The 53,621-nt window shown below is 71.7% G+C and carries 51 protein-coding genes, 1 pseudogene and 1 riboswitch; of the genes and pseudogenes, 21 read left to right on the top strand and 31 right to left on the bottom strand.

All coding sequences use genetic code 11. The features are described from left to right. The 3 genes and pseudogenes from E2C06_RS22780 to E2C06_RS22770 all read right to left on the bottom strand — a co-directional run. Positions 1 to 214: pseudogene (locus E2C06_RS22780) on the bottom strand (IS701 family transposase); the annotation flags it as partial. 60 nt (positions 215 to 274) lie between these two features. After that, complete coding sequence (locus E2C06_RS22775) at positions 275 to 1,729, bottom strand: GntP family permease (RefSeq protein ID WP_133290907.1); 1,455 nt, start codon at positions 1,727 to 1,729, stop codon at positions 275 to 277. 4 nt (positions 1,730 to 1,733) lie between these two features. Next, the gene (locus tag E2C06_RS22770) at positions 1,734 to 2,783 is read right to left on the bottom strand and encodes a patatin-like phospholipase family protein (RefSeq protein WP_133290906.1); all 1,050 of its coding nucleotides are present in this window, start codon (positions 2,781 to 2,783) and stop codon (positions 1,734 to 1,736) included. Between the two features lie 448 nt (positions 2,784 to 3,231). Beyond that, positions 3,232 to 3,336, top strand: a riboswitch (glycine riboswitch). A 31-nt stretch (positions 3,337 to 3,367) separates the two neighbouring features. Between E2C06_RS22770 and E2C06_RS37810 the strand changes: the two genes are divergently transcribed. Then, positions 3,368 to 4,054 carry an FAD-dependent oxidoreductase gene (locus E2C06_RS37810; RefSeq protein ID WP_206664643.1) on the top strand — a complete coding sequence of 229 codons (687 nt, stop codon included), beginning with the start codon at positions 3,368 to 3,370 and terminating at the stop codon, positions 4,052 to 4,054. 19 nt (positions 4,055 to 4,073) lie between these two features. Then, positions 4,074 to 4,634, top strand: coding sequence for an FAD-dependent oxidoreductase (locus tag E2C06_RS37805; protein WP_206664642.1), 561 nt, complete (start codon positions 4,074 to 4,076; stop codon positions 4,632 to 4,634). A gap of 39 nt (positions 4,635 to 4,673) precedes the next feature. On the opposite strand, the gene lon is transcribed toward E2C06_RS37805, so the two are convergent. The 4 genes from lon to E2C06_RS22745 all read right to left on the bottom strand — a co-directional run bounded on the left by lon (position 4,674) and on the right by E2C06_RS22745 (position 9,689). Next, complete coding sequence (gene lon / locus E2C06_RS22760; RefSeq protein WP_133290905.1) at positions 4,674 to 7,076, bottom strand: endopeptidase La; 2,403 nt, start codon at positions 7,074 to 7,076, stop codon at positions 4,674 to 4,676. A gap of 14 nt (positions 7,077 to 7,090) precedes the next feature. Further along, positions 7,091 to 7,504 (bottom strand): Hsp20/alpha crystallin family protein, encoded by a 414-nt coding sequence (locus tag E2C06_RS22755; RefSeq protein ID WP_206664641.1) that lies wholly within the window; start codon positions 7,502 to 7,504, stop codon positions 7,091 to 7,093. Between the two features lie 480 nt (positions 7,505 to 7,984). Beyond that, positions 7,985 to 9,205: an MFS transporter gene (locus tag E2C06_RS22750; protein WP_133290904.1), complete on the bottom strand. Its 1,221-nt coding sequence runs from the start codon at positions 9,203 to 9,205 to the stop codon at positions 7,985 to 7,987. Positions 9,206 to 9,212: 7 nt separating this feature from the next. After that, positions 9,213 to 9,689 carry a PRC-barrel domain-containing protein gene (locus tag E2C06_RS22745; RefSeq protein WP_133290903.1) on the bottom strand — a complete coding sequence of 159 codons (477 nt, stop codon included), beginning with the start codon at positions 9,687 to 9,689 and terminating at the stop codon, positions 9,213 to 9,215. 489 nt (positions 9,690 to 10,178) lie between these two features. Between E2C06_RS22745 and E2C06_RS22740 the strand changes: the two genes are divergently transcribed. Next, on the top strand, positions 10,179 to 13,526 hold the full coding sequence (locus E2C06_RS22740; protein ID WP_133290902.1) for a DEAD/DEAH box helicase: 3,348 nt from the start codon (positions 10,179 to 10,181) through the stop codon (positions 13,524 to 13,526). 102 nt (positions 13,527 to 13,628) lie between these two features. Here the strand turns inward: E2C06_RS22740 and E2C06_RS22735 are convergent, their stop codons facing one another. The 7 genes from E2C06_RS22735 to E2C06_RS22705 form a co-directional block, all read right to left on the bottom strand. After that, the gene (locus E2C06_RS22735) at positions 13,629 to 15,404 is read right to left on the bottom strand and encodes an SLC13 family permease (protein ID WP_133290901.1); all 1,776 of its coding nucleotides are present in this window, start codon (positions 15,402 to 15,404) and stop codon (positions 13,629 to 13,631) included. A gap of 79 nt (positions 15,405 to 15,483) precedes the next feature. Then, a complete protein-coding gene (locus tag E2C06_RS40365) occupies positions 15,484 to 16,635 on the bottom strand; it encodes a patatin-like phospholipase family protein (protein ID WP_165982582.1) in 1,152 nt (383 codons plus the stop codon). Positions 16,636 to 16,655: 20 nt separating this feature from the next. Further along, positions 16,656 to 17,744 (bottom strand): SDR family oxidoreductase, encoded by a 1,089-nt coding sequence (locus E2C06_RS22725; protein ID WP_206664640.1) that lies wholly within the window; start codon positions 17,742 to 17,744, stop codon positions 16,656 to 16,658. Between the two features lie 61 nt (positions 17,745 to 17,805). Then, complete coding sequence (locus tag E2C06_RS22720) at positions 17,806 to 18,069, bottom strand: hypothetical protein (RefSeq protein ID WP_133290898.1); 264 nt, start codon at positions 18,067 to 18,069, stop codon at positions 17,806 to 17,808. Next, complete coding sequence (locus tag E2C06_RS22715) at positions 18,066 to 18,320, bottom strand: hypothetical protein (RefSeq protein ID WP_133290897.1); 255 nt, start codon at positions 18,318 to 18,320, stop codon at positions 18,066 to 18,068. The genes E2C06_RS22720 and E2C06_RS22715 overlap by 4 nt, the downstream gene beginning before the upstream one ends. 79 nt (positions 18,321 to 18,399) lie before the next feature. After that, positions 18,400 to 18,885: a hypothetical protein gene (locus E2C06_RS22710; protein ID WP_133290896.1), complete on the bottom strand. Its 486-nt coding sequence runs from the start codon at positions 18,883 to 18,885 to the stop codon at positions 18,400 to 18,402. Continuing rightward, the gene (locus tag E2C06_RS22705) at positions 18,866 to 19,291 is read right to left on the bottom strand and encodes an HflX GTPase family protein (protein WP_133290895.1); all 426 of its coding nucleotides are present in this window, start codon (positions 19,289 to 19,291) and stop codon (positions 18,866 to 18,868) included. Before E2C06_RS22705 ends, E2C06_RS22710 begins: the two co-directional genes overlap by 20 nt. Positions 19,292 to 19,446: 155 nt before the next feature. On the opposite strand from E2C06_RS22705, the gene E2C06_RS22700 reads away from it, so the two are divergent. The 3 genes from E2C06_RS22700 to E2C06_RS22690 all read left to right on the top strand — a co-directional run bounded on the left by E2C06_RS22700 (position 19,447) and on the right by E2C06_RS22690 (position 21,766). Further along, on the top strand, positions 19,447 to 19,629 hold the full coding sequence (locus E2C06_RS22700) for an FAD-dependent oxidoreductase (protein ID WP_133290894.1): 183 nt from the start codon (positions 19,447 to 19,449) through the stop codon (positions 19,627 to 19,629). Positions 19,630 to 19,862: 233 nt separating this feature from the next. Then, positions 19,863 to 21,044, top strand: a complete 1,182-nt coding sequence (locus E2C06_RS22695) for an acyl-CoA dehydrogenase family protein (RefSeq protein ID WP_133290893.1) — start codon at positions 19,863 to 19,865, stop codon at positions 21,042 to 21,044. 92 nt (positions 21,045 to 21,136) lie between these two features. Then, a complete protein-coding gene (locus E2C06_RS22690) occupies positions 21,137 to 21,766 on the top strand; it encodes a 3-keto-disaccharide hydrolase (protein ID WP_206664639.1) in 630 nt (209 codons plus the stop codon). Positions 21,767 to 21,805: 39 nt separating this feature from the next. Here the strand turns inward: E2C06_RS22690 and E2C06_RS22685 are convergent, their stop codons facing one another. Then, complete coding sequence (locus E2C06_RS22685; RefSeq protein ID WP_165982581.1) at positions 21,806 to 22,987, bottom strand: phytanoyl-CoA dioxygenase family protein; 1,182 nt, start codon at positions 22,985 to 22,987, stop codon at positions 21,806 to 21,808. Between the two features lie 203 nt (positions 22,988 to 23,190). Here E2C06_RS22685 and E2C06_RS22680 point away from each other — a divergent pair, with 203 nt between their 5' ends. Beyond that, positions 23,191 to 24,117 (top strand): NAD(P)-dependent oxidoreductase, encoded by a 927-nt coding sequence (locus tag E2C06_RS22680; RefSeq protein WP_133290891.1) that lies wholly within the window; start codon positions 23,191 to 23,193, stop codon positions 24,115 to 24,117. 121 nt (positions 24,118 to 24,238) lie between these two features. Here the strand turns inward: E2C06_RS22680 and E2C06_RS22675 are convergent, their stop codons facing one another. The 6 genes from E2C06_RS22675 to E2C06_RS22650 form a co-directional block, all read right to left on the bottom strand. Next, entirely contained in the window at positions 24,239 to 25,426 is a 1,188-nt protein-coding gene (locus E2C06_RS22675; protein ID WP_133290890.1) for an ABC transporter substrate-binding protein, read from the bottom strand. A gap of 76 nt (positions 25,427 to 25,502) precedes the next feature. Beyond that, entirely contained in the window at positions 25,503 to 28,670 is a 3,168-nt protein-coding gene (locus E2C06_RS22670; RefSeq protein ID WP_133290889.1) for an efflux RND transporter permease subunit, read from the bottom strand. Further along, entirely contained in the window at positions 28,667 to 29,812 is a 1,146-nt protein-coding gene (locus E2C06_RS22665) for an efflux RND transporter periplasmic adaptor subunit (RefSeq protein WP_206664638.1), read from the bottom strand. The genes E2C06_RS22670 and E2C06_RS22665 overlap by 4 nt, the downstream gene beginning before the upstream one ends. A 244-nt stretch (positions 29,813 to 30,056) precedes the next feature. Next, complete coding sequence (locus tag E2C06_RS22660; protein WP_133290887.1) at positions 30,057 to 31,016, bottom strand: TIGR03557 family F420-dependent LLM class oxidoreductase; 960 nt, start codon at positions 31,014 to 31,016, stop codon at positions 30,057 to 30,059. A 182-nt stretch (positions 31,017 to 31,198) separates the two neighbouring features. After that, positions 31,199 to 31,660: a nitroreductase family deazaflavin-dependent oxidoreductase gene (locus tag E2C06_RS22655; protein ID WP_133290886.1), complete on the bottom strand. Its 462-nt coding sequence runs from the start codon at positions 31,658 to 31,660 to the stop codon at positions 31,199 to 31,201. A gap of 110 nt (positions 31,661 to 31,770) precedes the next feature. After that, the gene (locus E2C06_RS22650; protein ID WP_133290885.1) at positions 31,771 to 32,787 is read right to left on the bottom strand and encodes a LysR family transcriptional regulator; all 1,017 of its coding nucleotides are present in this window, start codon (positions 32,785 to 32,787) and stop codon (positions 31,771 to 31,773) included. 15 nt (positions 32,788 to 32,802) lie between these two features. Here E2C06_RS22650 and E2C06_RS22645 point away from each other — a divergent pair, with 15 nt between their 5' ends. The 6 genes from E2C06_RS22645 to E2C06_RS22620 are packed head-to-tail and all read left to right on the top strand — an operon-like array spanning position 32,803 to position 38,986. Further along, the gene (locus tag E2C06_RS22645; protein WP_133290884.1) at positions 32,803 to 33,741 is read left to right on the top strand and encodes an HpcH/HpaI aldolase/citrate lyase family protein; all 939 of its coding nucleotides are present in this window, start codon (positions 32,803 to 32,805) and stop codon (positions 33,739 to 33,741) included. Then, complete coding sequence (locus E2C06_RS22640; protein ID WP_133290883.1) at positions 33,738 to 34,940, top strand: CaiB/BaiF CoA transferase family protein; 1,203 nt, start codon at positions 33,738 to 33,740, stop codon at positions 34,938 to 34,940. The genes E2C06_RS22645 and E2C06_RS22640 overlap by 4 nt, the downstream gene beginning before the upstream one ends. Before the next feature lie 21 nt (positions 34,941 to 34,961). Next, positions 34,962 to 36,326, top strand: a complete 1,365-nt coding sequence (locus E2C06_RS22635) for an LLM class flavin-dependent oxidoreductase (protein ID WP_133290882.1) — start codon at positions 34,962 to 34,964, stop codon at positions 36,324 to 36,326. Further along, the gene (locus E2C06_RS22630) at positions 36,326 to 37,294 is read left to right on the top strand and encodes a Bug family tripartite tricarboxylate transporter substrate binding protein (RefSeq protein ID WP_165982580.1); all 969 of its coding nucleotides are present in this window, start codon (positions 36,326 to 36,328) and stop codon (positions 37,292 to 37,294) included. The genes E2C06_RS22635 and E2C06_RS22630 overlap by 1 nt, the downstream gene beginning before the upstream one ends. 10 nt (positions 37,295 to 37,304) lie before the next feature. Next, the gene (locus tag E2C06_RS22625) at positions 37,305 to 38,675 is read left to right on the top strand and encodes an acyclic terpene utilization AtuA family protein (RefSeq protein WP_241671418.1); all 1,371 of its coding nucleotides are present in this window, start codon (positions 37,305 to 37,307) and stop codon (positions 38,673 to 38,675) included. Continuing rightward, the gene (locus E2C06_RS22620) at positions 38,675 to 38,986 is read left to right on the top strand and encodes a DUF4387 domain-containing protein (RefSeq protein ID WP_133290880.1); all 312 of its coding nucleotides are present in this window, start codon (positions 38,675 to 38,677) and stop codon (positions 38,984 to 38,986) included. The genes E2C06_RS22625 and E2C06_RS22620 overlap by 1 nt, the downstream gene beginning before the upstream one ends. A 9-nt stretch (positions 38,987 to 38,995) precedes the next feature. On the opposite strand, the gene E2C06_RS22615 is transcribed toward E2C06_RS22620, so the two are convergent. Both E2C06_RS22615 and E2C06_RS22610 read right to left on the bottom strand, forming a co-directional pair. Next, the gene (locus E2C06_RS22615; protein WP_133290879.1) at positions 38,996 to 39,799 is read right to left on the bottom strand and encodes a glucose 1-dehydrogenase; all 804 of its coding nucleotides are present in this window, start codon (positions 39,797 to 39,799) and stop codon (positions 38,996 to 38,998) included. Positions 39,800 to 39,884: 85 nt separating this feature from the next. Then, complete coding sequence (locus E2C06_RS22610) at positions 39,885 to 41,129, bottom strand: CinA family nicotinamide mononucleotide deamidase-related protein (RefSeq protein ID WP_133290878.1); 1,245 nt, start codon at positions 41,127 to 41,129, stop codon at positions 39,885 to 39,887. Between the two features lie 147 nt (positions 41,130 to 41,276). On the opposite strand from E2C06_RS22610, the gene E2C06_RS22605 reads away from it, so the two are divergent. The 3 genes from E2C06_RS22605 to E2C06_RS22595 are packed head-to-tail and all read left to right on the top strand — an operon-like array spanning position 41,277 to position 43,779. Continuing rightward, positions 41,277 to 42,038: a class II aldolase/adducin family protein gene (locus E2C06_RS22605; protein ID WP_165982579.1), complete on the top strand. Its 762-nt coding sequence runs from the start codon at positions 41,277 to 41,279 to the stop codon at positions 42,036 to 42,038. A gap of 11 nt (positions 42,039 to 42,049) precedes the next feature. Beyond that, the gene (locus E2C06_RS22600; protein WP_133290876.1) at positions 42,050 to 42,862 is read left to right on the top strand and encodes an enoyl-CoA hydratase/isomerase family protein; all 813 of its coding nucleotides are present in this window, start codon (positions 42,050 to 42,052) and stop codon (positions 42,860 to 42,862) included. After that, complete coding sequence (locus tag E2C06_RS22595; protein ID WP_133290875.1) at positions 42,859 to 43,779, top strand: SMP-30/gluconolactonase/LRE family protein; 921 nt, start codon at positions 42,859 to 42,861, stop codon at positions 43,777 to 43,779. The genes E2C06_RS22600 and E2C06_RS22595 overlap by 4 nt, the downstream gene beginning before the upstream one ends. Here the strand turns inward: E2C06_RS22595 and E2C06_RS22590 are convergent. Together E2C06_RS22590 and E2C06_RS22585 are read right to left on the bottom strand one after the other, a co-directional pair. Continuing rightward, positions 43,776 to 44,615, bottom strand: a complete 840-nt coding sequence (locus E2C06_RS22590) for an LLM class F420-dependent oxidoreductase (protein WP_133290874.1) — start codon at positions 44,613 to 44,615, stop codon at positions 43,776 to 43,778. The genes E2C06_RS22595 and E2C06_RS22590 overlap by 4 nt on opposite strands. Before the next feature lie 231 nt (positions 44,616 to 44,846). Continuing rightward, complete coding sequence (locus tag E2C06_RS22585) at positions 44,847 to 45,731, bottom strand: sulfurtransferase (RefSeq protein WP_133290873.1); 885 nt, start codon at positions 45,729 to 45,731, stop codon at positions 44,847 to 44,849. A gap of 114 nt (positions 45,732 to 45,845) precedes the next feature. Between E2C06_RS22585 and E2C06_RS22580 the strand changes: the two genes are divergently transcribed. Next, positions 45,846 to 46,598: an SDR family NAD(P)-dependent oxidoreductase gene (locus E2C06_RS22580; protein ID WP_133290872.1), complete on the top strand. Its 753-nt coding sequence runs from the start codon at positions 45,846 to 45,848 to the stop codon at positions 46,596 to 46,598. Between the two features lie 25 nt (positions 46,599 to 46,623). Here E2C06_RS22580 and E2C06_RS22575 read toward each other — a convergent pair whose 3' ends face one another. Continuing rightward, entirely contained in the window at positions 46,624 to 47,289 is a 666-nt protein-coding gene (locus E2C06_RS22575) for a glutathione S-transferase family protein (protein ID WP_165982578.1), read from the bottom strand. A gap of 58 nt (positions 47,290 to 47,347) precedes the next feature. Then, positions 47,348 to 48,352 carry a TauD/TfdA dioxygenase family protein gene (locus E2C06_RS22570; RefSeq protein WP_165982577.1) on the bottom strand — a complete coding sequence of 335 codons (1,005 nt, stop codon included), beginning with the start codon at positions 48,350 to 48,352 and terminating at the stop codon, positions 47,348 to 47,350. Between the two features lie 48 nt (positions 48,353 to 48,400). Between E2C06_RS22570 and E2C06_RS22565 the strand changes: the two genes are divergently transcribed. From E2C06_RS22565 to E2C06_RS22555, 3 genes are read left to right on the top strand one after another with little or no spacing between them, the layout of a single operon-like run. After that, positions 48,401 to 48,796: an ABC transporter permease gene (locus tag E2C06_RS22565; RefSeq protein ID WP_133290869.1), complete on the top strand. Its 396-nt coding sequence runs from the start codon at positions 48,401 to 48,403 to the stop codon at positions 48,794 to 48,796. Next, positions 48,793 to 49,314 carry an ATP-binding cassette domain-containing protein gene (locus E2C06_RS22560; RefSeq protein WP_165982576.1) on the top strand — a complete coding sequence of 174 codons (522 nt, stop codon included), beginning with the start codon at positions 48,793 to 48,795 and terminating at the stop codon, positions 49,312 to 49,314. The genes E2C06_RS22565 and E2C06_RS22560 overlap by 4 nt, the downstream gene beginning before the upstream one ends. After that, complete coding sequence (locus E2C06_RS22555; RefSeq protein WP_165982575.1) at positions 49,214 to 49,732, top strand: oligopeptide/dipeptide ABC transporter ATP-binding protein; 519 nt, start codon at positions 49,214 to 49,216, stop codon at positions 49,730 to 49,732. The genes E2C06_RS22560 and E2C06_RS22555 overlap by 101 nt, the downstream gene beginning before the upstream one ends. Here E2C06_RS22555 and E2C06_RS22550 read toward each other — a convergent pair. The 3 genes from E2C06_RS22550 to E2C06_RS22540 all read right to left on the bottom strand — a co-directional run bounded on the left by E2C06_RS22550 (position 49,729) and on the right by E2C06_RS22540 (position 52,191). Continuing rightward, positions 49,729 to 50,178 carry a Zn-ribbon domain-containing OB-fold protein gene (locus tag E2C06_RS22550; protein ID WP_133290866.1) on the bottom strand — a complete coding sequence of 150 codons (450 nt, stop codon included), beginning with the start codon at positions 50,176 to 50,178 and terminating at the stop codon, positions 49,729 to 49,731. The two genes, E2C06_RS22555 and E2C06_RS22550, sit on opposite strands and share 4 nt — an antisense overlap. Then, positions 50,175 to 51,359, bottom strand: coding sequence for a thiolase C-terminal domain-containing protein (locus E2C06_RS22545; protein WP_133290865.1), 1,185 nt, complete (start codon positions 51,357 to 51,359; stop codon positions 50,175 to 50,177). The genes E2C06_RS22550 and E2C06_RS22545 overlap by 4 nt, the downstream gene beginning before the upstream one ends. 76 nt (positions 51,360 to 51,435) lie before the next feature. Continuing rightward, positions 51,436 to 52,191, bottom strand: coding sequence for an SDR family NAD(P)-dependent oxidoreductase (locus tag E2C06_RS22540; RefSeq protein WP_133290864.1), 756 nt, complete (start codon positions 52,189 to 52,191; stop codon positions 51,436 to 51,438). A 115-nt stretch (positions 52,192 to 52,306) separates the two neighbouring features. On the opposite strand from E2C06_RS22540, the gene E2C06_RS22535 reads away from it, so the two are divergent. Further along, positions 52,307 to 53,356 carry an LLM class F420-dependent oxidoreductase gene (locus tag E2C06_RS22535; RefSeq protein WP_133290863.1) on the top strand — a complete coding sequence of 350 codons (1,050 nt, stop codon included), beginning with the start codon at positions 52,307 to 52,309 and terminating at the stop codon, positions 53,354 to 53,356. 78 nt (positions 53,357 to 53,434) lie between these two features. Here E2C06_RS22535 and E2C06_RS22530 read toward each other — a convergent pair. Further along, the coding region (locus E2C06_RS22530) for a DAK2 domain-containing protein (RefSeq protein ID WP_133290862.1) at positions 53,435 to 53,621 on the bottom strand (187 nt) is incomplete at its 5' end.

The raw sequence follows: 53,621 nt of genomic DNA, 5'->3' as shown, positions 1-53,621 counted from the left end.
GGATGGCCTGCTGGCGCCACGGCCCCGGGTCGCCCGCCGCCTCCGCCCGCATCCAGCCTGTCTTGCGCCGCTCAGGGCCGAGCAGCCCATCGAGGAACCCACCAGCCGATGTCGCCACCCGGTCCTGGGTGAACAAGGGACGGATCCGCGCCTTGATGTCGCGCAGCGACAACGCCCACAGCTCCAGCGTCGTCTCGATCGATGCACCGCTCAACAGTCCACCCCTCGGCAAGGGCGAACAACGCGTCAGCTCCAGAAGAGTGCAGCTGTATTGCTAGAATGACCCCGCGAGCCCGCCCACCGCAATCACTGCCGCCAGGGCGATCAGCGCGCCGACCACGCTCGATATGACGATATCCATATAGCTGTCCCGGTGGGTGCAGCCGCAGACCGCCAGCAGCGTCACCACCGCGCCATTGTGCGGCAGGCTGTCCAGCGTGCCGGCGCCGATCACCGCGACGCGGTGCAGCAGGCCGGGATCGATGCCCTGCTCCGCGGTCAGCCGCAGATAGGTCCCGGCCAGCGCGTCAAGCGCGATGGTCAGGCCGCCGGAGGCCGAGCCGGTCAGCGCCGCCAGGATGTTGGTGGCGGCAGCGAGGGAGACCAGCGGCCCGCCGCCAATGCCGAGCACCCAGTCGCGCACCGCCTCGAAGGCCGGCATTGCGGCGACCACGGCGCCGAAGCCTACCAGGCTGGCGACGCTCAGCACCGGCAGCACCGCGGCATTGGCGCCGGCATCGGCACTGGCCCGCAGCGAGGGCAGCCGCGCGCCCGAGGTGGCGACCAGCACGAGGATGGCCGCGGCGAGCGCGACCGCGACGGACCAGACGCCGGCGACGGCGGCGAGGCTGGTCTCGCCCCATCGCGGTTCGGCCAGGTAATAGGCATCGATCCGCGGCAGGACGAGCAGCGACAGCACCAGGTTGACGGCGACCACGACGACCAGCGGCAGGGCGGCGAGCAGGATCGGCGGCGACGCGGTGGTTTCGCGGCTGCGGTGGATCTCGGCCGGGTCGAAGCCATCCGCCACCACCGCCCGCTCGCGCACCAGCGGGTCGTCCACCGCCGCGTCGGCGGGTGCCTCCGCCCCGGGGCCGAAGCCCTCTCCCGCGCGCCGCGCCGCGGCTTCCCGCCGGCCGAGCCACCAGAGGCCGAAGCCCAGCATGATGGCGGAGGCGAGGAGGCCGAGCCCCGGCGCCGCGAAGGGCGTGGTGCCGAAAAAGGGCATCGGGATGGCGTTCTGGATCGCCGGCGTGCCCGGCATGGCCGACATGGTGAAGGTCGAGGTGCCGAGCGCCACGGCCGCCGGCATCAGCCGGCGCGGGATGCCGGCCTCGCGGAACAGCGCGGTCGCCATTGGCACGAGCACGAAGATCGCCACGAACAAAGACACGCCGCCATAGGTCACCGCCGCACCCGCCAGCACCACCGCCAGCATGGCCCGCCGTGTGCCGAGCCGGCTGGTCATCCATGCGGCGATGGTGCTGACCGCGCCGCTGTCCTCCATCAGCTTGCCGAAGAGCGCGCCCAGCAGGAACAACGGGAAGAAGGAGGCGACGAAGCGCGCCGCGGAGCCCATGAAGGTCTGCGTCCAGTGTGCCAGCAGGGGCTCCCCGGCGAAGGCGGCGGCGACCAGCGCCGCGGCCGGCGCCAGCAGCAGCACCGACCAGCCGCGGAAGGCAAGCCAGACGAGCAGCCCGAGGCCGAGCAGGATGCCGAGCAATCCCACGGCGTCAGACCCCCTCCAGCAGGCTGTCGATATCGGCGGTCGAGCGCTTCCCGATCTCGGCGCCGTGCTTCTCGAGAAACGCCTGCGCCGCCTTACGGCCTTCGTCCCGCAACATGGTCAGGAAGGCCCATTCGGCATTGAGCTTCGAGGAGGCGCCGAGTTCGACCATGATCTGGTTCTGCACGATGTGCATGCGCATCCGGCTCCACATGGCGCCTTCCGCCGTGCCGGGATTGGCGACGCGGCGCATCATCGCCAGCATCTTCAGCTCCTTCAACGCGACTGCGTTGAAGGAGATCTCGTTCACCCGGTCGAGGATGTCGCGCGCGCTGCGCGGCGTGCCGGGACGGTTGATCGGGTTGATCGGGATCAGGATGGTGTCGTCCGAGGCGAGCTCGGTGATCAGCGGCACCAAGATCGGGTTGCCGGCGAAGCCACCATCCCAATACGGGTCGCCGTCGATCTCGACCGCCTGGAACATCTGCGGCAGGCAGGCGGAGGCCAGCAGCGCCTGCGGCGTCAGGTCGCCGTTGCGAAAGATCCGGGCGCGGCCGGTGCGGACATTGGTCGCAGTGACGAAGACCTTGATCGGCCCGGCCGCCAGCGCGGCGAAGTCGACGCTCTCGGCCAGCACCCGCTCCAGCGGGTTGCCGCCGAAGCTCGGCACGTCATAGGGCGAGACCACGCGCGAGATCAGGTCGGTCATCAGGTAGAGCGGCGAATTGTCGAGCGTCCAGCGGCTGAGCAGCACGTCCATCGGACCGCGCTGGAAGGGGCTGTACTTGGCGGCGACGGAGACGCGCTTCCAGAAATCCTCGAGCGCCTGCCGCGCCCCGGCGGCGCCGCCCTTGGCATGGCCGCTGGCCAGTACCGCGGCATTCATCGCGCCGGCCGAGGTGCCGGAGATGCCCTCGATTTCCAGCCAGGGCTCTTCCAGCAGGCGGTCCACCACGCCCCAGGTGAAAGCGCCGTGCGAGCCGCCACCCTGGAAGGCGAGGTCCACCAGCACGGGGTCACGCGCGCCGCGCGGCGCTGCGGACGGGGTCTTCGCCATGGTTTTGCACTCCGTTCCTGCTGCTGCAGCCGCACGGCGTCCAGCCCCTGCCGCTGAGGATCGCCGACATACCCGACCCGCAACCCTGGTGCGTTGAAGCCCGGAGTGGCTCCCGCTTGACGTCATGGAGCATCGTCCTTGCGCGTCGCCGCCGGGGGGGGCCAGGTGCATGCAGCCTGCAAGCCGATCCGGCTGTGCACCAAGCGAATTTCTGCCATCTGGTCAAGCAGGCTCGCTGAATTCATCGAGCGGCAATCGGGACGAGCTCACCTTGAGGCGCACCAGCCGGCGGGTGCCGCAGGAATGGCCGCGATCCATACCGGCCTTACTTGCCGGCCTGTGCCGCGACACGAGGGCGGCGCGGAAGGGCCCGCCATGGCCCCCGGGCTGCGGCGGCGCCGAAGGAGCAATCGCCCCGCAAACTCTCAGGTACCAGCGACCGCAACCCATCGAGAACTCTGAAACGCAGGGCCACAGCCCTCGCCGATGGTGTAAGTCGAGGTCCGCTACCCGGGCCCGATGATGCTCTCAGGCCAATGACAGAGGGCGCTTTAATCCCGCCGCAGGCGGGAGGGAGAGTCCCCGTGCCCGCATCAGGCAACGACTCCGTCGCCGTCATCGGCGCCGGCATCACCGGCATCACCACCGCCTACAACCTGGCGAAACGCGGCTGCCGCGTCACCATCTTCGACCGCCATCCCTATGCGGCGATGGAAACCTCCTTCGCCAATGGCGGCCAGCTCTCGGCCTCGAACGCCGAGGTCTGGAACAGCTGGACGACGGTGCTGAAGGGGCTGAAGTGGATGATGTCGCCAGGGGCGCCGCTGCTGGTGAACCCGCGTCCCTCCTGGCACAAACTGTCCTGGATGGGCGAGTTCATCGCCGCCATTCCGCGCTACGGGGACAACACCGTCACCATCGCACGGCTGGCGGTCGAGGCGCGCGAGCACCTGCGCCGCATGGCGGAGGAGGGCATCGACTTCGATTGCGAGGATCGCGGCATCCTGCACTTCTGCGAGCCGAAGCGGGATTTCGAATCCGCCGGGCGTGTCTCCGCCCTGCTGGCCAGGGGCGGGCTCGAGCGCCGTGCCGTGACGCCGGAGGAGATCCGCGCGATCGAGCCGGCGCTGCGCGGCACCTATCACGGCGGCTTCTACACGCCCTCCGACGTCACCGGCGACATTCACAAATTCACCAATGGGCTGGCCCGTGCCTGCGAGACGCACGGCGTTGCGCTGCGCTTCGCTTCGCCACGGAGATCGTGTCGATGAATGCGGGCGCCGGGGGGGGGTGACCATCATCAGCCGCTCGACCGAGCCGAGCCTCGACGGGTCGATCCACCCGGAGGAGATGCACGCCTTCGACCAGGTGGTGGTCTGCAGCGGCGTCATGTCGCGCGGCATCGCCTCCGGCCTCGGCGACCGCGTCAACGTCTATCCGGTGAAGGGCTATTCGATCACGGTGAGCCTGGCCGAGCAGGCGGATCAGGACGCCGCGCCCTGGGTCAGCCTGCTGGACGACAAGGCGAAGATCGTCACCAGCCGGCTTGGCCCGACCCGCTTCCGGGTGGCGGGCACGGCGGAGTTCAACGGCTACAACCGCGACATCAGCGCGGCCCGCATTGCCTCGCTGGTCGCCTGGTGCCGGGCGCATTTCCCAGGGATGAGCACGCGCCAGTCGGTGCCCTGGGCCGGGCTGCAGCCGGTGATGCCGGACATGCTGCCGCGGGTGACGCGCGGACGGAACCCGCGGGTCCTCTACAATACCGGGCACGGGCATCTCGGCTGGACGCTGTCGGCCGCGACGGCCGATGCAGTCGCGGCGCTGGCGACCGCGCGCCGGAATGCCTGACGACGGCGGTGCCGTGCGCCGCCATCCCTCCACCGCGGGTCAGGGTGCGGGGCGCGGTGCCTGGTCGAGGGCGGCTTCGGTCGCCTCCTCCGCCCGTTCCAGCCAGACGAATTCCAGCCGGTTGCGGGCGTCCTCGGGGATCTCCTCATAGTCCCGCCGGTTGCGGGCCGGCAGCAGCACGCGGGTCAGGCCGGCCCGCGCAGCGGCCACCGTCTTCTCGCGGATGCCGCCCACCGGCAGCACCAGCCCGCGCAGGCTGATCTCGCCGGTCATCGCGGTGTCGTTCCGCACGGTGCGGCCGGTCAGCAGGGAGACCAGCGCGGTGAACATCGCCACGCCGGCGCTCGGCCCGTCCTTCGGCGTCGCGCCGGCCGGCACATGGATGTGGATGTCGGATCTTTCGAACAGCGCCGGGTCGATGCCGAGCGCCTCGGCGCGGTTCTTGACCAGGCTCAGCGCCGCCTGGGCGCTTTCCCGCATCACCTCGCCCAATTGACCGGTCAGGATCAGCCGGCCGCCGCCCGGCGTGCGCGTCGCCTCGATGAACAGGATGTCGCCGCCGACGGGGGTCCAGGCCAGGCCGGTGGCGACGCCGGGGACGGTGGTCCGCATCGCCACCTCGTTCTCGAAGCGCGGCGGGCCGAGGATGCCGTTGAGGTCGTCGGCGTCGATCCGCACCGCGTCGGCACTGCCCTCGGCGATCCGCACCGCGGCGTGGCGGAGCGCGCGGCCGATCTCGCGCTCCAGCGCCCGCACGCCGGCTTCCCGCGTATAGGCCTGGATGATGGAGCGCAGGGCGGCCTCGGTCAGCTCCAGCTGCTCGGGTCGCAGGCCGTTCGCCTCGCGCTGGCGGCGCACCAGGTAGCGAGTGGCGATCTGCAGCTTCTCCGCCTCGGTGTAGCCGGTCAGCTCGATGATTTCCATCCGGTCGCGCAGCGGCCCGGGGATTGTGTCCAGCATGTTCGCGGTGGCGATGAAGACGACGCGGCTGAGGTCGAAGGGCACGCCGAGGTAGTTGTCGCGGAAGCTGTCGTTCTGCTCGGGGTCCAGCACCTCCAGCATCGCGGCCGAGGGATCGCCCTGGATCCCCCGCCCCATCTTGTCGATCTCGTCCAGCATCATCACGCAGTCCCGGGCGCCCACCTTCCGGATGCCCTGGATGACGTTGCCCGGCAGCGCGCCGATATAGGTGCGGCGATGGCCGCGGATCTCCGCCTCGTCGTGCACGCCGCCGAGCGAGACGCGGACGAACTTCCGCCCCATGGCGCGGGCGATGGACTGGCCGAGCGAGGTCTTGCCGACGCCGGGCGGCCCGACGAAGCAGAGGATCGGCGCCTTGCCCTGCGGCGCCAGCTTGCGGACGGCGAGGTACTCGACGATGCGCCGCTTGATCCGGTCGAGGCCGAAATGGTCCTCGTCGAGGATGCGGCGGGCCTCGGCGATGTCGATCGGCTTCTCGTCCGCCAGGCGCCAGGGCAGCTCGATCAGCCAGTCGAGGTAGCCGCGGATCATGCCGTGCTCGGGCGAGGCCTCCGGCATGCGTTCCAGCCGGCGCAGCTCCTTGCGCGCGGCCGCCTCCACCTCCGCCGGCATGGCGGCCTTCTCGACGGCCTCGGTCAGGTCGCGCAGCTCGGCCGACTTGCCCTCGTCCTCGCCCAGCTGCTTCTGGATCGCGGCCATCTGCTCGCGCAGCAGCATCTCGCGCTGCCGCGCGTCCAGGCTGGCCCGGGTCCGCTCGCCGATCTCGGCGTTCAGCCGCAGCACCTCCAGCCGCTGCGCCAGCGCCGCCGAGACCCGGTCGAGCCGCCCGACGATGTCGGTCGTCTCCAGGATCTCCTGCTTCTCCGGGGCGCCGAGGTCGATGTAGGCGGCGACGAGGTCGGCCAGGGCGCTGGCGGAGCCGAGGGACTGGACGGTGTTCACCAGCCCTTCCGGCACCTGCGGCAGCAGCCGGAGCGCTTCCAGCGCCTGGCCGCGGAGGTGCATCATGCGCGCCTCGATATCGGGGGTCAGCGCCTCGGTCTCCTCCAGCCGCAGCACGCCGGCGGCGAGGAAGGGGCGGCCGGGGATCCAGTCCAGCACGCGGAACCGCTGCACGCCCTGGCAGATCAGCTGGTGCGTGCCGTCCGGTGCGGTCAGCCAGCGCAGCACGTTGGCCGCGGTGCCGGTGCGGTGCAGCGCGTCCGGGCCGGGCTCCGGCGCCTGCGGGTCGCGTTGCAGCAGCACGCCGATCTGCTGGCCGTCGCGCATCGCCTGCTGCACGGCGGCGACGGAGGACTGCCGCGCCACCGCCAGCGGCATGACGGCGCCGGGAAACAGCACCGCGTCCCGCACCGGCAGGATGGCCAGCGCATCCGGCGGCAGGCTGCCGCCGCCCCCGTTGCTGCCCGGCGCGGGGCCGAGGTCCGGGGCAAGGGCGCGGCGTTCGAAGTGGTTCTGCATGACGCGTCCCGGCCTCAGCCGGCCTTCTCCAGCCTGACCAGCAGGCAGCCGTTGACGAGGCTGTGGCGGACCGGCGCTGCGTAGCGGCCGGAGGGCAAGGGAATGCGGCGCTCGAAGCGGCCCTGCGGCAGCTCCAGCCGATGGATGGCGGCGTGGCGCAACTCGGGCGGCAACAGGCGCAGGCCGGCCACGTGCAGCGTGCCGTCCTCGATCGCCGCCTCCACCGCGGCGGGGTCGACGCCGGGCAGGGCGACGAGGATCAGGACCTCGCGCTCGGTCTCCAGCACGTCCGCCGGGGGGTGCCAGACCGGCAGCGCCGACGCCGCCTGGCGTGGGGCGAAGGAATGCCGCTGCCTGCCCTCGGCCTGCATCAGCAGGCGGCAGGCTTCGGCCCACATCCAGTCGTCACCGTCGTCTCGTCCCGCCATGCCAGCCGCTCGCGTCCAGGGAACAGGCGCCGGGGTGGCGTGCCTGAGACGGTGCTACGCATGCCGAGCCCGAGGGTTCGCCGCGGGGGGCGCGACCCGGCCCGCGCGGCCGCAGCCCCTGCGTCCCGAACGCCGAGGGCCCGCCGGCCCTCGGCGGCAACCTGTGCGGTGCCCTGGCTCGGCGAGCGGGGCCAGGGTCTGCCTCACGGCCGCCTGCGGTCCCCGTCGCCCTCCGTGGCGCGGGGGCCAGCGGGCGCCCGACACCAGTGGCCGTCGCCAGGCCGAGATAGCCGTGCCAGAACTCACGCGAGGCGAGGCGGGAACCGGCCTGCCGATGATGCGCGGGTCCTGCTCCGTTGTCCGGACGTCGTGGCCGAGGCCGCGACCGCCACGGATCCCCGGTCAGGAGTGCCGCGGCTTCCCGGCGCGCTCACGCGGATCCGGCGGCGGCGCGACGTCGTGCGGCGAGGGCTGCCGGCATCACGCGTCCACGTGCCGGTCCGGCGCATCCTGCGGAAAGGGCGTGGTTTCCGGCATGGCCAGCCAGGCCAGCGCGACGGCGGCCAGCCCCGCCCCGGCCAGCGCGGCAAAGGCGACCGACGCGCCGAATTCGGCGGCGAGCAACCCGGCGACCGTGGTGCTGAACGTGGCGCCGATCCCCGAGGCGAGCCCGAACACCCCCATGCAGGTGTTGAATCGGTTGGTGCCGCGCGTGAGGTCGGCCGCGAGCAGTGGTATCAGCACGCCGAAGACCGCGGCGCCGATGCCGTCCAGGGCCTGGACCAGCACCAGCCCGACCGGGTTTTCCACCACCGCCAGCAGCAGGCCACGCACCGGCAGGGCGCCGAGGCCGAGCAGCAGAACGAGCCGCCGCCCATGCCGCTCCGCCAAGCGACCGATTCCAGGCGAGAGCGCGGCGACGACGAGTTGCGGCGCGACGATGCAGGCGGCGATGACGAGATTGGCGATGGTGCCGCTGCGGGCCGTGGCCTGGGTGCCCGCCAGCGGCAGCATCGCGGCATTGGACAGGGCGAACAGCGCGCAGCAGCCGGCGAAAACCAGCACGCCTCGGTCGCGCAGCAGGTCGCGCAGTCCGGACAGGCCAGGGGCCTCCCCGGCCACCTGGCTTGCGGCTTCGCGCGGTGCGAGGTCAGCGGCGCGCATGTTGGCCAGCGCCGCCATGGCCGGCAGGGTCAGGGCGGCGGTCAGCCAGAAGACCGCCGCGCCGGACACCCAGGTGCCGACCGCGCCCATCAGTCCCGCCGCCAGCCCGTTGCCGAGCGCCCGGTAGCGTGCGTTGCGCCCGAGCCGCGGGCCAAGCCCATCCCGCCCGACCAGCATCAGGCTGATCGCCGCGACCGCGGGCGCCAGCACGCAGGACGCGAAGCCGTGCAGGACTTCCGCCAGCAGCACGGGCAGCGTCGCCGGCCATGCGGCCAGCAGCAGGGCGCTGAGCGCAAGGCTGACCAGCGCCGCCAGGGCGGCAAGCCGCTTGTGCGGCAGCGCATCCACCAGCGCGCCGGCCGGCACCTGGCTGACCATCGCCGCGAAGGTGCCGACGCTGAGGGCGAGGCCGATCTGCACCTCGGTCCACTCCTGCGCCGCGAGATAGACGGCGATGAAGGGCCCGAAACCGGTCTGCACATCGGCGACGAAGAAATTCAGCCAGTCGAGGCCACGCTCGCTGCCACGCCGCGCCATGCCTCCGCTAGTCCTGCGCCGGGGGCGGCGCGTCGGGCGGGGATGACTCGGCCGGGGCCGCGACGATGAGCGGGCCGTCGGGCTTGAACTCCGGCACGGCCTTCAACTGGTCCGGGCCGAAGCCGAGGGTGATCGCACCGGTCTGCTGGTCGGGCGCGAAGCGCAGCGCCCGCCAGGCGACCGCGATCCGCCGCTTGCCCACGCCGAGGAAGCCGCCATAGTCGAGCACAGCGGCCTGCGGCTGGCCGGCGGCGTTCACCAGCACGTTCATCACCTGCGCCACCACTTCGCCTTTCGGTCCGGTCACGTCGCGCCCGAGCAGGCGGAGGACCGATCCGGCAGGGATCGTTTCGTTCAGCGCCGGCGCCGTTGTCGGTGCCTGGGCAGCGGCGCCCACCGCCCAGGGCAGCGGAGCGATCACGGCGAGCCATAGTACGGCGGCGCGGCGGCGCGGCGGCACGGCATCCGGCATGGCAACCCTCATCGATCCCTCCGTTGCGCGGGGCGAAGCGCCTGCTGAACAATCCGCCGGCGGGGGCGTTCCCGCAGTCCTGGCCCCGCGGTGGCGCGAACCGCCGCGGGCCGGATGCCGTTTCCTCGGTCCCGCGGCGCCGTGCCGGAGGCTAGGCGCGGCCGCCGGGGGACGCGTGCCGGGCGTGCTTCCGCGGTGCCTCGGGGCGCCAGTACCTGCCCGCGGATGCAGACAGCCATGCCCCGATGCCCCGGTCGACGGGGCGGCCGCCGGCCATGCCGGCGCGTGCCGTCACGCCGGCGCGACGCGGCGTCCTCGTTGTTGCCCCGGCCCTGAACCGCAGGCGGTCCCGCCGGTTCGCTCCCCACCCCGACCAGGAGGGAGTCGCGATGCCGCGCAGCCATGCCAGCCCACCCCGCCCGATGCCTGTCGTCGTGACTGCACCCGGCATCCCCTGCGCGGCCCGATTGGCCGGCCCGCCGCACCCGGCTGATCGTCACGGTGGCGCTGCCCGTGGCGTCGGCTAGGCCGCCGCGCGCCCTGGCCAAGGCGGCCCGGGCGGATGCCGCACTGCCGCAGGCCGAGCCGGAGGGGCTGCTGGCGGCGAGGCTGGTCGAGGACGCCATCACCGAGGGTGACGCCGGGACCATCTTCGTCGCCCGCAGCGAGGCCCGGGCCGCCCGCCTGCATCGCGCCGCCCAGGCCCTGTCCCCGGCCGGGCTTGCGGTGCTGCTGCTGCCCGGCTGGGACTGCCTGCCCTATGACCGCGTCTCGCCGTCGCGCGCCGTGATGGGCCAGCGCATGGAGGTCGCGCGCCGCACCGGGGAGGTCGGGCCGCGGCTGCTGATCGGCTCGGCCGACAGCCTGGCACAGCGCCTGCCGCCGCCCGATGCCGCCGCCGCGCTGCGGCTGGAGACCGGCGGCGCGCTGGACCCGGATGCGCTCCGCCGCGACCTGCTCCGCCGCGGCTATGCGCTGGATGACCGGGTGGATGAGCCGGGCGAGGCCGCGCTGCATGGCAGCGTCGTCGACATCATCCCGGCCGGAGCCCCCGGCGACCCGGCCTGGCGACTGCGGCACGAGGGGGGACGCATCCTAGGCATCCATCGCTTCGACCCGGTCACCCAGCGCAGCCTGGAGGCGGAGGAGCATGCCGTGCTGCTCGGCCCCGCCTCCGAGCTCGTGCTGCCGCCGGACCACGCGCTGGCCGAGGCCAGGCCGCCCGGGCTGGAGCACGCGCTGGGCGCCCTCCGCACCGACCTCGTGACCCTGCCGGCGCTGCTGCCTCGGGCCGCGGTGATCCTCGACGACGGTGCGGCCGAAGCGCTCGGCAGGCGCTGGGCGGAGGTCGGCGAGGCCTTCCGCACCCGCATCGCCCTGCGCCCTCCGGGGCCGGAGGAGCCCCCGGTTCCCCCGCCGGACGTCCTCTACCTCGACCCCGCGGCCTGGACGGCGGCGCTCGGCGGGCGGCGGTCGCGGCAGGTGGCGCCGCCCGGCGAAGGCCCCGCGCAGCCGCCGCGCTTCGCCGCGCTGCCCGACCCGGATGCGGAGCTCCTGGCCTATGCCGAGGCCCAGGTCGCCCAGGGCCGCCGGGTGGTCATCGCCGGCCCCGTCGGGCGTGGCCTGCGCCGGCTGGTCCAGCGCCTGGCCGAGGCGCTCGGCACCGCGCCGCAGCTGGTGGCGGATTGGCCGGCGTTGCTCGACCTGCCCGGCGGCAGCCTTGCCTGGCTGGATGCCCCGCCCGACCTGCCGGGCTTCGAGGCGGCCGGGGCCGTGCTGGTGCCGCTCGCCACGATCCGCCCCGGCGCCGCCGCACGGCAGGCCGGGCAGGGCGCCGAGGCACTGCTGGCCGCCACCGCCAGCCTGCAGCCCGGCGATGCCGTCATCCACGAGGACCATGGGCTGGGCGCGCTGCGCGGGGTGGAGCCCGTGGACACGGGCGCGGCGCAGCTCGACTGCCTGCGGCTCGACTATGCCGATGCGGCGCAGATCGTCCCTTTCGACGAGCTGGACCGGCTCTGGCGCTACGGCGCGGAGGCGGCCGGGCTGAGTCTCGACCGCCTGGGCGGCGAGGCCTGGCCGAAGCGCCGCGCCGAGGCCGAGGCGGCGGTTGCGGACAGCGCCCGCGCTCTGCTGGAGACGGTCCGGGCGCGGGAGGCGGCGCGCGCCCCGGTGCTGCGCCCGCCGCCCGAGCCCTTCGCCCGCTTCGCCGCCCGCTTCCCCCATGAGCTGACGGCGGACCAGGCCGCCGCCGCGGCGGCGGTGCAGGCCGATCTCGGCGCCGGCCGGCCGATGGACCGACTGGTCTGCGGCGATGTCGGCTTCGGCAAGACCGAGGTGGCGCTGCGCGCCGCCGCCGCGGCGGCACTGGCCGGCCACCAGGTCGCGCTGCTGGCGCCGACCACCGTGCTGGTGCGTCAGCATGCCGAGAGCTTCCGCCGCCGCTTCGAGGGGCTCGGCGTGCGGGTCGAGGCGCTGTCGCGGCTGACGCCGCCGGCCGAGGCCCGCACCATCCGCGCCGCGATCGCCAAGGGCGAGGTGCAGGTCGCCATCGGCACCCAGGCGCTGGCGGCAAAATCCGTCCGCTTCCGCGACCTCGCCCTGCTCATCATCGACGAGGAGCAGCGCTTCGGCGCGCAGCAGAAGGCGCAGCTGCAGCGGCTGCGCGCCGGCGGCTCGCCCCATGTGCTGACGCTGACCGCGACGCCGATCCCGCGCACCCTGCAGGCGGCGCTGGTCGGCCTGCGCGAGCTCAGCGTCATCGCCACCCCGCCGGCCAGGCGCCAGCCGGTGCGGACGCTGCGCGCGCCGCTCGAGGATGCCCTGCTGGCCCAGGCGTTGCGGCGCGAGGCGCGGCGCGGCGGGCAGAGCTTCGTCGTCTGCCCGCGGATAGAGGACATCGCGCCGATGCGCGACCGCATCGCCGCGCTGGTGCCGGAGCTCTCGCTGATCGAGGCGCATGGCGGCCTGCCGCCGACGGAGGTGGACGAGGCGATGGTGCGCTTCGCCGATGGCGGCGCCGATGTGCTGGTCTCGACCAATATCGTCGAATCCGGGCTCGACGTGCCGCGCGCCAATACCATGCTGGTCTGGCGGGCCGACTGTTTCGGACTGTCGCAGCTGCACCAGCTGCGCGGCCGGGTCGGGCGCGGGCGGCAGCGCGGCGCGATCTACCTGCTGACCGACCCGGCGGTGCGCCTTTCGGCCGCGACGGACCGCCGGCTGCGCACGCTGGAGGCGCTGGACCGGATCGGCGCCGGTTTCGCCATCAGCGCGCGCGACCTTGACCTGCGCGGCGCCGGCGACCTGCTGGGGAATGCTCAGGCCGGCCACCTGAAGCTCGTGGGCATCGAGCTCTACCGCCACCTGCTGGACCGCGCCCTGGCCGTGGCGCGCGGCGAGACGCCGCCCGAGGCCTGGAGCCCGAGCCTGGCGCTCGGCGTCGATGCCTTCGTGCCGCCCGGACATGTACCGGAGGAGGTGCCGCGGGTCGAGGTGCATGCCCGGCTCGGCCGCATGCTGCGCGACCAGGACCTGGCGGGAATCGAGGCGTTGGAGGACGAGCTGGAGGACCGCTACGGCCCGGCGCCGGAGCCGCTGCGGAACCTCTTTGCCCTGGCGCGCATCGCAGCGCGCTGCCGCCGCCTCGGCATCGCCCGGATCGAGGTCGGCCCGAGCGCCGCCGCGGCGACCCCGCGCGCGGCCCGGGACGCGCCGCCGCCCGGCCTCGAGCTCCGCAACGGCCGCCTGCTGCTGCGGCGGGACAGCGGCAGCGCCGCGGAGCGCCTGGCGGCGGCGGAGGCCTTGCTGGCGGCGCTGGCGCCACCCCGCCGCGGGCGCGCGGCGTGACTGCAACGGCGTGCCGCACGCCGAGTCCGGCAGGCCACCAGTGGCGGATGCGGCCGCAGCAGGACCGAACCCGCGAGCGGTTCCGTCCTGTGTCGGCCCGCCCTACCGCGCCAGCGGCCAGACCAGCGCGATCATCGGCACGCCGACCGCCAGCACGATGAGCGACAATGGTAGGCCGAGCCGCCAGTAGTCACCGAACCGGTAGCCGCCGGGACCCATTACCAGCGTGTTGCACTGGTGGCCGATGGGCGTGAGGAAATCGCAGGCCGCGCCCACCGCCACCGCCATCAGGAAGGGATCGGGGCTGAGACCGAGGCGCTGCGCCAGGCTGCCGGCGATCGGACCGAGCATCAGCACGGTCGCGGCGTTGTTCAGGAAGGGCGTCACCGCCATCGCCACCAGCATGATCAGGCCGAGCGCGCCGAGCGGCGGCAGCGTCTCCATCGTGCCGGACAGCCAGCCGGCGATCAGCTCAGTCCCGCCGGTGGTGCGGATCGCCTCCGAGACCGGGATCAGCGCCCCGAGCAGCACGATCACCTGCCAGTCCACCGCCTGGTAGGCCTCCTGCGGGGTCAGGGAGCGGAGCAGAAGCATGGCGACGGCCGCGGCGAAGAAGGCCACGGTCACCGGCACCGCATGCGTCGCCACCGCCAGCATCGCCAGGCCGAGCACGATCGCCGGCAGCCAGCTGCGCCGGCTCCGGCCCAGCTCGATGCCGCGTTCGGTGAGCGGCAGGATGCGGAGCGCCGCCAGCGTATCCGGCAGCCGCGTGGCTTCGCCCTTCAGGATGGCCACGTCGCCGCGACGCAGCTTGAGCTGCTTCAGCCTGTCGCGGATGCGCTCGCCGCGCCGGCTGACCGCCAGCAGGCTGACGCCGAAGCGCGCGGCCAGGGCGGCGCTGGTCGGGGTGGCGCCGACCAGTGGCGAATCGGCGGTGATGACGCCCTCCACCACCGCCTTGGCGTCCTCCGGCACGTCCTCGGCGGTGGATTTCTCCCCGACCAGGACCAGCCCGGCGCGGGCGACCAGCGCCTCGAGGTCTTCCGGCTCGCCCTCCAGGATCAATAGGTCGTCGGCGCGGAGCGGCCAGGACGCCGGCGGCGCCTCGCGCCTCAGGCCCGCACGCAGCAGGGTGGCGACGCCGACGCGATCCTCGGAGAGGGCCTGCAACGCGCCGATGGTGTCGCCGACCAGAGGGCTGTCGGGCTGGAGCCGCGCCTCGGTCGCGTAGGCCTCGATGGCGGTGGCCGGCGCTGCCGCCTTGCCCCGCCGCGCCGCCGGCAGCAGCCGCCAGCCGAATGCGAGGAAGACCAGCCCCGCCAGCGCGATGACGATGCCGACGGGGGTGTAGTCGAACATCCCGAAAGGCTGCCCCGTCACCTGTTCCCGCACGCGGGAGACGATGATGTTGGGCGAGGTGCCGATCAGCGTGACCAGCCCGCCGAGCAGCGAGGCGAAGGCCATCGGCATCAGCAGCGCGCCGGGCGGGGTGCCGGTGCGGCGGGCCAGCTGCAGCGCCACCGGCATGAAGATCGCCAGCGCGCCGATGTTCTTGGTAAAGACCGAAGCCAGCATCACCGCCGCCGCCAGCACCGGGACCTGGGTGCGGCGCGACCGCAGGTGCGGCAGCAGCGGCCGCATCGCCGTCTCCACCGCGCCGGACCGGGCGACCGCGGCGCTGACCACCAGCGCGGCGGTGACGATGATGACGATGTCGTCGCTGAAACCGCTGAAGGCCGCGTCCATGGGCACGATGCCGGCAAGGATGCCGGCCAGCAGCGCGAGCATGGCCACGAGGTCGTAGGGCAGCCGGCCCCAGACGAACAGGCCGACGGTGCCGGCCAGGATGCCGAAGGCAAGCGCCTGGTCGAGGGTCATGCGGGCGGGTGGGGCATCGGGGAACCTCGGCGGGACAGCGCCAAGCGCGCCAGGGCCTTCTCGGTTGCGCCGGCTGATCCTAGATCCGTGCGGGTGTGGTCTCGACGTCGTGCAGCAGCAGCCCCTCGGCCAGGGGGATGGCCGCGGCGGGCGAGGCGAGGCGCTGCAGCGCCTGCCGCATCGCCGCGCCCCCCGCCGCCCAGCGGTCGGCGAGCGTGGCGGCGGAGAAGTCGAACATCTTGCCCGGTCCCGCCTCGTCCCGCGCGGCGCGATAGCCGATCCGCACGAGCGTCAGCGGCGGATCCGGGCAGGCCTCCGCCAGCAGCGGCGCGACATCGGCGCGGATCTCCGCCGGCAGCCTCGCCGCGAGCCGCCCGACCAGCGCGCGCAGCCGCTGCTCCCGCGCCCGCCCTTCCAGGATCCGCTCGGTCTGGTTGCCGAAGCCGAGATCGGCAGCCCGCGCCATCGACGCGCCGAGGCTGCGCGGCCGGCTGCCCGCGCGGGCGAAGAGTTCGATGAGGATGCAGTCCAGCGCCCGGCCGCGCGGCACGTCCAGCACCAGGTCGAGCGGCGCGTTGGAGGCCAGCCCGCCATCCGCCAGCAGCCGCCCGTCCAGCGCCACCGGCGCGAAGACCGGCAGCAGGGCGCAGGAGGCGACGACGTGGCGCGGGCCGATCCGCGTGCCGCGGGCGGTGTCGAAGACCACGCGCTCGCCGGTCTCGACATCGGTCGAGGCCAGGATCAGGCGGCCGTCGCCGCCGTTCAGCCGGTCGAAGTCGATGAAGTCCGGCAACCGCGCCAGCAGCGGCTCCAGGTCGAAGAGCGCCGGCGCCTCGCCGATCCGCGGGCCGGGGACCAGTCGGGGGCGGAACATACGCGGATGGCCGAGCAGCAGCGTCTGCAGCGCGCTCGCCTCGTTGTAGGCCATGCGCCAGGCGCCGGATGACGGCGGCGGGCCGAGCAGGAAGGTGGTCGCCGGGGTCGGGTCGGTCGCCATCAGGTCCCAGAATCGGCGCAGCGGCGCGGCCCGGGCGCCCGGCGGATTGCCCGCGATGATCGCGGCATTCACCGCACCCGCCGAGACGCCGGCCAGCAGGTCGGGCGGCGCCTCGCCGGAGGCTTCCAGCGCGGCATAGGCACCGGCCTCGAAGGCGCCGAGCGCGACGCCGCCCGAGAGCACCAGCGCGCGCCCGGGCCGCGTCCCGGCCCCGGCCCTGTCGGCTCCGTCCATGTCGGCTCCGGTCATGCCGGCTACTTCGAGACCGGGCCAGGCCTGGCGGCCGGCGCCATGGCCTCCAGCAGGCGGAAGCCAATGGCCATGCCGAGGTCGAGCAGCCGCAGCGGCAGCGCCATGAAGTCGAGCGGCAGCGCCGCCAGGTTGGCCATGGCCGCAAGCGGCGCCCCGCCGAGGCCGGCCGCCTCGCTCCAGCCGCCATCCACGGCGTGCTCGTCCGGCGCCGGCGCGAAGAGCGCGCCGGGGCTGTCGCCGCTCGGCTCGGCCGAAAGGAAGCCGGTGTGCAGCGCGCGGCCGGTGAACCAGGTGGCGACTGCCGGCACCAGCCTGTCCTGCGCCGCGGCGATCCGGCCGAAGCCTCCGACGATCACCTCGGCCTGCGGCTGGTCGAGCAGGCCGACCACCGCATCGGCGACATCCGCCGCGTCGTAGACCGGCGGCGGCGCCTGCACCCGGCGACCGCTGAAATTGGCGGCGTGCTGGAAGAAGGGCGTGTCGATGACCGAGGGCAGAACGGTGCAGACCTGGATGCCCGGCTGGTCCAGCACCTCCTGCCGGAGCGCCTCGGAGAAGCCGCGAATGGCAAATTTGCTCGTGGCATATGGCGTGCTGTCCGGCTTCGCGGTGCGGCCGACGATGGAGGCGTTCTGCACCAGCAGGCCATGGCCCTGCGCGCGGAACTGCCGCATCGCCACCCTGGCACCGTGCAGGTAGCCGTACAGGTTGACCTCGATCACCCGCTTCCAGGCCTCGGTCGGAATCGCATCCAGCCGTCCGAAGGCGCCGACGCCGGCATTGTTGAACCAGACATCGATGCGGCCGAAGTGCGCGAGCGCGGCGCGGCCGAGCGCCTCGACCGCGGCTTCCTCGGTCACGTCGGTCGGCACTGCCAGGGCGGTACCGCCGGCTGCCTCGCAGTCGCGCGCGGCGTCGGCCAGCATGCCTTCCCGCCGCGCCGCGAGCACGACGATGTCGCCGCGTTCGGCAAAGGCGAGCGCGGTGGCGCGGCCGATGCCGCTGGAGGCGCCGGTGATCACGACGACATGGGGCTGATGGGCTGAGGGCAGGGTGCGTCCTGTCGGGAAACGGGGAATGCTGCGGCGCAATATCCTGTCCCAACGGCGCGCCCCGCCGCCGGGTTGCAGGCGAGGGCAGCGCTTCCTGGATTCAGCCCGGACCGGCTGCGTCCTTCCCGCCGGCGGCCTCCGGCCCGGCATCTCCCGCGGCCGGCGGACCGTCCTTGCCCCGTGCCAGCAGGTCGGCCGCCGCCTTTGCCGGATCGGCCGCGGGCTTGCCACCGGCGGGGTCGAAGGGCTCCTCGCCGGTGCCCCAGGGACCCGGCGCGTCGCGCGGCGGCCCGTAATGCGCGTTGCCGGGGCCGGCCGCGTTCGGGCCCTGCGGCGTCGGGCGGCGCCGGTCCGCCTCGCTCATCGGCCACCCCGCTTCACCGCGCCGGTCGCGGCGCCTCCGGTCTCGGCATTGCCGGTGCCGAGGCTGCCGAGCCCGGCCGCCGGCCCGCCGCCCGGGATCGTGCCGCCCGGATTGTGGCCGGAGGCGATGCCCTGCCCGCCCTTCGGCCCGCCGCCGGTGCCGGAGGGCTGCTGCGGCGTCGCGCCCTTCAGCCGCGCCTCGTCCACCGCGGGCATCTCCGGGATTTTTCGGTCATCGTGCTGGTCGGCCATGCGACGTCTCCTGCCTGTCCTGCCGCGCCAACGTGGCCCGCGGCGCCGGGATGCGGCGCGGCGGCGGAACGTCGCGCCGTCAATCGCCGATCCCGAGTTCCCGCAGCCGTGCGATGCTCCGCTCGGCCGAGACGTGGTGGACGAAGGGGCCGCCCTTCCGTTCCCAGCCGTCGCGGGCGGCGATGCGGTCATCGACCAGAACATGGCCAGGCGCCGACCAGCGCGGCTTGTCGCGGCTCATGCAGGTGATCACCGGCACATGCGCGCCAAGCATCCGCGCGACCCAGCGCCGCTTCTGCGCCGGCGCCCAGGACCCGAGCGGCAGACCGGTGAGGATGGTGGGGCGATGCGGCGCGCAGAAGCGCCACAGCGCCTCGGCATCGTGCATCATCCCCAGCGTCTCGAAGAAGCGGGGCGCGCGGGCCAAGGCCGCCCACATGGTCTTGAGCGGCAGGTCCTCCGGCCGCTGGCCGCATACCGCCTGTACGCCGCGGTCGAAATCGGCGAGCACGCCGTCGAGGTCGAGGAAGAGGTTCACGCCGGCACTAACGCCCGGGTGCGGCATCCCTTCGCCGCTCGAAACATGCACGGTCCTTCGGCGCCAGGCGAAGGGTGACATGGATGGCGGCGTGGCCGTCGTGCCGCCCGATCACCTCGTCATGGCCATAGAGCCGGGCGAACTGCGCGCTGTCCGAGGTGAGGATATCGAAGCCGATGGTCACCAGCCCTTCCGACCTCTGCGTATCGACTGCCGATAGCAGGGCCGGCAGGCCTTCCCCGGTCAGGGCGGAGGCGGCGACCTCGCCGGGGCAGACTCCCACCCGCGCCACGCCGCCGAGCTCCGCCGCCTCCGCCAGCCGTGCCTCGGCATCGCGCGACTGGCCGTCCTGCTGCCAGGGCAGGATCACTGCCGTGCGCATCGGTGCCTCGGACGTCGCATGCAGGCCGGCGTGGGATTCGGTGCCGTTCATCGTCGCCTCCGGATGCTGCGTCGGCCGGGGTAACGCGGACGGGGCCGGCGGCGTCCCCATGGAGCTTCGGAACGGCCTGGGCGATCCCGGTGCAGCCGGCGACGGCTTGCCATCCCGGCGGTTGCCTCCGCTCTCCCGGTGACGAGGACGCAGGAATGACCCGGGACCCGACGAGCGCGAAGCCGCTTCGCGCGGTGATCCTCGGGGCTGGCTTCGGCGGGCTGGAAGCGGCGCGGGCCCTGGCCCGCGCGCCCTGCGCAGTCACGCTGGTGGACCGCCACAACCACCACCTGTTCCAGCCGCCGCTGTACCAGGCGGCGACCGCGGCGCCCGGCTGATCACCGGCCGTGACCGGCGCGGCGGCGATGCGGCGCGCGTGCCGGGGCAGCCGGTTGCGCCGCCGCCCAGCATCAACCCGGGTACCCCGCCGAGGCTCGCCTTGGAACGACGCGGCGCGGCCTGACGGCGCGACCCGCGCGCATCCAGCGGACGACGATCGCGGCGGCGCATTGACAGGCGGCGCCGCCCGGCCCGCAATGTGACTGGAAAAACGAGCCAGCGGGGTGCCGAGATGGACCACCCGATCGTCGCGCCCGGCGCGGCAGCCGACCCGCCCGGCCGCGCCGAGGCCCTGGCGGAGGCGATCGCGGCGGCAGCGGCGGAGATCGAGGCGACCCGCCGCATCCCGCCCACGCTGGTCGAGGCGCTGCACCGGTCCCGCCTGTTCCGCATGCTGCTGCCGCGTTCGGCCGGCGGCGACGAGGTGCATCCGGCGACCTATCTCCTGGCGATCGAGGCGGCGGCGCGGCAGGATGCCTCCGTCGCCTGGAATCTGTTCGTTGCCAACAGCACGGTGCTGATCGCCGCCTATCTCGACCCCGCGGTGGCGCGCACGATCTTCGCCGACCCGCGCAGCGTGCTGGCCTGGGGGCCGCCGAACGAGACGATCGCGGACGCGGTGCCGGGCGGCTACCGCGTCTCCGGCCGCTTCGACTTCGCCAGCGGCTGCCGGCTGGCGAGCTGGATGGGCGTGCACTGCCGGGTGCGGGAGGCCGATGGCGGGCTGCGGCAGAACCATCTCGGCCGGCCGGCGATCCGCACGCTGATCTTCCCCGCCGCGGAAGCCAGGCTGCTGGACAATTGGAATCCGATCGGGCTGCGCGGCACGGCGTCCGATTCCTACACGGTCGGGGATGTCTTCGTCCCCGAGGCCTTCAGCAGCACGCGGGAGGACCCCAGCCTGCGGCGGGAGCCGGGGCCGCTCTATGCCTTCACCCAGCAGGGGCTCTACGCGGTCGGCGTCGCCGGCGTGGCGCTCGGCACCGGCGGGGCGATGCTGCAGCAGTTCGTCGCCCTGGCCATGACCAAGGCGCCGCGCGGCCAGGCGCTGCTCGCGGAGGATGCCCTGGTGCAGTCGGAGGTGGCGCGGGCGACGGCGAAGCTCGGCGCGGCGCGCGCCTGGCTGCTCTCGATGCTCGGCGAGATGCATGACGCGGCGGAAGCCGGGGCGGCGCTGCCCGTGGCGGAGCGGGCCCGGCTGCGGCTGGGCTGCGCGCAGGCGATCCAGGCATCTGTCGAGGTGGCGGATTTCGCCTACAAGGCCGCCGGGGTGGATGCCATCTTCCCCGGCAGCCCCTTCGAGCGGCGCTTCCGCGACATCCACACCCTGTCGCAGCAGATCCAGTCGCGCGCCGCGCATTTCACCGCGGTGGGGCAGGTCATGCTGGGCCGCGCGCCGGTGGGCTTCCTGTAGGCCGCGGCCAGGCGGTTGGCCGCACCGCAGATCGGACCTAGCCTTTCCGCTGTCGACCGGAGTCAACCGGACGCAATGGGGAGGAACCCAGCATGAAGCGCAGGACGCTCACTCTCGGCATGTCGCTCTGGGCCGGCGCGGCCGGGCTCGGCGGCTGGCGACGGGCGCTGGCCCAGTCATCCGGCTGGACCGCGCTGTTCAACGGCCGCGACTTCACCGGCTGGGACAAGCTCGGGGGCGCCAACTGGCGCGTCGAGGACGGCGCGTTGGTCGCCGACCGCGGCAACGGCTTCCTGGTGACGCAGGCGCCCTATGCCGACTTCGCGTTGCGGGTGGAATTCTGGGCGGATACGGCGACCAACAGCGGCATCTTCATACGCGCCACCGATCCCGCCAATCCGACCTCGACCAACGGCTACGAGGTGAACATCTGGGACGAGCGGCCGGAGCCAAGATACGGCACCGGCGCCATCGTGGACGTCGCCGCGGTCGATCCCATGCCGAAGGCCGGGGGGAAGTGGAACGTCCTCGAGATCACCGCGAAGGGCGACAGCTTCACCGTGGTGCTGAACGGCCAGAAGACCGCGGATGGCGCCCGTGACGCCAAGCACCCGACCGGGCGCATCGCCCTTCAGCACGGCGCCGGCCTGAAGGACGACAAGGGCGTCGTCAACGACCGCGGGGTTGTGCGCTTCCGTAAGGTGGAGATCAGGCCGCTGTAGCGGTGGCCGGGCGCGGGCCCCAGGGCCCGCGCCTCGAGATCAGATGGCGAGGTCCTTCGTATTGTAGTCCCGGATGACGCGATCGAATGTTTCCGGCGTGAAGCGGAACTCGTCCTCTCGCCCGGTGAAGGGCTGGTAGCGAAAGACCGGCGCATCGGGGAAGGCCTGGTGCCGCGCATCGATCGCCACCTGGATCACCGCCGAGCGCTCGAAGATCCGCGTTTCGTCATAGACCGCCTTGCTGTCCTCGATCGACAGCGCGGCCTTCTGGCCCAGCACGGATTTGCGGCGATGGAAGCCGAAGGTCAGCGAGATCCGCAGGTCGGGCGAGGAATTGGCGAAGGAGCCGTGCACCATCTGCCGGTTGACCATGGTCACGTCGCCGGCGGCGCAGACCAGCGGCACCGCGCCCGGCAACTGTTCGCTGCCGCCATTCTCCCGCACCATCGCCTTGATGTCGGCCTTGCCCAGCTTGTGCGAGCCGGGGATCACCCAGAGGCAGTTGCCGAGCGTCGTCGGGTAGAGCTGAACCTGGAAATTGAAGCCGTGAATCCCCTCGTCCCACTCCGGCGAGTTCCAGTGCGTGACACCATCCTGGTGCCAGGCAACGGAGCCGCCAAGGCCTGGCTGCTTGACGAAGATCGCGTCATTGAACGGCACGAAATCCGCACCGTTGATCGATTGCGCCGCGGCCAGCAGGCCCGGGTGGCCATAGAGCCGCAGGCCGGACGGCATCGACTGGCACATCGAGTACATCAGGAACACGACGTGCTCCGGCGCGCCCGCATCAGGCTTGGGTTGCACCATCTGCGCCGGATGCCGCCCGCCCAGCAGCTGCGTGCCACCCCAGGGATCGGCCAGCGGCTTGGTGAAGCGATAGGGCAGCCGGGCATAGTCGAGGCCGAGCGCCGGCCGGCCCTGCGCGTCGAGCGTCGCGTCAGGCCCGACCGGGGCGCGCGCGAGCATCGCCTGAGCGTCGGCGCGCAGCGCCTCGACCTCTGCCGCGTCGATGACGCCTTCGAAGATGTAGTAGCCGTGCCGCCAATAGGCGGCCTGGATATCCGGATGCAGCGCGCCGTCCTCGGTCAGCCGCAAGGGGCCGCGATTGCCGATCTCGGCGGCCAGCTTTTCGCCCGCAGCGCGATAGGCGCTCATCCCGGCCGCGTGTTCGGCGCGGGAAAGGCCTGGCGGGGCTGCTTGGGGTTCGGCCAGCTGGGTCATGGCACTCGTTTCCTCCCTCGATTGCGGCGATTCTCGCCGACCGGGGCAGGCCAGGACAAGCGCCATTCGGCAAGCGTCCTGGTCTGGCCACCCGTGGCGGCGGCAGGTCGCGCGGCGGCCGCGCCGGCAGCGGGGAGCGGAGCGGTCATCGCCAGGGCCGGGCCGCCGTGGCAACAAGGGCCTTTCTGGGGGAGGAAAAGCGCATGACCGACACCATCGGCTTCCTGGGCCTCGGCTCGATGGGCGGACCGATCGTGGCGCGCCTCGCGGCCTGGGGCCGTGTTGCCGGCCACCGCATCCTGGTGCACGACATCCGGACCGATGCCATGGCCCGCGCGGCGGACGCCGGTGCCGAGCCGGTTGCGGGCGGCGCGCGGGAGCTCGGTGCCCGTTGCCCGCTCGTCTTCGCCTGCCTGCCGGCACCCTCCATCTCCGAGTCGGTGGCGCTCGGCGCGGAAGGCGTCGTCTCCGCGCCTGGCCATGCCCTGCGGACCTATGTCGAGATGTCGACCATCGGCAGTCCCGCCATACGGCGCATCGCCGAGGGCCTCGCGGCCCGGAGCGTGGCGCTGGTGGACAGCCCGATCAGCGGCGGCGCGATCGGCGCGCAGACCGGCGTGCTGGCCGTCATGGCGGCGGGCGCGCCGGACGCCGTCGCCATGGCGCGGCCGGCGATGGAGGTGATCGGCAACCACGTCTTCGTCGTCGGCGACGCCCCCGGGCTCGGCCAGGCGATGAAGCTTGCCAACAACCTGCTCTCCCTGGCCGGCATGGTGCTGACTGCGGAGGCCTTGTCGCTCGGCGCCAAGGCGGGCCTCGACCCCGCCTTGATGTGCGAGGTCATCAATGCCGGCACCGGCCGCAACAGCTCGACCGATTCCAAGTATCCGCGCGCCGTGCTGACCGGCAGCTTCGATGTGGGGTCCACCAACCACATCGCGCAGAAGGACATGTCGCTCGCCATGGCGGAATGCGCCGCGCTCGGCGTGCCGGCACCGCTGACCGGCCTGGCGCGGGAGATCTGGGCGATGACCGAGGCGGCGCAGGGCCCGCAGGCGGACATGACGACGGTGGCGAAGCTGTACGAGGGCTGGACCGGGGTGCCGCTGCGCGCCCATGGCAAGGGCTGAGGGTCCGCAAAGGGAAAAGGCCGGGGAGAAGGTATTCTCCCCGGACCCCTCATTCAATTCCGTGAGTCCGGCAATCGCCGCGTGGCGACCGATTTGCCGTCCTGCATGGCGGAGCCTGCCGTCAGTCGTAGCCGGGGGCCAGGCGGAAGGTGCCGTCGCGGAAGGAATTGGCCTGCGACATCACCACGCCCTCATCCGGGTAGCCGTTGTGCTGCCGCGGACCCCAGGCATAGCGGCCATAGACGCCGTCGAAGGGACCGGCGGTGTTCCAGTAGCTGGCCATTCGCTCCGGCGCCTCGCCCACCTCCCGCACCGCGGCGGCGACCAGCGCGGCGATGTCGTAGCCCGCGGCAATCCACCAGAGCAGCGTGTCGGACGTCTCGACCTTCGCCGCCTGCAGCCGGGCGACAAGGTCGGCGGTTCGCGGCGGCAACCGGCCATCCTCGCCGTAGCAGAGATTGCGGAAATTGGTCTGGTAGACCTTCTCCCAATTCTCCGGCCGGTCGAGCAACGCCCGGGTCTGGCCTGAGCCGAGGGTCGGCTGGCCGGCGACGATCACGTCCCAGCCCATCGCCGCCCGCACGTTGAGAATGCGTGAGAGGAAGCCCGGGTTGACGCTCCAGGGCATGATCGCCCTGGCGCCCGCATTGCGCATCCGCATCATGTCGGGCAGCAGGTCGGGCTGGTTGGCGTCGATCGTCGCCTCGTAGGCCACAGTGGCGCCAGCGGCGGTCAGCATGCCGGCGAAGGCCTTCACCGAGGAGGTGCCGTAGCCGCTGGTGTCGCCGATCACGGCGATCTGCCGGATCTTCAGGATGTCCATGACGAAGCGGTTGGCGGCAGCGCCGACCTGCTGGTTGGACGGTGCGGTGCGGAAGGCCAGCGGATATTTCTCGGCGTCGATCACTTCATCGACGAAGCAGGGGTTGAGCTGCGGCGTGCGGGCGCGGGCGATGACCGCGGTGCAGGCCAGCGCCTCGCCCGAATTGCCGGGGCCGTAGAGCACGTTGACCTTCTCGCTGCGGGTCAGCTCGGCGGCGGCGTTCACCGCCTTGGTCGGATCGCTCTGGGTGTCGCGGACGACCAGCTCGACTTTGCGGCCCTGGATGCCGCCGGCGGCGTTCAATTCGGCGACCCCGAAGACGATGCCGCGGTTGATCGCAATGCCGGTGGAGGAGGAGGGGCCGGTCAGCGCCGGCAGCCAGCCGATGCGGATCGGCCCGGATGCGGCCAGGGCCGGGGCGGCCAGCCCGGTGCCGAGCGCCAGGGCCGAGCCCTTGACCAATTGCCTGCGAGAGAGCCCCGTCATCACGTCCTCCTCCTTGTTCTTGCGTGGAAGGCTAGGCGAGATCGGGCTGCTGGGGCGAGCGGGAAATGCTGGCGCGTCAGCGTGCCTGGCGCGCCATCTCCCGCAGCGCCGAGCGTTTCGGTCCGACCAGCCGGCGGATCGCCAGGTAGAAGACCGGGGTGAAGAGCAGGCCGAAGACGGTCACGCCCATCATGCCGAAGAAGACCGCCGTGCCGACCGCGCGCCGCATCTCCGACCCGGCGCCGGTGGCGATCACCAGCGGCAGCACGCCGAGGATGAAGGCGAGCGAGGTCATCAGGATGGCGCGCAGCCGCAACTGGCAGGCGGCCACCACCGCGTCCAGCGCGCTCTCGCCTTCCTCCTCACGCTGCTGGGCGAATTCGACGATCAGGATGGCATTCTTCGCCGCCAGCCCGACCAGCACGACGAAGCCGATCTGGGTCAGGATGTTGACGTCCTGCCCCAGCAGCCGGACGCCGAGCGTCGAGGTCAGCAGGCACATCGGCACGATCAGGATCACCGCGAAGGGCAGGCTCCAGGACCCGTACTGCGCGGCCAGCACCAGGTAGACGAACAGCACGCACAAGGGGAAGACCAGCAGGCCGGCATTGCCGCTCTGCGTCTGCTCGTAGGATAGCTCGGTCCATTCGAAGCGGATGCCGTCTGGCAGAACCTGCCGCGCGACGCGCTCCACAACGGCGATGGCGGCTGCCGAGCCGGTGCCGGGCAGGATCTCCCCGGCGACCTCGGCCGCGGGATAGAGGTTGTAGCGTGGCACGCGCTGCGCCCCGGTGATGTCGCGCAGCGCCATGACATTGGCCAGCGGCACCATCTGGTCCTGGGAATTGCGGGTATAAACCCGCGCGAGGTCGGACGGAAGCCGGCGGAATTCCGGCGAGGCCTGCGCCACCACTCGCCAGTTGCGGCCATAGGCGGTGAAGTCGTTGATGTAGGAGGAGCCGAGCAGCGTCTCGATGCTCTGGCTGAGCCGCGCCACCGGCACGCCCAGCATCTCGATCCGGGTGCGGTCGATGTCCACCGCGACCAGCGGCGCGTCGACCTTGAAGGGGGAATAGACTCCGGCCAGCCCGGGCGTGCGCCCCAGGGCCGCGACCAGGGTCTCGGCCGCCGCGGCCAGCACCTCGGTGCCACGGCCGGTGCGATCCTCCAGCCGCAGCGCGAAGCCGGCGCCGCTGCCGAGGCCCGGCACTGCAGGCGGCGGAATCACCAGCACGGCCGCCTCCTCCAACACCGCCAGCCGGCGCAGCAACTCGCGCATGATGCGCGCGGCGGTGTCGCCCTGCGGCAGGCGGTCCGACCAGGGGGCGAAGACTGGCGTGATCGTGCCCTGGTTGCTGCCGGCGGTGTTGGTGGCGCCGGAGACGCCGGCCAGCGCCGAGACGCTGGCGATGCCCGGCACCTCGCGCGCGATGGCGGCGGCGCGCTCCACCACCTCGGTCGTCCGGGCGAGCGAGGCGCCGCCGGGCAGCTCGATGGAGATGGTGGCGTAGCCGCGGTCCTGCGCCGGGACGAAGCCCTGCGGCGCGCTGGCCAGCAGCCCGCCGGCGCCTGCGATCAGCAGCGCATAGAGCGCCAGCATCGGCAGCGTGCGCGGCGCCAGCCGGCGGGTCAGCGCCGCATAGCCGCGCGCCAGCCGGTCGAAGCCGCGGTTGAAGCGGGTCAGCGCCCAGCGCAGCAGCCGGGCCGGGCCGCGCCGGCGCGGGGGGGGCCGTGGCGGTTCATGCCGCAGGATCAGCGTCGCCAGCGCCGGGCTGAGGGTGAGCGAGCAGAAGCAGGACAGCGCGGTGGCGACCGCGATGGTGACGGCGAACTGGCGGAAGAAGCGGCCGGTGATCCCTTCGAGGAAGGCGGTCGGCACGAAGACGGCGCAGAGCACGAGAGCGATCGACAGCAGCGCCCCGCCGACCTCCAGCATGGTCGCCGTGGCGGCGCGTTGGACCGAGGTCTCGGTCCGCAGGTGGCGGTCGACATTCTCCACCACCACGATGGCGTCGTCGACGACGATGCCGACCGCCAGCACCAGGCCGAACAGCGTCAGCACGTTGAGGGTGAAGCCGAAGGCGATCATTACCCCGAAGGTGCCGATCAGGGAGACCGGGATGGCCAGGATCGGGATGGTCGCGGCGCGCCAGTTCTGCAGGAACAGCAGCACCACCAGCACCACCAGGAAGACCGCCTCGCCGATCGTCACCGCCAGTTCGTGCACGCTCTCGGCGACGAAGCGGGTCGGGTCGTAGGCGATCTCGGCGGTGATGCCGGCGGGGAAGTTGCGCGCGATGGCGGCGAGCCGGGCGCGGATCTCCTCGGCCGTCGCCAGTGCGTTCGAGCCAGGCCGCTGGGTGACCGCCAGCGCCACCGCCGGGCGGCCCTGCAGCGTGCTGCTGGTGGTGTAGGAGGCGGCGCCCAGCTCCACCCGGCCGATGTCGTAGAGCCGCAGCAGGCGGCCGTCGGCGCCGGCGCGGATGACGATCTTCTCGAATTCGGCCGGGTCGGCCAGGCGGCCGCGGAAGGTCAGGTTGGGCTGGAAGGCCTGGTCGGCGACCGGTGGCTCGGCGATTTGGCCGCCGGCGACCTCGGCATTCTGCGCCTGGATGGCGGCGACCACGTCTTCGGCGATGATGCCATTGGTCGCCATGCGGCCGGGGTCGAGCCAGACGCGCATGGCGTAGTCGCGCGCGCCCTGCATGTCGATGTCGCCGATGCCGTCGATCCGCAGCAGCTCGTCCCGCACCTGGCGCAGCGCGTAGTTGGATACGTAGAGCTGGTCGTAGCTGCCATCCGGCGAGCTGACGAAGATCACCATCAACCGGTCGGTGGCGAGCTTGCGGGTGGTGACGCCCCAGCGGCGCACCTCCTCGGGCAGGCGGGGCAGCGCCGCGGCGACGGCGCCCTGCACCAGGATCTGCGCGCGGTCCGGGTCGGTGCCGAGGCGGAAGGTGACCGTCAGGCTCATCCGCCCATCGGCGGTGGACTGCGACGACATGTAGAGCATGCCCTCGGTCCCGTTCACCTCCTGCTCGATCGGCGTCGCCACGGTATCCGCCACCACCTGGGCGGAGGCACCGGGATAGGTGGTGGCGACGACGACGGTCGGCGGGACGACATCCGGGTATTCGGAGATCGGCAGCGACAGCATCGACAGCCCGCCGACGATCAGCAGCACCAGCGACAGGACGCAGGCAAGGACCGGTTGCCGTACCGAGAGGACGCCGAGGTTGCTCAGGGCCGGGCATCCGAGACTGCGCCCGGCGCGGCGGGGCGTTGCGGCACGACGGGCTGGCCTGCCCGCACCCGCATCATGCCGCCGACCACCACCTCCTCGTTGCCGTGCAGCCCGTCGCGGATCACCCGCAACCCGTCATGCAGCGGGCCGAGCCTGACCTGCCGCGCCTCCGGCATGTTGCCGCCCCCCAGCACATAGAGCACGCGCCGCGACTGGTCGGTCGCCACCGCCGCATCCGGCACGAGCACGGCCTGGTAGGGGGCGCTGGCGATCAGCCGGACGCGGGCGAAGACGCCGGGGGCGAAGAGGTCGTGCGGGTTGTCGAAGCGGGCGCGCAGGCGGATGGTGCCGGTGCCCGCATCGGCCTCGTTGTCGACGAAGACGACGCGCCCCTGGTGCGGGAAGCCGGCCTCGTCCGCCAGGGCAAGCTGCACCGGGTTCTCGAAGTCGCGCGAGGAGGGCCGGTCGCCGCGCTGGGCAAGGCGCACGTAGCGCAGCGCCGAGGCCTGGTCGAGATCGAAGCTGAAGTCGATCGGGTCCATGGTGACGATGGTGGCGAGCAGCGTCGCCGAGCTTGCCTCCCCGCCCGAGACCAGGTTGCCGGGACTGACCAGGTGCCGGCCGATGCGGCCCGCCAGCGGCGCGCGGATCGTGGTGAACTCCAGGTCCAGCCGGGCCCGTTGCAACGCCGCCTCGGCCTGCACGACCTGCGCCTTGGTATTCTCCACCGCCTGGACGCGCTGCTCGAGATTGGCTTCGGACGCCGCGCGATATTGCAGCAGGTTCTTCGCGCGGTCGTATTCCTGCTGGGCCAGCGTGGCCTGGGACCGCGCGCCGGTCAGCCGCGCTTCGGCTTCCGTCACCGCGGCGACGAAGGGGCGCGGGTCGATGCGGAACAGCATGTCGCCGCGCTTGACCACTTGGCCGTCGGCGAAGGAGATGCTGTCGAGGTAGCCGCTGACCCGGGCGCGCAGCTCGACCCGTTCGGTGCTGACGAAGCGGCCGGTGAACTCGTCCCAGTCGGTGACCTCCTGGCGGACGGCCTTGGTGACGGTGACCGAAGGGGGTGCCATGGGTGGCGCCTCCTCCTCATGGCTGTCGCAGCCGGCCAGAGCGGGAAAGAGAGCCAGGACGAGCGTCATGGCCAGCCTGCGCGGTGCCGCCGCTGCGGGACCTTCGAACCCTCGCATCCTGTCTCCGGTCGCATCGCCATGCCGTGGCGACGGCAGCTGGCCGGCCCAACCCATGGACCGATGCGCCAGCATGGCCCTGGCACGGCCAATGAACGCGGTGACGAATCAGTGAGAACGCGATGCTTGCTGCGGTCTCGGAATTATCTACCCCGGGTGGAGGGCGCGGGACCGATGATACCGCGCCCGCCGGTGCTCAGCGCCGCCGCAGCGCGGGCGCCAGTTGACGCTCGAAGAACTCGATGAACTCGGCTTGGCGGGGCCCGACCTGGGTCAGGATGATGTGGTCGTAGCCGGCATCGATGTACTTGTTGATGGCGTCCAGGTGGACTTCCGCCGCCGGGCCGCAGGTCACCTGCTGCGCCACGATCTCGGGCGTCACGTGCTTGGTCGCGGCGGCGAATCCCCGGGTATTGGGCAACTCGGCCTGCACCGCCCAGCCGGTGACCGCCCAGCGGAAGTAGTGGTGCGCGGTTTTCTGCGCCTCGTCCGCGGACGGTGCCCAGCACATAGACACCTCGGCATAGCGCGGGCCGTTCCCATTCGCCGAGCGGAAGGCCTCGACCAGTTCGGGCTTCGGCTCGGTCACCACCAGCCCGTCGGTCTTGCGGGCGGCCAGCCGCGCCGCTTCCGGGCCGCCGGCCGCCATCACCACGGGCGGCTTCTCGCTCGGCCGGTCGTAGAGCCGCGCCTGGTCGAGCCGGAAATACTGCCCGCGGTAGTTGCTGAGGTCGCCGGTCAGCAGGCCCTGGATGATGTCGATCGCTTCCGACAACCGCTCGTGCCGCTCGCCGACGCCGGGCCAGCCCTGGCCTGCGACGTGCTCGTTCAGCCGCTCGCCGGCGCCGAGGCCAAGGGTGAACCGGTTGTCGCTCAGCAGGGCGATGGTCGCCGCACCCTGGGCGATGATGGCCGGGTGGTAGCGCATGATCGGGCAGGTCACCGCCGTCATCAGCCCGATGCGGGTGGTCGCCTGCGCCGCCGCGCCGAGCACCGACCAGGCCAGCGGCGCATGGCCCTGTTCCTCGACCCAGGGGGAGAAATGGTCGGAGATGGCGGCAAGGTCGAAACCGGCCTGTTCGGCCCGCACGAGGTTGCGGACGAGGTCCTTCGGCCCGTGCTCCTCGGACATCAGCTTGTAGCCGAGCTTGATCATCGCCGGGTGGCTCCGTCATGGGGTGAGTGCCTCCCAACGCGGCGGCAGGGCGATTGTTTGCCCCCATCATGCGGCGCCCCGGCCGCGGCTACAGCGGTTTGCGTTCCAAAATGAACGCCGCACCGCTGTAGTCCATTCTCGTCAGAGCAGAATCACCCGTCCGGGCATTCCGACGATCTGCTCTATTCGATGGGGTCGAGCACCACCACCGGGATCTCGCGTTCGGTCTTCAGCGCGTAATCCGCATAGGGCGGCCAGAATTCCAGCGCCTGCTGCCAGAGCCGGGCGCGCTCCTCGCCCGTTACGGTCCGCGCGCTCGCCTTCGTCTTCCGCGTGCCGACCTGCACTTCGACCTCGGGGTTGGCGAGGATGTTGCGGTACCATCCGGGATGCTCCGGCGCGCCACCCTTGGAGGCGACAATGACCCAGCCCTCGCCGACATCCCCGTAGAAAAGCGGGAAGATGTAGCGGTCGCCGGACTTCCGCCCGGTGGTGGTCAGCAGCAGCGATGGCACCGTCATCTGCTGCCGCCCGGGCGGGGTCACGGTGTACATGTGGCCATCCGTGCCGCCGCTCGAGAGGTAGCGGTTGGCGTGTTCCACCATCCACTCCGGCAGGTTTGGGGCAAGCCTGGCTTCGGTCATGGTCGCGTCTCCCACGTGATGTACCGAAACCTAGACCAGTCGGTCGCCGCCGCGAAGCGGAACGGCCCCCGCCGGATGCAGCGGAAATACGATCAATCGCTTGTCGAAACTCATTTGCCTGTCCGGCAAGGGGCGGGCTTTGATCCCCCCGGAGCCGCGGCTTCCGCGGCGCGGGATGGGAACGCCATGGCGCAAAGGCCAGGATCATCGGATGGCAGCGCATCCGCCGCCGGCAAGGGCAGGGCGATCAGCCGCGACCGCAGCAGTTCCTGGAAAGTTGTCGCTGCCGGCGATAGCCGGTGTCCGCGCAACTGGACGATGCCGACCTCCCGCAGCAGCGGCGGATCGCTGATCCGCAGCAGCCGCAGCCCGGCCAGCCCGCGGCCAACCAGCGCGAGCTGCGGCACGATTGCCACCCCAAGCCCCATCGCCGCCAGGGCGATCGCCGTCTCCGGCATCTGCACCTCGCAGCGCAGATGGAAGGAGACGCCGATGCTGGCCGCCGCTTCCTCCACCATCGCCCGCATGCTGTTGGTGCCGGAGGTGATGAGAACCGGCAAGGCACCGAGCGCCGCGAGGCCGATGCTGTCGCCGGCCGGGGCGAAGCGCGGCGGGGCCAGGGCGACGATCTCCTCCTCCATCAACGGGGCGAAGACCAGGCTCGGGGCATGCGCCGGGCGCGGTCCGATGCCGAAATCCAGCTCCTGCCGCCGGATCCCTTCCAGCACCCCGGCCTGCGGCATCTCCCGGATGCTGAGCGCGACGCCGGGATGCGCGGCGTGGAATTGCATGAACAGCGCCGGCAGCGTGGTTGCGGCGATATGCGGCGGGCAACCGAGCGCCAGCCGCCCGTCCTGCATGCCGGCGGCCGCCCGCACCTGGCGCAGCCCGGCCTCCATCTCGGCGATCGCGCGGCGGGCATGCGGCAGCAGCGCCTCGCCCTCCCGCGTCAGGCCGACGGAGCGGGTGGTGCGGTGGAAGAGCGAGGCGCCGAGCTGGTCCTCCAAATCCCGCACCTGCACCGACAGCGCCGACTGCGAGCGGCCGGCCAGTTCCGCCGCGCGGCGGAAGCTGCCGTGCTCGGCCACGGCCAGGAAGGCATTCAGCAGCTTGAGGTTGACGGACATGGCGGAGGCCGCAGCGTGACAGCAACGGATACGGGCGTCGAGGGCCACCGCCCGCAGCGCAGCGAACTGTCGGTGCCGGCCAGCGCCGAGCGCTTCTTCGGCAAGGCCGCGGCCGGCGCGGCGGATGCCGTGGTGCTGGACCTCGAGGACGGGGTGGCGGAGGACCGGAAGGATGCGGCGCGGCTGGCGGCGATCGGCGCACTGAACGGGATCGACTGGGGCGGCAGAATCATGTCGGTCCGCGTCAACGGCATCGGCACGCCCTGGTGCCACCGCGACATCGTCGAGGTCGCCGCGGCCTGCCCGCGGCTCGACCGCATCGTGCTGCCGAAGTCCTCGGAGCCCTTCGACATCCGCTTCGTTGCCGCACTGCTCGACGGGATCGAGGCGGCGCGTGGCCCTGGCCGGCGGATCGGCATTGCCGCCCTGGTGGAGACGCCGAAGGGCGTCGGCAATGCGGAAATCATAGCGACGGCGCATCCGCGGCTGGAGACGATGATTTTCGGCCTCGGCGACTACATGGCGGAAATGCGGACCCCGGACAGCACGGTGGGCCTGCCGAACCCAGACTACGCCATGCCGGCCGAGCCCGAGCCGCACCGCAACGACCAATGGCACTACGCCCTGGCGCGCATCGCCAATGCCTGCCGCGCCGCGGGCATCCGGCCGATCGACGCGGTCTACGCCGACTACCGCGACGAGGCGGGGCTGCGCGCCTCCGCCCTGCGGTCGCGGGCGCTGGGCTATGCGGGGAAATGGGCGATCCACCCCGACCAGGTGGCGCCCATCAACGCGGTCTTCAGGCCGGACCCGGCACGGCTTGCTTGGGCGCGGCGCGTGCTCGCGCTGCTCGATGGCTCGTCCGGCGCGGTGGGGGAGGGGGGAACCATGGTGGACGCGGTGCATGCGCGGATGGCGCGCGAGATCCTGAGCCAGGCGGGAGAGGCGGCATGACCGCGCCGCAGCCCATGGCGGGTGTGAAGGTGCTGGACGTGGCGACTTTCCTCGCCGCGCCCTTCGCCGGGACCATCCTGGCCGATTTCGGCGCGACGGTGCTGAAGATCGAGCACCCGAAGCTTGGCGACCCGATGCGCGCCTTCGGCACGCCGACCGAATGTGGCGATACGCTCGCCTGGCTGAGCGAGGCGCGCAACAAGCGGTGCATGACGCTCGACCTGCGCCATCCGGAGGGTGCCGCGGTGTTTCGCAAGCTGATCGCGCAATCCGACGTGCTGCTGGAGAATTTCCGCCCCGGGACGCTCGAGAAATGGGGGCTCTCGCCCGACAGCCTGCGGGAGATCAACCCGAAGCTGGTGGTGCTGCGGGTCAGCGCCTATGGCCAGACCGGGCCGAAGCGCGGCCTGCCCGGCTTCGCCCGCGTGGCGCACGGCTTCGGCGGGCTCAGCTACCTGGCCGGCGAGCCAGACGGACGGCCGGTGGTGCCGGGCTCGACCTCGCTGGCCGACTATCTCTCGGGCATCTGGGGTACGGTCGGCGTGCTGATGGCGCTGCGCGTCGCGGAGCGCACGGGGCAGGGCCAGGATGTCGACATCGGGTTGTACGAATCGGTCTTCCGCCTGCTGGACGAGACCGCCCCGGCCTATGCCCGCAACGGCACAGTGCGGGAGCGCATGGGCGCCGACGTGCCGACCGTGGTGCCGCACGGCCATTGGCAGACGAAGGAGGGCCGTTGGGTCGCCATCGCCTGCACCAGCGACAAGATCTTTGCGCGTCTGGCCGAGGCGATGGGCCGGACGGAGCTGACCGCGGCCGACCGCTACGCCACGACGGCACAGCGCATCGCCGCGCGGTCCGAGGTCAACGGCATCGTCGCCGACTGGGCGGCGACGATGCCGATGGAGGAACTCGGGGCCGCCTGCGACGCGGCCGAGGTGCCCTGGGGACCGATCAACAGCATCGCCGACATCTTTGCCGACCCGCAGATCGCTGCCCGCGGCAACCTGCTGCGCATCCTGGACGAGCGGGCGGGCGAGCTGGTGCTGCCCGCGCCCGTGCCGACCCTGACCGCGACGCCGGCGACGCTGCGGCATGCCGGCCGTGCCCGCGGCGCCGATACGGATGCGGTGCTGGGCGAATGGCTCGGCCTGGCGATGGGCGACATCGCGGCGCTGCGCGGCAGCGGCGCCGTCTGACAATCCTGGGGAGTGAACGACATGGCCGCACCCGGCCGAACGATGAAGATGGTGGGCTTCCTGCAGGCGCAGAACTGCTCCATCGCCCCCGGCTCCTGGCGGCACCCCGCCGCCTCGACCGACTATCTCGGCCCCGACCATTTCATGCGGGTGGCGCGCGTGCTGGAGGAAGGCAAGTTCCACCTCGCCTTCTTCGACGACCGGCTGGCGATGCCCGACATCTACGGCCGCGACCACCGCGCGGCCGTCGAGAACGGCATCCGCGTGGTCAAGATGGACCCGGCGACGATCCTCGCCGTCATGTCCGGCGTCACCTCCCGCCTTGGGCTCGGCGGCACCTATTCGACTACCTATTACGAACCCTTCCACGTCGCGCGGCTCTTCGCCACGCTCGACCTGATGACGCGCGGCCGCGCCGCCTGGAACGTCGTCACCTCGCTCAATGATTCGGAAGCCGCGAATTTCGGGCGTACCGAGCATTTGGAGCACGACCTGCGCTACGACCGCGCCGACGAGTTCATGGAAGCCGTGCTCGGTCATTGGGACAGCTGGGAGGATGACGCAATCATCCTCGACAAGGCAACCGGTCGCTTCGCCGATGGCGGCAAGGTCCATGCGCTGAAGCACGAGGGCAGGTTCTTCCACACTCACGGTCCGCTGCCGGTGCCGCGCAGCCCGCAGGGCCACCCGGTGCTGATCCAGGCCGGCCAGTCCGGCCGCGGCCGGCGCTTCGCTGGCCGCTGGGGGGAGCTGATCTTCGTCGTCTACCCGAATCTCGCCGCCGGGCGGAAGCAGTATGCCGAGCTGAAATCCGCCGTCGCCGCAGCCGGACGCGATCCGGACAGCGTCGCCGTCGCCCCGGCCTGCTACGTGAACGTCGCCGAGACCGCCGCCCAGGCCGAGGAGAAGCGCGCCTTCACCGAGGCGCTGGCCAAGCCGGTGGATGCGGTGGTGCTGCTGTCCGAGGCGCTGAATTTCGATTTCGCCTCGAAGGACATGGACAGCGAGTTCACCGATGCCGAACTCGCCCGGCTGTCCTGGACCGGCTTCAAGGACCGCATCGTCCAGATGAGCGGCAAGCCGAACCCGACGATCCGCGATTTCGTGCAGTTCTCCGGCCGCGGCACGACGCGGGAGTTCCCCAACTTCACCGGCACGCCGGTGCAGGTCGCCGACCAGATGCAGGAATGGTTCGAGGGCCGCGGCTGCGACGGCTTCGTCCTCGTCGCCTCGCAATATCCGGCGTCCTTCGAGGATTTCACTCGGCTGGTGGTGCCCGAGCTGCAGCGGCGGGGCCTTTATCACCGCGACTACGCCGGCGCGACGCTGCGCGAAAACCTGGGTTTGGCAAGGCCGGGCACCGGCGCATGGAAGGAGGCACGCTGATGACCGCCACGCTCACCCGCCGCGCGTTCGGCGGCCTCGCCCTCGTCCTTGCTGCCCCGGCGCTGCGCGCGCAGCCGGCCTGGCCGACGCGGCCAGTGCGGATCGTCGTCGCCTATGCCCCCGGCGGCGGCACCGACATCACTACCCGCGCCTTTGCCGAACAGTTGACGCAGCGCTTCGGCCAGACCTTTGTGGTGGAGAACCGGCCAGGCGCCAACGGCGTGGTGGGCACGGAAGCCGTCGCCCGGGCGCCGGCCGATGGCTACACGCTGCTGGCAGTCACCAGCACGCATGTGATGAACCGGCAGATGGTCAGCCCGCTGCCCTTCGACCCGGCGGCCGACTTCACGCCGATCGGGCTGATGGCGCGCTACCCGCTGGTGCTGATGCTGAACGTCGATGCCCCGTTCAAGGACCTGCCCGGCATGATCGCCTATGCCCGGACGCATCCGGGCGAGCTCGCCCAGGCGACGTCCGACGCGCAGTCCTCCTACACCGCGAACCGCTTCGCCCAGGCCGCCGGGCTCCAGCTGACCGAGGTGCCCTATCGTGGCAGCGGTGCCTATCTCGGCGACCTGACGGGCGGCCACCTGAAGCTCGCCTGGGGCAGTCCGGCGACGGCGATGGGGCTGCTGCCGGGCGGCAAGATCAGGATCATCGCGGTCAGCTCGCCGCAGCGCTCCGCCACGCTGCCGGAGGTGCCGACCCTGCGCGAGGCCGGCGTGCCGGAGGTGGAGTTCGACGGCTGGTTCGGCCTGTTCGGCCCGGCGAAGCTCCCTGAGCCCATCACCCAGCAGCTCAACACCGCGCTCGCCGAGATCAGCGCCACGCCGGCGATGCAGGCACGGCTGCGCAGCTTGGCGGTCGATCCTGCGCCGATGGACCTGAGGGCGCTCGCCGCCACCCTGGTGCGGGAGGAGCAGGTCTGGGCCGAGGCCGCCCGCGCCGGCCTGCTGCCGAAGCCCTGAGGAACGCGCCATGAACAAGCCCGGCTTCACCATGCTCTCGACCAGCGGCATCCTCGGCTACGGATTCGCCGAGGAGTCCCTTCGCATCGGCATGTCGCGCAATCCGCAGGTCATCGGCTGCGATGGCGGCAGCACCGATCCGGGGCCGCACTACCTCGGTGCCGGAACGTCGTTCTGCTCCCGCCTCTCGGTCAAGCGCGACCTGCGGCTGATGCTGCAGGCCGCCGTTGCGGCGCGGATCCCCTGCATCATCGGCACCTCCGGCGGCGCCGGCGGCGAGCCGCATTTGCAGGACACCGCCGCCCTGGTGCGGGAGATCGCGCGGGAAGAGGGACTGTCGTTCCCCATGGCGCTGATCCATGCCGAGCCGGACAGGGCTCTGCTGTTCCGCCGGGTCGCCCAAGGGCGGGTGAAGGCATTGGCCAAGCTACCGCCGCTGGATCACGCGACGATCGACCGTGCCACCCGCATCGTCGGCATGATGGGGCCGGAACCCATCGCCCGCGCGCTCGACCAGGGCGCGCAGGTGGTGCTGGCCGGGCGCAGCAGCGACCCGGCGCAATGGGTGGCGCCGGCGATGCGCGCAGGACTGCCCGCGGCACCTTCCTGGTATGCCGGCAAGATGCTGGAATGCGGCGCCGAGCCGACCACGCCGAAGGAGCCCGACTGCCTGCTGGTCACGGTCCATCCCGACCACCTGGTCTGCGAGCCGCCCAACCCGATCCGCCGCTGCACGCCGCTCTCGGTTGCCAACTTCGCGTTGCACGAGAATTCCAGCCCGATCCACCATGTCGAGCCGGGCGGGTTGCTGGATACCGCCGAGGTGCGGTTCGAAGCGGTGACCGATCGCGCCGTGCGGATCAGCGGCATGCGCTGGACGCCGGTGGAGACCTATACCGTGAAGCTGGAAGGCGTCGAGCTGGCCGGCTACCGGGCAATCACGCTCTGCGCCACGCGCGATCCCGGACTGATCGCCCAGGTCGACGACTATCTGGCAACGCACCGCGTGAAGGTTGCGGCCAAGGCCGCCGATTTCGGCGTCCCCGCCTCCTCCTGGCGCATGGCGATCCGGACCATCGGCCGCGACGCCGTGATGGGCGCGCGGGAGCCGCAGCAGGGCACCACGGCACACGAGCTGGGGTTCGTGGTCGAGGTCCTGGCCGAGACGCAGGAGGTGGCGAACGCCGTGCTGGCCATGGCGCGCACCAGCCTGCTGCATGCCGACTTCCACGGCAGGCTGTGCAAGGAGGGCAACATGGCCTTTCCCTTCTCGCCCTCCGACATCGCACTCGGGCCGCTGTACCGCTTCAGCGTCTTCCATACCGTGGCGCCGGACGATCCGTATGAGATGTTCCCCATCGAGCACGAGAGGGTAGGCTGATGGCCCGGCTCCGCGACGTCGCGCAGATCTGCAAAAGCAAGAATGCTGGCCCCTTCATGCTGACGATCGACGTGCTGTTCGAGGATCCGGCGGTCTATGCCGCGGTCAAGGCGACCGGTGCATTGCACGCCGGGCTCTTCGCCCGGCTGTACCAGGTGGCGGAAGCCGACGTGCTGTTCACCCCCTATGACGCGGCGCTCGCCTTCAAGGCGACGCTGCCGCGGCTGGTGCCGGCGGGCGACTTCGGCGACACCGATGTCTATGGCGCGCAGCAGCACGCGCCGCTGCTGGATGCGGAAATCCCGCTGTAGCGCTGCGGATCAGGCGGCGGTGAAGCCGCCATCCACCACCAGGCCGGCGCCGTTCATGTAGGCGGCGTCGTCCGAGGCGAGGAAGACGATCCCCTTGGCGATGTCGAGTGGCACGCCAAGCCGGCCCCAGGGCACGCTGTCCGAGACTTGCTGCCGCACCGGGCCCGGGTCGTTGCTGCCGGTCCGTCGCGCGCGGGCCATGAAGGTCTGCTCCCCCATCTCGGTCTGGATCACGCCGGGATGGATCGAGTTGACCCGGATGCGGTAGCCCTTGCGGCCGAACTCGAGCGCGGCGGATTTGGTGAACAGCGTCACGCCGCCCTTGGTCATCGAATAGAGCGGGTCCAGCTGCGAGCCGACCAGTCCGGCGATCGAGGCCAGGTTGACGATGGCGCTGCCATGCTCGCTCGACGTCGCCGCCTCCCGCAGCGCGGGGGCAGCGAGCTTGGTGCCGAGGAAGACGCCGGTCATGTTCACCGCGACCAATCGGTTCCATTCCTCGAGGCTGATCTCCTCGATCGACTTGCCGATGAAGACGCCGGCATTGTTCACCAGGATGTCGAGCTTGCCGAAGCGGTCGGTTGCCCGTTCGATCGCCGCCGTCCAGTCCGCCTCCTGCGTCACGTCGAGGTGGCTATACTCGGCCTGCCCGCCGGCGGTGCGGATCGCGTCCACCATCTGCCGCCCGGCGTCGTCCAGAACATCGGCGACCACCAGCTTCGCGCCGGCTTGCGCCATGAGCTTCGCGGTTTCCCCGCCGATGCCGCGCGCGGCACCGGAAATCAGCGCGACCTTGCCATCGAGACGATTCATGCCTTGGTTTCCTCGACCTGCGGGTGCTGTCGCCCGCTTCCGCCGGCCAGCCTATGGCGCTGCGCGGCCGACGGAAAGCCGCGCCTTACCGCCGCTCGAAGTCCAGCCGTTCATCGACCGGCAGGCCGGCCAGGTGTCGGCGCAGGCAGTCGAGCCCGAGCTCGGCCGCGCCGAGGCGCACCCATTCCCTGCCGCCGACCAGCCGCGCCTCCCGCAGCAGGGCGCCAGCGGGATCGGCTAGGCCGATGCTGATGCTGCCCCCCGCCTCGGTGCCGTCGCCATCCATCGTCACCAGCACGGCCAGCGCATGGCTGGCGCCGCTCGCCCTCCGCAGGGCCTCAGCCATCGCCGGTGCCGCAGCGGCGTCCGGCGCGAGACCCACCGACGCGGCGAGCTGGGCCGGGTCGCGGCTCACCACACCGCGCAGGAACAGCGTCTCGGCGCCGTCGACCTGCAGCAGGCGCGCGGCAATGCTGCCGCCGGTGAAGGTTTCTGCCACCGCCAGCGAGCCGCCGCGACCGCTCAAGGCGCCGAGCACCACGGATTCCAGCGAGTCCCGGTCTTCTGCGAGGATAAAATTGCCGAGCCGCCGACGCACCTCCGCCTCCAGCGGCGCCAGGATACGGTCGAGTTCGGCCGTATCCGCGCCGCGCGCCGCAAGCTTGGTCTCCAGTTCAGGGTAATGCGCCTGGAAGCCCAGCTTGACGGTGCCGGGCGGCGCCATCGCTTCAATCCCCGCCAGCATCTCGTCGGCGCGGGATTCGCCGATGCCGAAGGAATGGAAGCGCTTCAGCCGGGCAACACCGGGCAGGCCGGCGCTGGCCAGCAGGCGGGGCATCACTTGTTCCTCCAGCATGCGGCGCATCTCCCGCGGCACGCCGGGCGTGAAGTAGAAGCGCGCGCCCTCGATCGTCACCGCGAAGCCGCAGGCCGTGCCGATCGGGTTGTCGATGAACTCGGCGCCCTCTGGCAGCATGGCCTGCTTGCGGTTGTTGGCAGGCATCACCCGGCCGCGCCTTTCGTAGAAGGCCTCCATCCGCGCCAGCCAGGGCTCGTGCAGCACCAGCGCCGCGCCAGCCGCCTCGGCCGCGACCTCCTGCGACAGGTCGTCGATGGTCGGCCCAAGCCCGCCATTGACGATGACCGCATCGGCCCGCTTCGCCGCCTGGCGGAAGGCCGCCAGCAGGCTGACGCGGTCGTCGCCGACCGTGGTGCCGTGCACGACCTCGAGCCCCGCCTCGCCCAATCGCTGCGCGATGTGGCTGTAATTGGTATTGATCGTCTTGCCGGTCAGGATCTCGTCGCCGGTGCAGAGAATCTCGATACGCATGCCGTTGCCTCCGTGCCCCGGGTAAGGCGGCCGGTCCCGCCCCGCTGTCAAGCCGGGCGGAGATCCATGCTTGCCGGCCGGGCCGGGCGCGCACAGGATGACCCCGCGCCGGCCCCGCTGCCGGGCGGGATGGGAACGGAGAGAGCGATGTCCTCAGCCATGAAGCTCCCCAGCACCGACATGACGGACGCCGAATGGCAGACGCGCTGCGACCTCGCTGCGCTCTATCGCGTCGTGCACCACCTCGGCTGGACCGACCTGATCAACACGCATATGTCGGCGCGGGTGCCGGGGGAGCCGGAGACCTTCCTCATCAACCGCTACGGCGAGATGTTCGACGAGGTCACCGCATCCAGCCTGGTGAAGATGGACCTCGCCGGCAATGTCATCGGCGACCAGGGCCGCTTCAATGCTGCCGGCTTCACCATCCATAGCGGCGTCTACAAGGCCCGGCCGGACGCGAATTGCGTGCTCCACACGCACACCCGCGCCGGTGCCGGCATCTCCGTGCTGCGCCGCGGCCTGCGGCCGATCAGCCAGGACGCGCTGCACGTGCTGGACGATGTCGCCTACCACGACTACGGCGTGCCGACCTCGATTGAGGAATGCGAGGCACTGGGCGTCACCTGCCAGCAGGGCAGCTGCGTGGTGCTGCTGAACCACGGCCTGCTGACCTGGGGCGAGACCATCCACGGCGCGCTGATGCGGCTCTACATGCTCGAGCGCGCCTGCGAGGTGGAGCTGATGGCCCGCCAGATGGACGAGCCGCCGGTGGTCATCGAGCCCCATGTGCAGGAGCGCGCCAAGGCGCGGATGCGCAAGCTGCGCGGCACGCCGGACTATGGGCTGCTGGAATTCCAGGGCCTGGTGCGGACCGTTGACCGGCAGGGCGCCAGGTATCGCTGCTGAGGGACCGCGCCATGGCAGTGGTCGAGACCGAGACCCACGGTCAGGTTCTGGTGGTGCGGATGAACCGCCCCGAGCGGCTCAATGCACTGAACCACGAGTTGCGCACCGAGCTGGCACGATGCTGGACCGCGTTCCGCCACGACGGGCGGCTGGAGGTGGCAATCCTGACCGGCACCGGCCGCGCCTTCTGCGCCGGGGAGGACATGAAGGAATCCCTCGCGGAGCGGAATCCGGGCGGCCGGCAGCCGGACCTCGAGGACCCCTTCAATGCCGGCACGCTGGAAAAGCCGGTCATCGCCGCGGTCAACGGCTTCGCCATGGGCGGCGGCTTCATGCTGGTGGAGCGCACCGACCTGCGCGTCGCCGCCACGGGCGCGATCTTCGAGGTGTCGGAGGCCAAACGCTGGCTGCTCGGCGGCTACAATCATGGCCACCTCGCCAACATGCCCTTCCCTGTGGCGATGGAGATGGCGCTGGGCTTCCGCTTCACCGCGGAACGCTTCCACCAGCTCGGCTTCGTCAACCGGCTGGTGGCGCCGGAGGCGGTGCTGGAGGAGGCATTGGGGATGGCGCGTCATCTGTTGACTCTGCCGCCGGCGGCGCGGGTCAATTCCGTGCATATGATGCGCCGCATGCGCCCGGCGCCCAGCCCCGCGCAGCAGCGCCTGGCCGCGGCGCTGCACGAGCACGGCGCTAAGGGCGACCTGATCGAGAGCCGCGCTGCCTTCGCCGAGAAGCGCGCACCGCAATTCAAGGGCTGGAACGACCCGCAGGACCGCTACCGCCTGCCGCAGCTCGACGAGGAAACCGGAGGGACGGCATGAGTGGGATCCGCATCCTGGCGAAGGGGCTGGGCTTTCCCGAAGGCCCGGTCGCCATGGCCGATGGCAGCATCATCCTCACCGAGATCAACGGCGGCTGGGTCACCCGGGTCATGGCGGATGGCACGGTGACGCGCCTCGGCCAGCCGGGCGGCGGGCCGAACGGGTTGGCACGGGCGCCGGATGGTGCGCTGATCCTCTGCAACAACGGCGGCAGCCGGTATTTGCCGGACAGCTTCATGGGCCAGGGCCCGTCGGACGATTACGAATACGGCTCGGTGGAGCGGGTCGATCCCGCGACGGGGGCACGCAGGCTGCTGTACAAGGCGGCGAACGGCCACAAGCTCTCGGCGCCGAACGACCTGGTCTTCGACCGTCACGGCGGCTTCTACTTCACCGATCTCGGCAAGCGCTACCACACCTCGCGCGACCATGGCGGGCTGTACTACGCCATGCCGGATGGTTCCTCGGTGCGGGAGATCGCCTATCCGATCCTCAGCGCCAACGGCGTTGGCCTCTCCCCGGACGAGACGACAGTCTATGTCGCGGACACCGAGCCAGCGCGGCTCTGGGCCTTCGACATCGAGAGCCCAGGCGTGCTGCGCAAGCAACCCTTTCCCTCGCCGCATGGCGGGCGCTTTCTCGGCGCGGCGCCCGGCTTCGCCCGCTTCGACAGCCTGGCGGTGACGGCATCCGGCAATATCTGCGTCGCCACGCTGGTGAGTGGTGCGATCACCGTCTTCGCACCCGATGGGCGCCTGCTGGAGCAGGTGGCGATGCCCGACACGCACCCGACGAACATCTGCTTCGGCGGCGCCGACATGCGAACGGCCACCATCACGCTGTCCGGCCTTGGCGAGCTCGGCCAGATGCGTTGGCCGGAAGCGGGGCTGCGGCTGAACTTCCAGGAACAGGCCTAGACCTGCCGGATCAGTGCCGCCCAGCGGTCGAGAACAGGCAGGATGGTCTCCGCCGTCTCGGACTCCAGCGTCATCACCATGCGGGAAACGCCGAGGTCGCGGTAGCGCCGGATAGTGTCGAGATCCTCGGGCGCGCCGAAGGTGGAGATGGGCACTTCGGCCGGATCCCGCCCCGCCTCGGCCGCCATGCCGCGGAAGGCAGCGAGCGAGTCCTCCAGCGGGGCGCGGCCGGCGATCGGGATCCAGCCATTGCCGTAGCGTAGCGCGCGGCGTGCCCCCTGCGGGAAGGCGCCGCCGACCAGGATCGGCGGGTGCGGCTTCTGCACCGGCTTCGGCCAGGCCATGATCGGATCGAAGTCGACGAATTCGCCGTGGTACTCGGCCTTCGATTTCGTCCAGATCGCCTTCATCGCCTCGACCCGCTCGCGCACCAGCTTGGCGCGGGTCTCGAAGGCGGTACCGTGGTTCTCCATCTCCTCCCGGTTCCAGCCGACGCCGATGCCTAACAGGAAGCGGCCGCCGGAGACCTGGTCGAGCGAAGCGACCAGCTTGGCGGTCTGGATCGTGTCGCGCTGGTTCAGCAGGCAGACGCCGGTGCCGAGCAGCAGGGTCGTGGTGGCTGCCGCCGCGAGCGTCAGGCTGATGAAGGGATCCATGACGTCGTAGTACCGCTTCGGCAGGTCCCCGCCGCCCCCCCAAGGCGTCTTGCGGGAGGCCGGGATGTGCGAATGCTCCGGCGCCCAGACGGATTCGAAGCCACGTTCCTCCAGCGCGCGGGCCAGCGCGCCGGCGGTCATCGAATAGTCGGTGAAGAACATCGAGGCACCAAACTGCATCGCTCCCTCCCCCTCGCCACATGGCTGCGGTCTTCCGCCGAAACCCTATCGCCGGTGGCGGGTGCCGGCAAATCGCACGCGGGATGACGGGCAGCGTCTACCGCCGCCGCACCTGCTGCCACTTCTACCGGCCGGCCTGCGCGTCATGCTCGGCCTCGACCTGAATGGGTCGCATCGTACGTCGGCGAAACCCGTGCGGCGCGAGCCGGGCCGGGGGCCCGGCCCCTGCGGTCAGCCCTGCTCGATCGGCAGGGACTCGTCCTTCGCCCATTCGCTCATGGACGCGTCATAGACGGCGATGTTGCGGTAGCCGAGCTGGTGCAGCAGGAAGGCGTCCAGCGTCGCGGCAATGCCGCCGCCGCAATACAGCAGGATGCGTTTCGACGGGTCGGCGCCGACCGCGGCGAAGCTGGCGGCAACGGCTTCGGGCGGCCGGATGGTCAGCGCCTGCGGGTCCAGCAGCGCCGCCGCCGGCACGTTGACGCTGCCGGGGATGCGACCGGGCCGGCCGTAGCGCGGGTTCTCGCCGCGGTGCAGGTCAGGCGCCAATGCATTGATGGTGCATGCGCCGTCATCGCCGATGGCCGCCTTGACCTCATCCTTGCCAATGAACAGGCCGGGGCGTGGATGCGCGGTGAGGGACGCTGGCGGGTAGCGCGTCTCGCCTGTCTCGGTCGGCCGGCCCTCCGCCGCCCATCTGTCGAAGCCGCCGTCGAGGATCGCCGCATCGTCGAAGCCGACCGCCCGCAGCATCCACCAGACCCGCGTCGCCCATTGCAGGCTCTTGCGCGCATAGAGCACGACCCGGGTGCCGCGGCCGATGCCCTTCGCGGCGAAGCGGGCGGCCAGGTCCTCGGCCGCCGGCATGGTGAAGTTGAAGCGGCTGGCGCTGTCGGACAGCTCGCCCTGCAGGTCGAGGAAGGCCGAGCCGGGGATATGGCCGGCCTCGTAGTCCGGGCGACCGCTGCCGACGCGATAGGGCCGGCCGGTGCCCGTCTCGTACAGCAGGTAGGTGGTGCAGTCGAAGACCCGCAGCGCGGGGTCGTGCAGGTTGGCCGCGAGCCATTCCGTGCTGACGATGGCCTCGGGGAAGGCATAGCGCGGGGCGGTGTCCATCCGGGGTTCCTCCCTGGTCCGGCTTGCCTGCCGGTCGGCACAGGCTGCACTCTGCCGGCCGAAACGGGAAGCCGCGCCGGCGGAGCGCGCACCCGCGAGGGGGAGGAAGGGTCGATGGACCTCAAGGGGAAGGTCGCGCTGGTGACGGGCGGCAATGGCGGGCTCGGCCAGCGGATCTGCCACGCGCTGGCGCGCGAAGGCGTGCATGTCGCGGTGATGTATGCCCAAAGCCGTGACCAGGCCGAAGAGGTGGCGCGTGACCTCGTCGCGCGGCACCAGGTCGATGCCGCTGCCTTCCGGTGCGACATCACCGATGCCGTGGCGCTCGCAACGCTGGTCGATGCGGTGACGCGGCGCCTCGGCCGGCTGGATATCCTGGTCAACGACGCGGCCTACAACAAGGCGATTCCCTTTGCCGACCTCGAAGGGCTGACGGCCGAGGCCTGGGACAGGATCATGGCGGTGAACCTCACCGGCCCGATGCGGCTGATCAAGGCGGTGGCACCTGTGATGCAGGCGCAGGGGCAGGGCCGCATCGTCAACATCGCCTCGGTCGCCGGGCTGCACCCGGTCGGCTCCTCCATCGCCTATGCCGTGTCGAAGGCCGGGCTGATCCACCTGACGCGCTGCATGGCCGTGGCGCTGGCGCCGGAGACGCTGGTGAACTGCGTCGCGCCCGGCCTGCTGGACGGCACCCGCGCCACCGCCAACCTGCGGCCGGAGATGATCGAACGCTCGGCCGCCACCTCGCTGCTGAAGAAGCCGGCGGACAAGGACGACTGTGCCGACATGGTGGTCACGCTCTGCCGCACCGGGACGATGACGGGCCAGACCATGGTCATCGATTCCGGCCGCGTCTTCCATTGAGTGAGCGGCACAGGGTCTGCGCCGCTTAGCGTCCGGCGAATTCCGTATCCTTCTTCGGGATCAGGTCGTAGGGCAGGGCGAAGCCGGGCAAGGCCTGCAGCCGCGCCGCCCAGCGCTGCAGGTGCGGCCAGCGGGCGATCTCCAGCCCGCCTTCCGCCATGAAGACCATGCGGCCCCAGCAGCCGATGTCGGCGATGCTCGGCGCGTCCCCGTCCACCAGCCAGTCCCGCCCATCCGCCAGCGCGGTGTCGACGAAGCCCAATGCCGCTTCGGCGAGCGGCCGGAAGTAGCTCATCACCGCCGGGTCCACCGCGCGGAAGCGGCTGTAGTGCCGCACCTTGGCAACATTGGTGATGGCATCGGACTCCCAGGAGAGCCATTCCCGCGCCGTCCAGCGTGCCTGCTCCGCCGCTTCCTCGAAGCAGCCGGTGGCGCGGGCCAGGTAGTCGAGGATGACGTTCGACTGCACCACGGTCAGCCCGCGATGCCGCAGTGCGGGCACTTGGCCGTAGCGGTTCACCGCCAGGTAGTCCGGCGACTTCTGCACCCCGTTCTTCAGGTTCACCGTGCGGAAGGAAAACGGCAGGCCCGACAGCGCCAGGAACAGCATCGGCTTGTAGCTGGAACTGCTGGTGAAGCTGCCGAACAGCACCAGGCGTTCCGGATCGCCCGCATCCGCCGTGTTCACCATGGCCTTCCTTCCCGCGGCGCAGGCCGCGCGGGATGGTGCTGCGCCGCAGCTGCCGGGGTCAAGCCGCCAGCCAGCTCCTCGCCTCGCCGGCATAGGCGAGGCCGGGATTGCCGCTGACGGTGGTGCGCCACATCACCCGCGCCTCCTTCGCCGCATCGAACCAGGTGGCAGCGTGGACGGTGCAGCGGTTGTCCCAGACCACCAGGTCGCCCGGCGTCCATTCATGCACGTAGACGAATTGCGGCTGGGTGAGATGCGCCACCAGCGTGTCCAGGAACGCCGCGCCGGCGCCGTTGGGGCCGGGCTCCATGCCGACGAAGGGGCCTTCCAGCCAATCCATCTGGCCGTGCTCGCAAAGGTAGAGCGCCGGCTCCCCGGTCACCGGGTGGATCCGCACCACCGGCTGGCGCTGCGGCCTTTCACGCGGCGCCAGCGCACGCGGTGGCAGGCCGGCCGCCACCGCTTCCCGCCGCCTGCCGGCGGAGGAGCCGACATGCAACCCCTCCAGCCCCGCCACCTGCGCCTTCAGCGCGTCCGGCAGAGCCGCATGGGCCGCGATGCCATCGGCGAACAGGGTCTGCCCCTGGCCCTGCGGCACCGGCAGAACCGCGAGAAAGAGCGAGACGTCGGGCGGCGGGCGGCGGTAGCTCTGGTCGGTGTGCCAGCCCCGGCGATGCGGGTATTGCACGGGCAGCCGGCCCTCGGGGGTCAGCGGCGGGTCGGGCAGGGGCGGCGGCTGGCGGTCGGCCGGCGGCGTGTTGGAAACGACGAAGATCTCCGGCACCGTCGGATGCACCATGTTGGGCGCCATGCCGGTGGTGCGGTAGTTCTCGACCTCCGGCCCGAAGATGCGGCTGAGGCGGAGCAGCAGGTCCGGGGCCTCGGCCATAGCTCCCATGGCGGGCAGCAGCAGCAGGCCGTGCGCTTTGGCCAGGGCCCTGGGCAGAACCTCGGGCGCTGCCTCCGCCGCCGCGACCAGCGCCGCGGCATTGCCCGGGCCCTCGATGCGGCCGCCGAAGCTGGCGCCCGCCAGGGGATGGGTGCATGCGAGGCTGCCGGCCATGGCGGGATCTTCCTGGGCTGCGGAACGCGAGCCTAGCGAGCAGCTTCGGTGCCCGTCAAAGCGGATGTCCGCGTCACCCGGGCCGAGACGGTGCAGCGACGGGAGGCCGGCTTCGTCGATGCCGCGCGCATCGTCGGTCATTGCGACATGGGCGTGCTGCTGCTGCAGGTTGCGCCGAATACCCTGCCGATCGTGGTGGTGCAGATGTCGCTGACCATGAGCCATGCCATCCTCAATGCCGCCGACCTGTCCTTCATCAACCTCGGCGTGTGCGCACCGACGCCGGAATGGGGCATCATGGTGGCCGAGGGCGCCGCTTTCATCGTTTCCGGCGCATGGTGGGTGGCGCTCCTTCCCGGCGCGACGCTTATGGTGGGAGTCTTCTGCTTCAACCCGCTGGGCGATGGCGTGCGGGATATCTTGGACCCGAAACGCCGGACATGACGGCAGTCCTGGACGTCACTGACCTTTCCGTCGAAATCCGCACCGGCTCCGGCATTGTCCGCGCGCTCGACCGCGTCGCCTCCAGCGTCGGCCGCGGCGAGACACTGGCGCTGGTCGGCGAGTCCGGCTGCGGCAGGTCGACCCTGGTGCGGCTGATCGCCCGGTTGACCCGCCCGACGGCGGGGTCGATCCGCTTCGGCACGCGCGAGCTTTCGGCCCTGCCGGCGAAGGCCTCCGCCCGCGATCCGGGCCGCGCCCGCATCCAGATCGTCGTCCAGGATGCCGGGGACAGCATCCCCCCGCGCTTCCCCGAGGCGGATGCCATCGCCGATCCGCTGCGGCAGATGACGGGCCTTTCGGGCGTGGCGCTGCATGAAGGTGTAAGAAGCGGCGGCGCTCTGCGGGCTGCCGCTGGCATTGCTCTACCGCTTCGCGCACCAGCTTTCCGGTGGCCAGCGCGCCCGCGGCGGGATCGCCCGCGCGACCGGCCCGCGGCCGGACCTGCTGGTGCTCGATGAACCCACCGTGGCGCTCGATGTCTCGGTCCAGGTCACCATCCCGCAGTTTCCGGTGGCGCTGCGCGAGACGCTCGGAATCTCCTACGTCGTCGTCATCGACGACCTGAACGTGGTGCCGCTGCTCTGGGATTGCGTCGTCGTCATGTATCTCGGCCGCATCGTCGGGGTCGGGCCGGCGCATGCCGTCTTCGGCGCGCCGCTGCATCCCCATACGCGCGGCCTGGTCGCCGCGGTGCCGCGGCTGGACGGCGTGCGGGCCGATGCCTTGCGCTTGGCGGGCGACCCGAAGCGCCCGATCGACCCGGACCCGAATGCCTGCCGCCTCCACGGCCGCTGCCCCGCCGGCATCGACCGCTGCGGGGTGGAGATGCCGCCGCTGCGGCGCTTTCCGGGCGGTCGCGAAGCCGCCTGCCGCTAGGCCGGGGCGGACTGGCCGACCAACCGCCACTGCACAAGCGTATAGGGCGGCGTCGCCGCGTCGTGCGGCTCGAACACCGCCTCGACCTCGGCGCCGATGCTCACCGGCGCATCGGGCGGGCAGAGCAGGTTGCCGACCATGCGGATGGCATCCGCATCCGGCAGCTCGACCAACACGATGGTATAGGGCCCATGGCCGTTCAGCGCCGGATGCACCGGGTGGTGCGGCCGCTGCCAGGACCAGATCCTGCCGCGCGGCGCGACCTCCTCCCAGCCCAGGTCGAAGGAATGGCAACGATGGCAGACCCATTCCGGCCCCCATTGATGCTTGCCGCAGCCGCGGCAGCGCTGCACCACCAGCCGGCCGGCGCGGGTGCCGTCCCAGTAGGGCTGGGTGAGGGGCTCGATGGCAGGGGCGGGCAGGCCGGCGGGAAGTGCGGTGCTCACAGGGTGGCCTCCGTGCCGAGAACGAGGCTGCTGACCGGCGTCACCATCGGGCCGCCGAGGACGGCGGCGACCTGCGGGTCGGCCACCTGGTTGCTGGCGGTGCCGCGCAACTGGCGGACATTCTCGTTCACCATCTCCAGCCCGTGCATGTAGCATTCCGCCAGGTTGCCGCCGCTGGTGTTCATCGGCATCTTCCCGGTATCGAATTTCAGGTTATCCAGGCTGAGGACGTCGTTCGCCGTCGACGGATCGACGAAGCCGTGCTCCACCAGGCTCAGCAGCACGCCGCCGGTGAAATTCTCGTAGGCCTGCACGATGTCCACGTCCTTCGGGCCGAGCTTGGCCATCTCCCACATGTTCCGCGCCACCGTCTTGAAATGGGCCGAGGCATAGTCGGGCGCATTGTGCACCGGCGCGGCGCTGCGGTGATGCCCGCCCTGCGCCGCGCCGAGCAGGTAGACCGGCTTGTGCGGCAGGTCCTTCGCGCGGTCGGCTGGCACGACCAGCACCGCGCCGGCGCCGTCGTTCTCCTGGCAGCAGTCGAACAGCCGATGGAACGGCTCGATGATCCAGCGGGAGGCGTCGTATTTCGCCTCGGTCAGCGGCCGGCCGTACATCACCGCGCGCGGATTGGTCTGCGCATGGTGGTAGGATGCCATGGCGATGGCCCGCAGCGCCTCGTGCCGGATGTCGTGGTCGGTCATGAAGCGGGTGATCTTCATGGCGAAGCGCTGCGCCGGCGACATCAGGCCGTAGGGCGCGAGGAAGGCGTCGTCGCCGCTGACCGAAGCCAGCGAATTGGCGCGGCCGTAGCGGGCGAACTGCCCTTGGGCGAGGGAGCGGAAGGCGATGACGCAATTCGCCATGCCGGAATGCACCGCCGCGCCGGCATTGGCGACCGCCGCCGCCACCCCGCCGCCGCCGCCGCCCCAATGCATGTTGGAAAAGCGCAGCTCATGCACCCCGAGCGCCGCCGCCAGCCGCGGCGCGTCGGACCGGTCGCCGCCATAGGAGGCGAAGCCATCCACCTCGCGCGGGTCGATCCCGGCATCCTCACAGGCGGCGAGGATCGCCTGCAGCGCCAGCTTGAACTCGGCATCCGGCGATTGGCCGTGCTTGTAGTAGATGGTCTCGCCGATCCCGGCGATCGCCACCTTGCCGCGCAACGTGCGCTCGGTCATGCGCCCTCCCATCGGCACGTCGCGTGCCTTTGGGCGAAGCCTATCGCATTCCGTCCGGCCCGCCAGCCACCGCGTCTCAGTGGCCGAGGAAGGCGCCGCCATTGGCATGGATGGTCTGGCCGGTGACGAAGCCGCTCTCCGGCCCCACCAGCATCCGGACCACGGCGGCGATCTCCTCCACCGAGCCCTTTCGCCCCAGCGGAATGCCGGCCTCCCGCAGCGTGTTCGGCATGGCGCCGGCCGAGGCGCCGCGCACCGTGTCGATCGCCCCGGGCGCCACGCAATTGCAGCGGATGCCCTGCGGCGCGAGTTCCACCGCCATCGCCCGCACCAGGCCCTCGAGCCCGGCCTTCGAGGCCGAGACATGCGCCCGGTTCGGCGTGCCGAGATGGGTCGAGATGCCGGACAGCGCGACGAAGCTGCCGCCGCCGCGGCGGATCATCTGCGGCACCACCGCCTGCGCCAGGATGAAGGCGCCGTCGAGCGCCACCGACATGATCTCCCGCCACTCGGCAAGCGAGATGTCGAGGAAGCCGGTCTGCCGCCGCAAGCCGGCATTGGATATGGCAATGTCGACGCCGCCCCATTCCGCTTCCACCGCCCCTGCCATGCACGCCACCGCGCCCTGGTCGGACACATCGGCGAGGCAGGTCATGGCCCGGCCGCCCATGGTACGGATCTCCTCCGCGACCGCCTCGATCGCCGCCTGGTCGGCGCGGCCGTTCACCACCACCGCTGCGCCGTCCTGCGCCAGCCGCAGCGCGATGGCGCGGCCGATGTTGCGCCCGGCCCCGGTCACCAGGGCCACCTTGCCGTCGAGGCTTCCCGCCATCTCGCCTACTCCTGTCGCCGGGTCCTTGTACCGGGTCGGCGCCGGCTTGCCATCCGCCAGGGGGCGCGCCAGCCTGCCCGGCAAGAACGACACCTTTCGGGGAAGGATTGCCAAGATGAAGCTCGGCCTCTCGATCGGCTATTCCGGCGCGCAGCTCGACATCCCGGTCGCGCTGGTGCAGCGCGCCGAGGAACTCGGCTACGACACAGTCTGGACGGCGGAGGCCTATGGCTCGGACGCGGTGACGCCATTGGCCTATCTCGCGGCGCTGACGAAGCGCATCCGGCTCGGCACCGGGATCATGCAGCTCGCGGCGCGCACGCCGGCCAATGCGGCCATGTCGGCGGCGACGGTGGATGCGATGGCCGGCGGCGGCCGCTTCATCGCCGGGCTCGGCGTCTCCGGCCCGCAGATCGTCGAGGGCTGGTACGGCGAGCCCTGGGGCCGTCCCTACTATCGGCTGAAGGACTATGCCGAGATCATGCGGAAGATCTTCCGCCGCGAGGCGCCGGTGACGCATGCGGGCCGCGAGATCAGCCTGCCCTACACGGGGGAGGGCGCGATGGGCGTCGGCAAGCCGCTGAAATCCATCCTGCACATGAACCCGGAGATCCCGATCTACCTGGCTACCGGCAACGAGAGCACGGTGAAGCTGACCGCCGAGATCGCCGATGGCTGGCTGCCGATGGGCTTCGTCCCCGGCGCCATGGAGGAATACGCCCCCTGGCTTGAGGAAGGCTTCCGCCGCGCCACCGAACGCACCGGGCGGCCGAAGTCCCGCGCCGACTTCACCATCCAGGCCTCGGTGCATGTGAAGGTCGCCGAGGACGTCCGGGCGGCGCTGGCCGAGCTGAAGCCGGAAGTCGCGCTCTATGTCGGTGGCATGGGCCACCGCGACAAGAACTTCCACAAGGACCAGATGATCCGCCGCGGCTTCGGCGAGGCTGCGGAGCGCGTGCAGGAGCTCTACCTCGCCGGGCGGAAGGAGGAGGCAATCGCCGCCGTGCCGGACGAATGGGTGGACATGAAGTCGCTGGTCGGCCCGCCGGCGCGGGTGCGCGAACGCTACCGCGCCTGGGAGGACAGCGGCGCCGATGCGCTGACCGTGCGGTCCCGCCAGCCGGAGGCGATCGAGGTCATGGCCCAGGCGGCGCGGCTGAACTGATCCGGCGCCGGCGCCGCGTCGACCCCGCCCGCCCCCTGCTGCCCCCGCCACGTCGAGATGGCCGGGGCAGGGACGACCCTAGCCGGTGACGGCGCGCAGCCAGATGGCGACCGCCGCCGCCCCGGCATCCGGCGCGCCGACCGCCCGCGCGCCGAGATAGCTGGCCCGGCCGAGGCGCGGCTGCATGCTGGCGGTGGCCTCGGCGCCCGCCTCCGCGGCGGCGGCGGCGTCCCGTGCGGCAGAGGCCAGCCCGGCGCCGGCCGCG

It is taken from the genome of Dankookia rubra (assembly GCF_004355005.1).
In the GTDB taxonomy this organism is placed as follows: domain Bacteria; phylum Pseudomonadota; class Alphaproteobacteria; order Acetobacterales; family Acetobacteraceae; genus Paracraurococcus; species Paracraurococcus ruber_A.
Note: the sequence above shows the minus strand (reverse complement) of the source record. Positions and strands in the feature narration are given on the sequence as shown.

Bases quoted from the DNA above. Each gene is read 5' to 3' on its own strand.
- E2C06_RS22745 (WP_133290903.1), bottom strand. From the start codon at position 9,689: ATGAGGGTTGCCATGCCGGATGCCGTGCCGCCGCGCCGCCGCGCCGCC.
- E2C06_RS22540 (WP_133290864.1), bottom strand. From the start codon at position 52,191: ATGGCGGGAAGCCTCGACGGCAAGGTGGCCCTGGTGACCGGGGCCGGG.
- E2C06_RS22595 (WP_133290875.1), top strand. From the start codon at position 42,859: ATGAGTGGGATCCGCATCCTGGCGAAGGGGCTGGGCTTTCCCGAAGGC.
- E2C06_RS22585 (WP_133290873.1), bottom strand. From the start codon at position 45,731: ATGGACACCGCCCCGCGCTATGCCTTCCCCGAGGCCATCGTCAGCACG.
- E2C06_RS22660 (WP_133290887.1), bottom strand. From the start codon at position 31,016: ATGATCAAGCTCGGCTACAAGCTGATGTCCGAGGAGCACGGGCCGAAG.
- E2C06_RS22735 (WP_133290901.1), bottom strand. From the start codon at position 15,404: ATGACCCTCGACCAGGCGCTTGCCTTCGGCATCCTGGCCGGCACCGTC.
- E2C06_RS22580 (WP_133290872.1), top strand. From the start codon at position 45,846: ATGGACCTCAAGGGGAAGGTCGCGCTGGTGACGGGCGGCAATGGCGGG.
- E2C06_RS22675 (WP_133290890.1), bottom strand. From the start codon at position 25,426: ATGACGGGGCTCTCTCGCAGGCAATTGGTCAAGGGCTCGGCCCTGGCG.
- E2C06_RS40365 (WP_165982582.1), bottom strand. From the start codon at position 16,635: ATGGACGGAGCCGACAGGGCCGGGGCCGGGACGCGGCCCGGGCGCGCG.
- E2C06_RS22575 (WP_165982578.1), bottom strand. From the start codon at position 47,289: ATGGTGAACACGGCGGATGCGGGCGATCCGGAACGCCTGGTGCTGTTC.
- E2C06_RS22615 (WP_133290879.1), bottom strand. From the start codon at position 39,799: ATGAATCGTCTCGATGGCAAGGTCGCGCTGATTTCCGGTGCCGCGCGC.
- E2C06_RS22680 (WP_133290891.1), top strand. From the start codon at position 23,191: ATGACCGACACCATCGGCTTCCTGGGCCTCGGCTCGATGGGCGGACCG.
- E2C06_RS22695 (WP_133290893.1), top strand. From the start codon at position 19,863: ATGGACCACCCGATCGTCGCGCCCGGCGCGGCAGCCGACCCGCCCGGC.
- E2C06_RS22625 (WP_241671418.1), top strand. From the start codon at position 37,305: ATGAACAAGCCCGGCTTCACCATGCTCTCGACCAGCGGCATCCTCGGC.
- E2C06_RS22705 (WP_133290895.1), bottom strand. From the start codon at position 19,291: ATGAACGGCACCGAATCCCACGCCGGCCTGCATGCGACGTCCGAGGCA.
- E2C06_RS22630 (WP_165982580.1), top strand. From the start codon at position 36,326: ATGACCGCCACGCTCACCCGCCGCGCGTTCGGCGGCCTCGCCCTCGTC.
- E2C06_RS22685 (WP_165982581.1), bottom strand. From the start codon at position 22,987: ATGACCCAGCTGGCCGAACCCCAAGCAGCCCCGCCAGGCCTTTCCCGC.
- E2C06_RS22535 (WP_133290863.1), top strand. From the start codon at position 52,307: ATGAAGCTCGGCCTCTCGATCGGCTATTCCGGCGCGCAGCTCGACATC.
- E2C06_RS22635 (WP_133290882.1), top strand. From the start codon at position 34,962: ATGGCCGCACCCGGCCGAACGATGAAGATGGTGGGCTTCCTGCAGGCG.
- E2C06_RS22560 (WP_165982576.1), top strand. From the start codon at position 48,793: ATGACGGCAGTCCTGGACGTCACTGACCTTTCCGTCGAAATCCGCACC.
- E2C06_RS22755 (WP_206664641.1), bottom strand. From the start codon at position 7,504: ATGGCGGGACGAGACGACGGTGACGACTGGATGTGGGCCGAAGCCTGC.
- E2C06_RS22750 (WP_133290904.1), bottom strand. From the start codon at position 9,205: ATGGCGCGGCGTGGCAGCGAGCGTGGCCTCGACTGGCTGAATTTCTTC.
- E2C06_RS22710 (WP_133290896.1), bottom strand. From the start codon at position 18,885: ATGCCGCACCCGGGCGTTAGTGCCGGCGTGAACCTCTTCCTCGACCTC.
- E2C06_RS22640 (WP_133290883.1), top strand. From the start codon at position 33,738: ATGACCGCGCCGCAGCCCATGGCGGGTGTGAAGGTGCTGGACGTGGCG.
- E2C06_RS22545 (WP_133290865.1), bottom strand. From the start codon at position 51,359: ATGACCGAGCGCACGTTGCGCGGCAAGGTGGCGATCGCCGGGATCGGC.
- E2C06_RS22690 (WP_206664639.1), top strand. From the start codon at position 21,137: ATGAAGCGCAGGACGCTCACTCTCGGCATGTCGCTCTGGGCCGGCGCG.
- E2C06_RS22590 (WP_133290874.1), bottom strand. From the start codon at position 44,615: ATGCAGTTTGGTGCCTCGATGTTCTTCACCGACTATTCGATGACCGCC.
- E2C06_RS22665 (WP_206664638.1), bottom strand. From the start codon at position 29,812: ATGACGCTCGTCCTGGCTCTCTTTCCCGCTCTGGCCGGCTGCGACAGC.
- lon (WP_133290905.1), bottom strand. From the start codon at position 7,076: ATGCAGAACCACTTCGAACGCCGCGCCCTTGCCCCGGACCTCGGCCCC.
- E2C06_RS22655 (WP_133290886.1), bottom strand. From the start codon at position 31,660: ATGACCGAAGCCAGGCTTGCCCCAAACCTGCCGGAGTGGATGGTGGAA.
- E2C06_RS22650 (WP_133290885.1), bottom strand. From the start codon at position 32,787: ATGTCCGTCAACCTCAAGCTGCTGAATGCCTTCCTGGCCGTGGCCGAG.
- E2C06_RS22720 (WP_133290898.1), bottom strand. From the start codon at position 18,069: ATGAGCGAGGCGGACCGGCGCCGCCCGACGCCGCAGGGCCCGAACGCG.
- E2C06_RS22605 (WP_165982579.1), top strand. From the start codon at position 41,277: ATGTCCTCAGCCATGAAGCTCCCCAGCACCGACATGACGGACGCCGAA.
- E2C06_RS22610 (WP_133290878.1), bottom strand. From the start codon at position 41,129: ATGCGTATCGAGATTCTCTGCACCGGCGACGAGATCCTGACCGGCAAG.
- E2C06_RS22570 (WP_165982577.1), bottom strand. From the start codon at position 48,352: ATGGCCGGCAGCCTCGCATGCACCCATCCCCTGGCGGGCGCCAGCTTC.
- E2C06_RS22700 (WP_133290894.1), top strand. From the start codon at position 19,447: ATGACCCGGGACCCGACGAGCGCGAAGCCGCTTCGCGCGGTGATCCTC.
- E2C06_RS22770 (WP_133290906.1), bottom strand. From the start codon at position 2,783: ATGGCGAAGACCCCGTCCGCAGCGCCGCGCGGCGCGCGTGACCCCGTG.
- E2C06_RS22600 (WP_133290876.1), top strand. From the start codon at position 42,050: ATGGCAGTGGTCGAGACCGAGACCCACGGTCAGGTTCTGGTGGTGCGG.
- E2C06_RS22715 (WP_133290897.1), bottom strand. From the start codon at position 18,320: ATGGCCGACCAGCACGATGACCGAAAAATCCCGGAGATGCCCGCGGTG.
- E2C06_RS22620 (WP_133290880.1), top strand. From the start codon at position 38,675: ATGGCCCGGCTCCGCGACGTCGCGCAGATCTGCAAAAGCAAGAATGCT.